Below are 56,211 nucleotides of genomic sequence, written 5' to 3' on the forward strand. Positions count from 1 at the left end.
GGGCCTCCCGCGGAACCCGGGGGGTGTCCGGCGGCGTGCCGGGTGTTCTGCCCGGCAGGAACGCGGCCACCACCGCCGCGCCCACCAGCGCCACCCCCGCTCCGCACAGCGCCGTGACGTGCATGGCGTCGAGAAAGGCCTGGTGGGCCGGGGCTGTCAGGGAGGCGCCCTTGGGGCCCAGGTGGGAGGCGGCGGCCAGGGTCGCCTCGATCGACTCGCCGGCCGTGTGGCGCGCGGAGGCGGGGAGTGCGGTCAGGTGGTCGTCGATCGAGGTGCGGTAGGCCGTGGAGAGGACCGAGCCGAGGACCGCGATGCCGAGGGCGCCGCCGACCTGGCGGAAGGTGTTGCTGAGGGCGGAGGCGGAGCCGGCCTTCTCGCGGGGCAGGGCCTGCATGATGACGACGCTGGTCGGGGTCATGATGTGCGCCATGCCGGTGCCCATGAGGAAGAAGACAACCTCCAGGATCCAGATCGGCGTGTTCTCGTCCAGCGTGGCGAACGCGCCGAGCATCGCCGCGATGATCAGCATGCCGCCGGTGGTCGTGGCCCTGTTGCCGAAGCGGTCGACGAGCAGCCGGGCGCGCGGCGCGAAGATCATCTGGGCGGCGGCCAGCGGCAGCATCAGCAGACCGGTCTCCAGCGGCGAGTAGCCGCGCACGCTCTGGGTGTAGAAGACGGCGAAGAACGTCACGCCCATCAGCGCGAAGAAGACCAGCGCGATGACGGTGATCGCGGCGGAGAACACCTTGTTCCGGAAGTAGCTGATGTCGATGGAGGGGTGGTCGCTCCGCTTCTCGAAGACCACGAACGCGGTCAGGACGGCGAGCCCCGCCCCGATGGCCGCGAGCACGACCGGGTCCGTGAAGTCGGCCAGCTGGCCGCCCTTGATGATGCCGTAGACCAGCAGGACCAGGCCGACGACGGACAGAGTGACGCCGACGGGGTCGATCCGGCCGGGGTGGGGGTCCCGGGAGTCGGGGACGAGCCACAGCATCAGGCCGACGGCGAGGACCACGATCGGTACGTTGACCAGGAAGACCGAGCCCCACCAGAAGTGGTCGAGGAGGACGCCGCCGGTGATCGGGCCGATGGCTATGGCGAGGCCCACGCCGCCCGCCCAGATGCCGATGGCCTTGGGCTGCTCGTCCCGCTCGAAGACGTTCATGAGGACGGCGAGCGTGGCCGGCATGACGAAGGCCGCGCCGAAGCCCATCACCGCGCGGTAGGTGATGAGTTCACCCGGTGAGCCGGAGAAGGCGGCGAGCGCGGAGCCGATGCCGAACATCACGAGCCCGCCGAGCAGGATCTTCTTGCGGCCCAGCCGGTCACCGAGCAGACCGGCGCTGAACAGCAGGCCCGCGAAGACCAGGGTGTAGGCGTTGATCGCCCACTCCAGCTCGCTCTGGGTGGCGCCCAGCCCGGTCGGCGCGGGGGTCGAGATCGTCTTGACGGCGACGTTGAGGATCGAGTTGTCGAGCACCACGATCAGCAGGCTCAGCATGAGCACGCCGAGTATGGCCCAGCGGCGCCGGTGCACCGCTTCCGGGACACGGGTGCCGGGAACGGCGGGAGTGGTCATGCCGACGAGCCTAGGGATTTACGATACGAGACGGTGCCGTATCGAAAAGTCTTTACCTGTCCCTGGTGCGATCCTTACGTGCGGTGCCCGCCGTACGTGACGCGGGCCCCCCTAGCCGTCCCTGGCACGAGGTGCCACCATGGAACCGGTCCGGGGACGCCGTCAGGGCGCCTCGAGATGACGTAAGGAGCCGTTGCCATGACGCAGCTTTCGGCTGCCCAGAGCGCACCGCAGAAGTCCTCCGACGGCAGCAAGGCGCTGTACGGGGGGAAGGGCACCCGCCGTATCACGGTTCGTGACATCGCCCTCGCCAAGGAGCGCGGCGAGAAGTGGCCCATGCTCACCGCGTACGACGCGATGACCGCGTCCGTCTTCGACGAGGCCGGTATCCCGGTGATCCTCGTCGGCGACTCGGCGGGCAACTGCCACCTCGGGTACGAGAGCACCGTGCCCGTCACCCTCGACGAGATGACCATGCTCTCCGCCGCGGTCGTACGGGGAACCACGCGCCCTCTGATCGTCGGCGACCTGCCGTTCGGGTCCTACCAGGAGGGGCCGGTGCAGGCGCTGCGCTCGGCCACCCGGCTGGTGAAGGAGGCCGGCGTGCAGGCCGTGAAGCTGGAGGGCGGTGAGCGGTCGCACGAGCAGATCCGCCTGCTGGTCGACTCCGGCATCCCGGTCATGGCCCACATCGGCCTCACCCCGCAGTCCGTCAACGCCATGGGCTACCGGGTGCAGGGGCGTGGCGAGGAGGCGGCGCAGCAGTTGCTGCGGGACGCCAAGGCCGTGCAGGACGCAGGGGCGTTCGCGGTGGTGCTGGAGCTGGTGCCGGCGGAGCTGGCCGCCGAGGTGACGCGCACGCTGCAGATCCCGACGGTCGGGATCGGCGCGGGCGCGGAGACCGACGCGCAGGTGCTGGTGTGGACCGACATGCTCGGGCTGACCGCCGGGCGGGTGCCGAAGTTCGTGAAGCAGTACGCCGACCTGCGTGAGGTGATGGGGAACGCGGCGAAGGCGTTCGCCGAGGACGTCGTCGGCGGAACGTTCCCGCTGGAGGAGCACTCCGTCCACTGAGCCACCGCCGCACCACGGGCAGCCCGCCGATCATCCCCCGTCGGCGGGCTGCCGTCATTCCGGCCGCGCGAGGCGGCCCGGCGTCACCCCTGACCGGCCGCCAGGTCCCGAAGGACCTTGTGCAGCGGGGCCGTGGCGCGTTGGCGGTACTCCTGGACGGACCAGCCGTTGCCGTCGGGGTCCTTGAAGTACATGAACGTGGCGCCGTCGTCGGGGGCGTACTGCACGGGTTCGGAGATCTCCAGGCCCCGCTCGACCAGTTCCGATCGGGCCGCCTTGATGTCGGCGACACAGAGCTGGAGGCCCTGGTAGGAGCCGGGCTCGGGCTTCGTCTGGCCCTGGGTCATGTCCCAGATGCTGTCGCCGAGGGCGATCGAGCAGCCGGAGCCTGGGGGAGTCAGCTGGACGATCCGCATGCCCGGCATGACCTCCTGGTCGATGTCGACGTGGAAGCCGACCCTGTCCCGGTAGAAGTCGCGGGCCCGGTCGATGTCGCTCACCGGCAGCGGGATCACTTCGAGAGTGAAGTCCATCAGTGCTCCTCCAGGTCGAATCGCCAACGCGTCTGGCTGAACGGCTCACCCTTACCGAAGCCGAAAACCGTACGCGGCGCCACCGAGAACACATAAGCGTGACCCGGCCCATGGTGGAAGCAGCCGTTCCGTACCTCGAAGTGCCAGAACTCGCCGTACTTCGCCTCCCAGGCCGCCGCCAGCTCGCGCAGCCGGCCCTCGTCCCGCACGCGGACGGCCTCGCCCTCGACCACCAGGTCGTAGCCCTTGTCCCAGGTGTTGGTGCCGGTGGTCAGGACGACATGCGCGTTCCCCGCCAGATTGCGGGCCTTGCGCTCCTGAGGTCCGGTGCAGAAGTGCAGCGCGCCGCCCGACCAGACCGCGGGCAGCGGCGTCACATGCGGCCGCCCGTCCGGACGTACCGTCGAGATCCAGAACAGCTCCGCGTCCCTGAGCAGTGCCTCGGCCTCCGGCCAGGGCGTCGCGGTGGCCGTCCCGTCGCTGTACCGGGTGTCGAGCCGGGTCCGGGGTCGCCTGCCGGTCATGAGCTGCCTCCTGCCGTGGATGTGCCTGCGGCAGTGCAGACCCCGTACGGCGGCCGAACTAATCGGCGCCTGTCACCGGCGGGCCGGTTAGGCTCGGCTCGTACCACGTTGATCCCGACGGGAGGGCGAAGGATGACGCCGGGGCGCAGAAGCAGTACCTTCACGCGGCTGCTGCGGCACGGCTTCACCGACCCGTCCGGCGCCGAGCGGCTGCTGGACAGCGCCGGGCTCGACGCCGTCCGCGACGATCCGGTGCTGCTGGAGGCGCTGGGCAACACCGCCGACCCCGACCTCGCCCTGCACGGCGTGGTGCGGCTGCTGGAGGCGCAGCCCGACCCCACCGCGCGCCGCGAACTGCTCGACACCCTCACCGCCTCCAAGCCGCTGCGCGACCGGCTCCTCGGGGTGCTCGGCGCCTCCGCCGCCCTCGCCGACCACCTCGCCCGGCACTCCGGCGACTGGCAGGCGCTGGTCACGTACGAACCGCGCGATCTGCACCGGGGGGTCGCGGAGTTCGAGCGGGGGCTCGCCGAGGCGGCCGACCCGGTCGCGCTGCGCGTCGCCTACCGGCGCTGTCTGCTCTCCATCGCCGCCCGCGACGTGTGCGGCACGATCGACGTCGAGGAGACCGCGGCCGAGCTCGCCGACCTGGCCACCGCGACCCTGCGCCGCGCCCTCGCCCTGGCCTCGTCCGACGCGCCCGGCGACGCCGCGATGTGCCGGCTCGCGGTGATCGCGATGGGCAAGTGCGGGGGGCACGAGCTGAATTACGTCTCCGACGTGGACGTCATCTTCGTCGGGGAGGGCGTCGAGGGTGCCGACGAGGGCAAGGCGCTCCGGGCCGCCACCCGGCTCGCCTCCCACATGATGCGGATCTGTTCGGAGACCACCGTCGAGGGCTCCATCTGGCCCGTCGACGCCAACCTCCGCCCCGAGGGCAGAAACGGTCCGCTGGTGCGCACGCTCAGCAGCCACCTCGCCTACTACCAGCGCTGGGCCAAGACCTGGGAGTTCCAGGCCCTGCTCAAGGCCCGGCCGGTCGCCGGCGACCTCGAACTCGGCGAGGAGTACGTCGCCGCCGTCGGCCCCCTGGTGTGGCAGGCCGCCGAGCGCGAGAACTTCGTCGCCGATGTGCAGAAGATGCGGCGCCGGGTGGTCGAGAACATCCCGGTCGCCGAGGTCGAGCGCGAACTGAAGCTCGGCCCGGGCGGGCTGCGCGACGTCGAATTCGCCGTGCAGCTCCTGCAGTTGGTGCACGGGCGGGCGGACACCTCCCTGCACAGCGGCTCCACCCTCAAGGCCCTGCGGGCGCTGGCGTCGGGCGGGTACGTCGGCCGCGCCGACGCCACGCAGCTGGAGGACGCCTACCGCTTCCTGCGCTCCATGGAGCACCGCATCCAGCTCTCCCGGCTGCGCCGCACCCACCTCGTCCCCGAGGCCGAGGCCGACCAGCGGCGCCTCGGCCGCTCCCTGGGCCTGCGCGCCGATCCGGTCGCCGAGCTGAACCGCGAGTGGAAGCGGCACGCCGCCGTCGTACGCCGGCTGCACGAGAAGCTCTTCTACCGGCCGCTGCTCGACGCGGTCGCCCAACTCGCCCCGGGCGAGACCCGGTTGAGCGCCGAGGCGGCGCGCGAGCGGCTCGTCGCGCTCGGGTACGCCGACCCGGCGGCGGCGCTGCGGCATCTGGAGGCACTGGCGTCCGGCGTCAGCCGCAAGGCGGCGATCCAGCGCACCCTGCTGCCGGTCCTCCTCGGCTGGTTCGCGGACTCCGCCGACCCCGACGCCGGACTGCTCAACTTCCGCAACGTCTCGGACGCGCTGGGCAAGACGCCCTGGTATCTGCGGCTGCTGCGCGACGAGGGCGCGGCGGCGGAGAACCTCGCCCGCGTGCTCTCCGCCGGACGGCTCGCCCCCGACCTGCTGATGCGCGCCCCGGAGGCCGTGGCCCTGCTGGGCGACGGGGACGGCGGGGGTCTGGAGCCCCGCCCGCGTGCCCAGCTGGAGCAGGAGATCCTCGCGGCGGTCGGCCGCGCCGACGGCGGCGAGCAGGCGGTCGCGGCGGCGCGCGGCGTACGCCGCCGGGAGCTGTTCCGGACGGCCGCCGCGGACATCGTCGGCTCCTACGGCACCGAGGCCCACCCCACCGGGGCCGACCAGGGCGCGCTGGTGGACCTGGTCGGCGGGGCCGTGTCCGACCTGACGGCGGCGACCCTGGCGGGCACCTTGCGGGCGGTCGTGCGGGACGGCTGGGGCGACACCCTGCCGACCCGGTTCACCATGATCGGAATGGGGCGGTTCGGCGGGCACGAGCTGGGCTACGGCTCCGACGCGGACGTGCTGTTCGTGCACGAGCCCCAGGAGGGCGCCGACGAGCGGGAGGCGTCCGACGCCGCGAACCGGGTCGTCTCCGAGATGCGCCGGCTGCTGCAACTGCCGAGCGCCGATCCGCCGCTGCTGATCGACGCCGATCTGCGCCCGGAGGGCAAGTCCGGACCGCTGGTGCGCACCCTGAAATCGTACGAGGCGTACTACCGCCGCTGGTCCCTGGTCTGGGAGTCGCAGGCCCTGCTCCGCGCCGAACCGGTCGCCGGCGACGAGGACCTGGGCCGCCGCTTCGTCGAGCTGATCGATCCGCTGCGCTACCCGGAGCAGGGGCTCGGGGACGAGGCCGTACGCGAGATCCGGAGGCTGAAGGCCCGCATGGAGTCGGAGCGGCTGCCCCGGGGCGCCGACCCCAAGCTGCACACCAAGATCGGTCCGGGCGGGCTGTCCGACGTGGAGTGGACCGTCCAACTGATGCAACTGCGGCACGGCTACGAGGTGCCGGGTCTGCGCACCACCCGGACCCGCGAGGCCCTGCGGGCGGCGCGGGAGGCCGGGCTGATCTCCGCGGAGGACGCCGGGACCCTGGACGAGGCGTGGGTGCTCGCGACCCGCGTCCGCAACGCGGTGATGCTGGTGCGCGGCCGGGCCGGGGACACCTTCCCCTCGCACGCGAGGGAGCTGGCGGCGGTGGGGCGCTACCTGGGATACGGGCCGGGCCACGTGGGCGACATGCTCGACGCGTACCGGCGTACGGCCCGGCGGGCCCGGGCCGTGGTGGACTCGCTGTTCTACGAGGGGTAGGGGGTGGCGGGGAGCTGGGCGGTACCGCCCCCCGCTACGCCTGCCTCGGCACCAGTGGCCTGCCGTGCGGGGCCACACGCGGCAGCGCGTGCGGCAGCCTTCCGTACCACGCGCGTGTCACGCCGTAGCCGAAGGCGAGACAGAGCATGCCGCCGACCGCGTCCAGCCAGAAGTGGTTGGCGGTGGCGACGATGACGACGAGAGTGAGCGTCGGGTAGAGCAGGCCCAGCACCCGGACCCACGGCACGGTCGCCAGCGCGAAGATCGTCAGCCCGCACCACAGGGACCAGCCGATGTGCATGGACGGCATCGCGGCGTACTGGTTGGACATGGTCTTGAGGTCGCCGGAGGCCATCGACCCCCACGTCTGATGGACCATGACCGTGTCGACGAAGTGGCCGCCGTTCATCAGCCGAGGCGGGGCGAGCGGATACAGGTAGTAACCGACGAGCGCCACACCGGTCGTCGCGAAGAGCACCGTGCGGGTCGCCGCGTAGCGCCCGGGATGGCCTCGGTAGAGCCACACGAGGACACCGAGGGTGACGATGAAGTGCAGTGTCGCGTAGTAGTAGTTCATGCCGACGATGAGCCAAGTCACCGAGTTCACGGCGTGGTTGACGGACTGCTCGACAGCGATGCCCAGCTGCTGCTCGGCCTTCCAGATCCAGTCGGCGTTGCGCAGCGCCTCGGCCTTCTGCTCCGGAACCGCGTTGCGGATCAGGGAGTAGGTCCAGTAACTCACCGCGATCAACAGGATCTCGAACCACAGCCGAGGCCGGCGCGGAGCCCGCAGCCGGCGCAGGAAACCCGCCCCCGTGTCGTCCGCGACGGGTTGCGGAACGGCCTCTTCCCGGCCTTCCGGTGTCGTCACGGTCGTCTCACCCATGGGCACAGAGTCTGCCAGAAAAGCCGTCCCGGTCCGATCATCCCCTGGTGGGGTTCAGCACGCCCGTTCTACGGCTGCGGGAGGCGTCCGCCTCGTCCCGGCGTACCAGGCGCGGCGGCGGTTCTCCGACCTAAGGACGATTCCTCTCCCCAGGGGCCGAAGCGGTGGAACCGCGCACCACGAGCTCCGGCATGAACACGAACTCGCTGTGCGGCGCGGGCGTCCCGCCGACCTCCTCCAGCAACGTACGCACCGCTGCCTGACCCATGGCCGGGACCGGCTTGCGGACGGTCGTGAGCGGCGGGTCGGTGAAGGCGATCAGCGGGGAGTCGTCGAAGCCCACGACGGAGATGTCCGTGGGGACCTCCAGGCCCCGCTGGCGGGCCGCGCGTATGGCGCCGAGGGCCATCATGTCGCTGGCGCACACCACCGCTGTGCAGTCCCGGGCGATGAGAGCCGAGGCGGCGGCCTGGCCGCCCTCCAGGGTGTACAGCGAGTGCTGGACGAGCTCCGTCTCGACGGTCTCCTGGCTCAGGCCGAGCTGGTCCTGCACCGCCCGGACGAAGCCCTCGATCTTGCGCTGCACGGGGACGAACCGTTTCGGGCCGAGGGCCAGCCCGATCCGGGTGTGGCCGAGGGAGACGAGGTGGGTGACCGCCAGGGTCATCGCCGCCCGGTCGTCGGGCGAGATGAAGGGCGCCTGCACCTTCGGGGAGAAGCCGTCCACCAGCACGAAGGGCACGCCCTGCGCGCGCAGCTGCTCGTAGCGCTGCATGTCGGCGGTGGTGTCGGCGTGCAGCCCCGAGACGTAGATGATGCCGGCCACGCCGCGGTCGACCAGCATCTCGGTCAGCTCGTCCTCGGTGGAGCCACCGGGAGTCTGGGTGGCCAGCACCGGGGTGTAGCCCTGACGGGTCAGCGCCTGGCCGATGACCTGCGCCAGGGCCGGGAATATCGGGTTCTCCAGCTCCGGGGTGATCAGGCCGACCAGACCCGCGCTGCGCTGGCGCAGCCGCACCGGGCGCTCGTAGCCGAGCACGTCGAGTGCGGCCAGCACGGACTGGCGGGTGGTGGAGGCGACGCCGGGCTTCCCGTTGAGGACGCGGCTGACGGTCGCTTCGCTCACCCCCGCCTGAGCAGCGATGTCGGCAAGCCGTGTGGTCACGGCACTGGACTGTACCGGCCGTATGTCGCCTTGCACACCAATCGGACGCCGGGTGCGGGCGGTTGACCGGCGCGCTGCGGGTTGCTGCGGCATGGCGTCCCTTCGGGTAACGGATGGCAAGAGCTTGCAGAGTCTTGCACAACACGGTCCGTGCCCGCTCAACCCCGTAGAACAACGGTCTCACAGTGGTCGACGGCAGGTCACGCGCGGATAACTTCAGTGAGCCCTTGCACTTTTTTTCTGCAAGGTCTTTCGCAACGCTTACATCGCTGTTACGTTCACGGTCGCCCGGCGGCGGCAACGGCGCAGTCGGTAAGTCGACAGGGGCGGTGGACGGGACCACCCCTGGTAACACGGGCTTTCACCCTCAAGGAGAACTCATGCGGCGTGGCATAGCGGCCACCGCGCTGGTGGCGTCCCTCGCCCTCGCGGCGACGGCCTGCGGCGGAGACGACAGCGGCGACTCGGCCGACGGCCCGGTCACCATCACCTGGTGGGACACCTCCAACGCCACCAACGAGGCACCGACGTACCAGGCCTTGGTCAAGGAGTTCGAGGCCGCCAACAAGGACATCAAGGTCAAGTACGTCAACGTGCCCTTCGACCAGGCCCAGAACAAGTTCGACACGGCCGCCGGCTCCAAGGGCGCCCCGGACATCCTGCGCGCCGAGGTCGGCTGGACGCCCGCCTTCGCCAAGAAGGGCTACTTCCTGCCGCTGGACGGCACGGACGCCCTCGCCGAGCAGGACAAGTTCCAGTCCAGCCTGATCGAGCAGGCCAAGTTCGAGGGCAAGACCTACGGCGTGCCCTTCACCACGGACACGCTGGCGCTGGTCTACAACAAGGAGCTGTTCGCCGAGGCCGGCGTCGAGGCCCCCAAGACCTGGGACGACCTGAAGAAGGCCGCCGCCACCATCAAGACGAAGACCGGAGTGGACGGCTACTGGGGCTCCACCCAGGCCTACTACGCCCAGTCGTTCCTCCACGGCGAGGGCACCGACACCGTCGACGCCGACGCCAAGAAGGTCACGGTCAAGTCGCCCGAGGCGCAGAAGGCCTACGAGACCTGGCTGGGCCTCTTCGAGGGCAAGGGCCTGCACAAGGCCGACACCACCGCCGACGCCTACGCCCACATCCAGGACGCGTTCGTCAACGGCAAGGTCGCCGCGATCATCCAGGGTCCCTGGGAGATCACGAACTTCTACAAGGGCTCCGCGTTCAAGGACAAGGAGAACCTGGGCATCGCCACCGTCCCGGCCGGCTCCACCGGCAAGGCGGGCGCCCCGACCGGCGGCCACAACCTCTCCGTGTACGCCGGCTCCGACGAGGCCCACCAGAAGGCCGCGCTGAAGTTCGTGAACTTCATGACCTCGGCGAAGGCCCAGGAGACCATCGCCCTGAAGAACTCCACGCTGCCGACCCGCGACGACGCCTACACGGCCGAGGTCAAGGCCGACCCGGGCATCGCCGGCTACCAGGGCGTCCTCGCCGCCGCCCAGCCGCGCCCGGCGCTGCCGGAGTACAGCTCGCTGTGGGGCCCGCTCGACACGGAGCTGCCCAAGGTCGCCGGCGGCAAGGAGTCCCTGGACGAGGGGCTGAGCAACGCCGAGACCGCGATCGCCAAGCTGGTGCCGGACTTCGCCAAGTGACCACCGCGTGGCCGCCGGGTCCGCCTGCCCCAGGGGGGGACGGACCCGGCGGCCACCGGCCTGTGCGTCATGCCCCTTGAACCGCAGACCCATACGAAGGTTGTCGAACCATGACAGTCGCCGTCCAGCGCCTGAGGCGCAGCTACCAGAAGCACTGGTACGCCTACGCGATGATCGCCCCCGTGATCGTCGTGCTCGGCGTCCTGGTGCTGTATCCGCTGGCGTACGGTCTCTACCTGACGCTCACGGACGCCAACAGCCTCAACACGGCGCGCACGATCGGCGTCAACGAGATCGAGGCCACCTACAAGTTCATCGGCTTCGACAACTACGCGGACATCCTGTGGGGTGAGACCGCGTACGACCGCTTCTGGTCGCACTTCATCTGGACGATCGTGTGGACGGCAACCTGTGTGGGGCTGCACTTCTCGATCGGCCTCGGCCTGGCCCTGCTGCTCAACCAGAAGCTGCGCGGCCGCACCTTCTACCGGCTGATCATGGTCCTGCCCTGGGCCGTGCCCACCTTCGTCACCGTCTTCGGCTGGCGCTTCATGCTCGCCGACGGCGGCATCATCAACTCCGCCCTGGAGAGCCTGCACCTGCCGGCCCCGCTGTGGCTGGAGGACACCTTCTGGCAGCGGTTCGCCGCGATCATGGTCAACACCTGGTGCGGTGTGCCGTTCATGATGGTCTCGCTCCTCGGCGGCCTGCAGTCCATAGACTCCACGCTCTACGAGGCCGCGGAGATGGACGGCGCGAGCGCCTGGCAGCGCTTCCGGTACGTCACCCTGCCGGGCCTGCGCTCGGTCAGCTCCACCGTCGTGCTGCTCGGTGTGATCTGGACCTTCAACCAGTTCGCGGTGATCTTCCTGTTGTTCGGCACCACTGCGCCGGATGCCCAGATTCTCGTCACCTGGGCGTACTACCTGGGCTTCGGACAGCAGCCACGCGACTTCGCACAGTCCGCCGCCTACGGCATCCTGCTGCTGGCCATCCTGATCGTCTTCACCTCCGTCTACCGCCGCTGGCTGAACCGCAATGACCAGCAGCTCGCGATCTGAGGCAGGAGTCCCCATGAGCACCACGACCGTTCAGAAGTCCGCCGCCGCGGACCAGGCCCCCTCTCCCGCCCCGGCGCGCCGGACGCGCCGGCGCGGCGAGCCCGGCCTCCTCGGGACCCTCGCCTCGCACGGCATGCTGATCGTCGCCAGCCTGATCGCGCTGTTCCCGATCGCCTGGCTGGTCTACCTGTCCCTCGGCCCGGACAAGGACGACTATCTGCACCCCGGGCGCATCTGGGGGAAGATGACCTTCGACAACTACTCGTTCGTCCTGACCGAGACGAACTTCTTCGACTGGCTGAAGAGCTCGCTCGTCGTCTCGCTGGGCACCACGTTCATCGGTGTGATCATCGCCGCCACCACCGGCTACGCGGTGTCCCGGATGCGCTTCCCCGGCTACCGGAAGTTCATGTGGGTGCTGCTGGTCACCCAGATGTTCCCGATCGCCGTGCTGATCGTGCCGATGTACCAGATCCTGTCGGAGCTCCAGCTCATCGACACCTACCTCGGCCTGATCCTCGTCTACTGCTCGACCGCCGTGCCGTACTGCGCATGGCTGCTCAAGGGGTACTTCGACACCATCCCCTTCGAGATCGACGAGGCGGGACGCGTCGACGGACTCTCCCCGTTCGGCACCTTCCTGCGGCTGATCCTTCCGCTCGCCCGGCCGGGCCTCGCGGTGGCGGCGTTCTACAGCTTCATCACCGCGTTCGGCGAGGTCGCCTTCGCCACCACGTTCCTTCTGGACGACGAGAAGTACACGTTCGCGGTCGGTCTGCAGAGCTTCGTCAGCGAGCACGACGCCCAGCGCAACCTGATGGCCGCCACCGCCGTACTGATCGCGATACCGGTCTCGGCGTTCTTCTACCTCGTGCAGAAGAACCTGGTGACCGGTCTCACCGCAGGTGGCACGAAGGGCTGACGCCCCTCACCTCGAGACCCCCGCGCCCTGGCCGGCGCGGGTGGCGGCCGCGGTGCCTCTCCGACCCCGCCGGCACCGCGGCCGCCTCGTCACCCCACCCCGCCCTCGCCGCCGTACCCACGCCTCCATGACCTCAAGTCGGTTACACATCAAGGACGCCATGAGCCAGCACACTGCCGACCCGGCACCGAACTCCGCCGTCGCCACCGTCGCCAAGCGCCGCGACTGGTGGCGGGACGCGGTGATCTACCAGGTCTATCCGCGCAGCTTCGCCGACAGCAACGGCGACGGCATGGGTGACCTGGAAGGCGTACGCTCCCGCCTCCCGTATCTGCGCGACCTCGGCGTGGACGCCGTGTGGCTGAGTCCCTTCTACGCCTCCCCGCAGGCCGACGCCGGATACGACGTCGCCGACTACCGCGCCGTCGACCCCATGTTCGGCAACCTCCTGGACGCCGACGCGCTGATCCGCGACGCGCACGGACTGGGCCTGCGCGTCATCGTCGACCTGGTGCCCAACCACTCCTCCGACCAGCACGAGTGGTTCAAGCGCGCCGTCTCGGAGGGCCCCGGCTCCCCGCTGCGCGAGCGCTACCACTTCCGCCCCGGCGAGGGGAAGAACGGCGAACTGCCGCCCAACGACTGGGAGTCCATCTTCGGCGGCCCCGCCTGGACGCGGGTGACCGAGCCGGACGGCACGCCCGGCGAGTGGTACCTGCACCTCTTCGCGCCCGAGCAGCCCGACTTCAACTGGGACCACCCGGCGGTCGGCGACGAGTTCCGCTCCATCCTGCGCTTCTGGCTCGACATGGGCGTGGACGGCTTCCGCATCGACGTGGCGCACGGCCTGGTCAAGGCGGACGGCCTGCCGGACCTCGGCGACCACGACCAGCTGAAACTGCTGGGCAACGATGTCATGCCGTTCTTCGACCAGGACGGGGTGCACGAGATCTACCGGCAGTGGCGACTGGTTCTCGACGAGTACGCGGGCGAGCGGATCTTCGTCGCCGAGGCCTGGACGCCGACCGTCGAGCGCACCGCGCACTACGTCCGCCCCGACGAGCTGCACCAAGCCTTCAACTTCCAGTACCTGAGCACGGACTGGGACGCGAAGGAGCTGCGGACGGTCATCGACCGCACCCTGGAGGCGATGCGCCCGGTCGGGGCCCCCGCCACCTGGGTGCTGTCCAACCACGACGTCACCCGGCACGCCACCCGCTTCGCCAACCCGCCCGGCCTCGGCACCCAGATCCGCGAGGCCGGCGACCGGGACCTGGGCCTGCGGCGGGCCCGGGCGGCCACGCTGCTGATGCTGGCGCTGCCCGGGTCGGCGTACATCTACCAGGGCGAGGAGCTGGGCCTCCCGGACGTCGTCGACCTGCCGGACGAGGTGCGCCAGGACCCGGCGTACTTCCGCGGCGCGGGGCAGGACGGCTTCCGCGACGGCTGCCGGGTGCCGATCCCGTGGACGCGCACCGGGTCGTCGTACGGATTCGGCAGCGGGGGCAGCTGGCTGCCGCAGCCGCGGGAGTGGGGCGAGCTGAGCGTGGCGGCGCAGGAGGGGGTGGCCGGTTCGACGCTGGAGCTGTACCGGGCCGCGCTCGCCGCGCGCCGTGCGCAGGCCGACCTCGGCGCGGGGGAGGCGGTCGAGTGGCTCAAGGCGCCGGAGGGCGTGCTCGCCTTCAGGCGCGGGGAGTTCGTGTGCGTCGCCAACACCGGTGGGGAGTCGGTGACGACTCCGGCCTACGGCCGGCTGCTGCTCACCAGCGGTGCGGTGGACGAGGCGCACGACGAGGTGAAGGTGCCGGCCGACACCACGGTCTGGTGGACGACGGCCTCCTGAGGCCGTCGGCTCCCTGAAAGCCCTCTCGCAAGATTTTCATCCAACTTGCGACGGCCCGCTGCCCTTTCGGGCGGCGGGCCTTTAACATCTCCGTCACCGCAAGGTGGTTGAAAGTTTTCAGCAAGAGCCTTCAACGGTGAAGGAACCCCACATGGCACGCAGAACCCTCCCCTGGGCGGCCGCCCTCGCAGCCGCCGCCACCGCTTCCGCCCTTGTCATGCACCCGACTGAAGCGCAGGCGTCCCCGCCCGGCACCAAGGACGTCACCGCCGTCCTGTTCGAGTGGAACTTCGCCTCGGTCGCCCGCGAGTGCACCAGCACCCTCGGCCCCGCCGGGTACGGCTACGTGCAGGTGTCCCCGCCCGCCGAGCACATACAAGGCTCTCAGTGGTGGACCTCGTACCAGCCGGTCAGCTACCGGATCGCCGGGCGGCTCGGCGACCGCACGGCCTTCCGGAACATGGTCGACACCTGCCACGCGGCCGGCGTGAAGGTGGTCGTCGACACGGTCGTCAACCACATGGCGGCGGGCAACGGCACGGGCACCGGCGGCTCGTCGTACACGAAGTACGACTACCCGGGCCTGTACTCGCCCTTCGACTTCGACGACTGCACCGGGCAGATCTCCAACTACCAGGACCGCTGGAACGTCCAGCACTGCGAACTGGTCGGCCTCGCCGACCTGGACACCGGCGAGGAGTACGTCCGCTCCGCCCTCGCCCGCTACATGAACGACCTGCTCTCCCTCGGCGTCGACGGCTTCCGCATCGACGCGGCCAAGCACATGCCGACGGCCGACCTGGCCGACATCAAGTCCCGGCTGAGCAATCCCTCCGTCCACTGGAAGCAGGAGGTCATCTTCGGCAGCGGGGAGGCGGTCCAGCCGACGGAGTACACCGGCAACGGCGACGTCCAGGAGTTCCGTTACGCCTACGACCTCAAGCGCGTCTTCAACAACGAGAACCTCGCCTACCTCAAGAACTACGGCGAGGGCTGGGGCTACATGAGCAGCGGCGTCTCCGGTGTCTTCGTCGACAACCACGACACCGAGCGCAACGGCTCCACGCTCAGCTACAAGGACAACGCCAACTACACCCTCGCCAACGTTTTCATGCTGGCCTGGCCCTACGGGGCGCCCGACATCAACTCCGGCTACGAGTTCACCGACCACGACGCCGGACCGCCGAACGGCGGACGGGTCGACGCCTGCTGGCAGAACGGCTGGAAGTGCCAGCACGCCTGGCCCGAGATCCAGCGCATGGTCGCCTTCCGCAACGCCACCCGGGGCCAGTCGGTGACGAACTGGTGGGACAACGGCGGCGACGCGATCGCCTTCGGCCGGGGCAGCAAGGGCTTCGTGGCGATCAACCACGAGCCGGGTTCGCTGACCCGCACGTACCAGACGTCGCTGCCGGCGGGGACGTACTGCAACGTCCAGAACAACACGACGGTGACGGTGAACGGCTCCGGCCAGCTCACCGCGACCCTGGGCGGCAACACGGCGCTCGCGATCCACGCGGGCAAGCCCAGTTGCTGAGGTGACATGAGGTGAGGTGAGGGGCGGCCGGTGTCCACCGGCCGCCCCTCACCGTGCGCCGGCGATCCGTACGGTCGAGCGATCCGCTCACCCGATCGTGAGTTTCCCCTCTCCCGCTCCCGGCCTCTCGTGAAGCTGGGAGGGGTGGCGCGTGACCGGCGCCGCGCGAAGTGCTGGGGTGGGGAGTGGCATGACGCAGCATGCGGGACGAGGCGGGGGCCCCGAGGACCGGGCGGTCCTCCTGGTGGCCGGGCTGGCCGATCTGGCGGTGAGCACGATGGGGGCCGCCCTGGGCACCGTACGGGGCCTGTTGCGCCGATCGGACGGCGCCGAGCTGGCGACCGAGGCCGGGAACGACCTGATGGCGCGGGGACGCCTGGCGCTGGACCGGTGCGCGGCCGTGCCGCCGGCCCATCTGGAGATCCTCGCCCGGCAGGCCCTGAAGCGACGGCCCGCCGATGACGTCTGACCGGTGGGAGCCGGCGGCGTTCAAGGCCCGCGTCGACGAGGTGCTGCACCTGTTCGTCGCCGAGGAGGCCGGGCGGCTCGCGGCGATCGATCCGGCCCTCGGCCCCGTGGCCGATCAGCTGGAGGCGGTGGTCGCCGACGGCAAGCGGCTGCGGGCCGCGTTCTGCTACTGGGGCTGGCGCGCGGCGGGCCAGCCGGACAGCGACGCGCTGGTGCGGGCCGCGGCCTCCATGGAGCTGGTGCACGCCGCCGCCGTCGTCCACGACGACCTCATCGACGACAGCCCCCTGCGGCACGGCCGGCCCACCGCGCACATCGCCCTGCGCGGCGCGGTACGCCGTCGCCCACGCGCTGTCGCCGCCGCCAGGTCGCTCGCGATGCTGGTCGGGGATCTGCTGATGGGCCTGGCCGGTCAGCTGTTCACCACCAGCGGACTGCCCGCCGCGTACCTCGCGCGGGCCCGGCCGTTGTGGTCGGTGCTGGCCCGGGAGCTGATCGCCGGGGAGTGCCTGGAGATCCTGCGGACCGGAGCCGAACCGGACACCGAGGCGTCGCTGAAGGTGATCCGGTACAAGACCGCCAAGTACACCGTCGAACAGCCCCTGCTGATCGGCGGCGCGCTGGGCGGTGCGGGCGAGCGGCTGCGCGAGGGCTGCTCCGCCTACGGCCTGCCGCTGGGCGAGGCGTTCCAGCTGCGGGACGATTTGCTGGGCCTGTTCGGAGACCCCGAGCGGACCGGCAAGGCGGGCGCCGACGACGTACGCGGCCACCGGCCCACCGCCCTGCTGGCGGAGACCTGGCGCCTCGCCCGGGACGCCGACCGGGAGCGGCTGCGCGCCCTGCTGGGCCGGCGTGACCTGGACGAGGACGGCCTGCACGCCGTGCGTGAGGTGATGCGCCGGCTGAAGGCCCCCGACCGGGTCGAGAACATGATCACCGCACGGGTCGAGGAAGCCCTCGGCGCCCTCCACGAGCTGGATGTCCCGCCGCACGCCGCCGCCGCCCTGACCGAGCTGGCGCACTCGGCCGCGGTCCGCCCGTTCTGAACTCCAGGAGCCCTGCCATGGACTGCACCGAGGCATCGATGAACGCCCTGCGGCGGGCCGGGGACGAGCTGGCCGACGCCACCGTCGCCACGCTCTTCGAGCGCGGGGAGGTGGGCAAGTTCAACACCCTGATGCGCTATGTCTCCACCGCCGGCGCCCCGCTGCCGGACGGGCTGCCCGCCGTCGCCCGGGAGTACCTTCAGGCCACGAGTACCCCGCCGGCCTGGGTCGACTGGGGGGAGATGGAGAAGGCCCGGCTGTTCTTCCTCGACAACAACGTCCACATCTCCACCGCCCTGTCCTTCGCCTCCATGCCCGCCTGCTACGTCGTCCCGCACGTGGCGCGGCTGCTGTCGGCCACGCACGGGCTGGAGTACCCCTCCAAACGGATGGCGGAGACCGGCCAGTTCACCGTCCATCTGATGCAGCCCGGCGCCTTCGAGGCCGGCAGCCGCTTCATCCCCGCCGCGCAGAAGGTCCGCCTCCTGCATGCCGCCATCCGCCATCACCTGGTGCGCGAGGACCGGTGGGACGTCGGCGCGCTCGGAACGCCGATCTGCCAGGAGGACATGATCGGCGGGCAGATGTTCTTCTCCCTGCTGGTGCTGGACAGCCTGCACCGCCTCGGCGTCCACATGTCGGTGGAGGGCGCGGAGGCCTACTACTACGCCTGGCGCGTCGTCGGCGCCATGCTCGGCGTCGACCAGGACGCCGTACCGAGGACTCCGGAGGATGCCCGCCGGTTCCTCGATCTGTACATGGTGCGCCACATGGGGCCGTCCGAGGAGGGCGCGCATCTGACCCGGCAGTTGATCGACCTCTACGAGGAGGTCGTGCCCGGCACCCTCTTCGACCCGATCGTCTCCGCCCTCATCCGCCATCTCGTCGGCGACACCTGCGCCGACTGGCTCCAGGTGCCGCGCACCCCGTGGGACACCGTCGTGCGGGCCGTGCCCCATCTGCTCGGTGTCCTGGAGACGATCGAGGACCGCTCACCGCTCGGCGCCTGGGCCCTGGACCGCCTCGGCCACCTCACCACGATCCTGGAGCTGTCCTCCCTCACCCGCGGACGGGTCATGCACTACGCCATCCCCGAACAGCTCAGGAAGGACTACGGAGTCTCCGGCGCGGTGCCCCGCACCCGCCGCTGGACCCCGCCCGCCGCCACGGTCTCCGCCTGACCCGGGTGAGGAGCGGCGTGAGTGGGGGCGCCGTGACATCGTGATGCCATGGCCATCGAAGTTCGCCCGGCCTCGGTCCTCGAGGACGTCGCCGCCGTGCTTCGGTCCCAAGTCGCCCGGCGCCGACGTCTGCTGGTGCCTGAGCCACCGGAACACGCCCTCGTCGCGGGCGCGGTCGACTTCGCCCGTGCTCACGGCGCACCGGCGATCGAGGCCTACCCCCCTCGACAACGGCGACGCCCGCGTCGACCTGACGATGGCGTACGCCGGCCTCCGCAAGAACTTCGAACGCGCCGGCTTCACCCACGCCGCCGGCACCACCTCGGTCCTGGCCGGTCATCCCCGCGTCCTCATGCGTCTGGACCTGCGCTGACCGAGCCGGCCACGACGGAGGCCACTGCCGAGGGTCTCGCTGAAACTTCTTGCTAAGCGTTTCAACACTCTTGCTGTAAACCTTTCGTGAGCGATACGGTCGCGCCGGGCGCCCGGCGACGATGCCGTGCCGCGGCGCAGGGGTCGGACCCAACAGAGCCGCCATCCCAAGGAGTTCACGCTCGTGATATCGAGTTGGCCGGCGCCCCGCAGGCGCCGTACCGCCCATGCCGGACGGGTCGTGGCCGTCACCGTGGCCGCGCTCGCCGCAGCGCTCGTCCAGCCCCTCGCCGCCCGGGCGGCCACCCCGCCCCCACCGCCGTCGGACGCGAGGCTCGCCGCCGAGCCCGCCCGGCACGACCTCACCCGCGAGCAGTTCTACTTCGTGCTGCCGGACCGTTTCGCCAACGGGGACAAGGGCAACGACCGGGGCGGACTGACCGGTTCACGCCTCACGACCGGCTACGACCCCACCGACAAGGGCTTCTACCAGGGCGGCGACCTCAAGGGCCTGACCCGCAAGCTCGACTACATCAAGGACCTCGGCACCACCGCCATCTGGCTGGCCCCGATCTTCAAGAACCAGCCGGTGCAGGGCGAGGGCAGCAACGCCTCCGCCGGTTACCACGGTTACTGGATCACCGACTTCACCCAGGTCGACCCGCACTTCGGCAGCAACGAGGACCTCGAAACCCTGATCGACAAGGCCCACGCCAAGGGCATGAAGGTCTTCTTCGACGTCATCACCAACCACACCGCCGACGTCGTCGACCACGAGGAGAAGTCCTACGACTATCTCTCCAAGGGCGCCTTCCCGTACCTCACCAAGGACGGCAGGCCCTTCGACGACGCCGACCATGCCGACGGTAAGCGGGACTTCCCCGCCGTCGACCGGGACTCCTTCCCCCGCACACCCGTCGTCCCCGGCGCCAAGCGGAACGTGAAGGTCCCGTCCTGGCTCAACGACCCGGCCATGTACCACAACCGCGGTGACTCCACGTGGGCCGGCGAGTCCGCCACCTACGGCGACTTCGTGGGCCTGGACGACCTGTGGACGGAGCGTCCCGAGGTCGTCGAGGGCATGGAGAGGATCTACCAGCGCTGGGTGCGGGACTTCGACATCGACGGCTTCCGGATCGACACCGTGAAGCACGTCAACATGGAGTTCTGGACCCAGTGGGCCACCGCCCTCGACTCCTACGCGGCCCAGCGGGGACGCGACGACTTCTTCATGTTCGGCGAGGTCTACTCGGCCGACACGTCGGTGACCTCGCCGTACGTCACCCAGGGCCGCCTCGACTCCACGCTCGACTTCCCCTTCCAGGACGCGGCCCGCGCCTACGCCTCCCAGGGCGGCAGCGCGAAGCGGCTCGCCTCGGTCTTCGGTGACGACTACAAGTACACGACCGGCACGGCCAACGCCTACGAGCAGGTCACCTTCCTCGGCAACCATGACATGGGCCGCATCGGCACGTTCCTGAAGCAGGACGACCCGGACGCGACCGACGCCGAGCTGGTGCGGAAGGCCAGGCTCGCCAACGAGCTGATGTTCCTCAGCCGTGGCAACCCGGTGATCTACTACGGCGACGAGCAGGGCTTCACCGGCGCGGGCGGCGACAAGGACGCCCGCCAGACGATGTTCGCCTCCACCACCGCCGACTACCTCGACGACGACCAGCTCGGCACGGACCGTACGCACGCCGACGACGCCTACGACGCCGGAGCACCGCTCTACCGGCAGATCAGTGCTCTCGCGGGGCTCCGCAAGGCCCACCCCGCCCTCGCCGACGGCGTCCAGACCGAGCGCTACGCGGCCGACGGCCCCGGCGTCTACGCCGTCTCCCGCACGGACGCGAAGAGCGGCACGGAGTACGTCGTCGCCTTCAACAACGCCGACGAGGCGAAGACCGCCACCTTCCCGACCGACACCCCGGCCACCACGTTCGTCGCACTCCACGGCACCAGGGCCTCCGTCGAGGCGGGCGCCGACGGAAAGCTCACCGTCACCGTCCCGCCCGGTTCGGCGATCGTCCTGAAGGCGGCCGGCCGGCCCGCCGCCCCCGCCACCGAACCGGCGATCACCCTTCAGGCCCCGCCCCCCGGCGCCACCGGCACCGTCGAGCTCACCGCCGGCGTCGACGGCGGCGCCCGCAACCGCGTCGTCTTCGCCGCCCAGACCGGCAACGGCAAGTGGCGCACCCTCGGCTCCGCCGACCACGCCCCCTACAAGGTCACCCACACGATCGGCAAGGACGTCGAACCCGGCACCGCCCTGCGCTACAAGGCGGTCGTCGTCGACTCCAAGGGCCGCACGGCGAGCGCCACGGCGACCGGCACCACCGGCACCCCGGCCACCGAGCAGCCCCCCGCCGCCACCTCGCGCGACCACGCGATCGTCCACTACAACCGCCCCGACGGGAACTACGCCGACTGGGGCCTGTACGCCTGGGGCGACCTCGCCGACGGCGAGTCGACCACCTGGCCGGACAGCCACCCCTTCACCGGCCGCGACGCCTACGGTGCCTTCGCCTACGTCAAGCTCAAGCCCGGCGCCTCCAGCGTCGGCTTCCTCGTCATCGACAAGGACGGCGACAAGGACGTCGCCGCCGACCGCACCATCGACCTGACCAAGACCGGCGAGGTCTGGATCGAGCAGGGCAAGGAGACCGTCCGCACCGAGCGTCCGGAGTACCCGGCCCAGGACAAGTCCAAGGCGGTGCTCCACTACCACCGCGCCGACGGCGCCTACGACGGCTGGGGACTGCACGTCTGGACGGGCGCCGCACAGCCCACCGACTGGTCGAAGCCCCTGATGCCGGTGAAGACTGACTCCTATGGCGCGGTCTTCGAGGTACCGCTCACCGAGGGTGCCACCAGCCTCAGCTACATCATCCACAAGGGCGACGAGAAGGACCTCCCCACCGACCAGTCGCTGGACCTCAAGGCGAACGGCCACGAGGTGTGGCTCTTGAACGGCCGGGAGAAGTACCTGCTGCCGCAGCCGGCGGGCAGCGCCGCCGCGCTCGACCTGACGACGTCCAAGGCGATCTGGATCGACCGGAACACGGTCGTCTGGAACGGCTCCGACGCGGCCGCGTCGACCCAGCTGCTCTTCTCGCGCGACGGTGCGATCAAGGCGGAGAACGGCACGCTCAGTGGCGACGCGCAGTGGCTCCGGTTGTCCAGGACCGCCCTCACCGACGCCCAGAAGGCGAAGTTCCCCCATCTGAAGGACCACACGGCCTGGTCCGTCGACCCACGGGACCGCGACCGGGTCCGTGACGCCCTGCGCGGCCAGCTCGTCGCCGCCCAGCGCGCCGCGAACGGCGCCGTGCTCGCCGCCACCGGCGTCCAGATCGCCGGTGTGCTCGACGATCTGTACGACGCGACGAAGGCGACGCTCGGCCCGACGTTCCACAAGGGCCGGCCGACGCTGTCCGTCTGGGCGCCCACGGCGCAGACCGTCTCCCTCGAACTGGACGGCTCGCTCAAGCCGATGCGGCGCGACGCCACCACCGGCGTCTGGTCCGTCACCGGTGCCGCGTCCTGGAAGAACAAGCCCTACCGCTACGTCGTGAAGGTCTGGGCCCCCAGCGTCCGCGAAATCGTCACCAACAAGGTCACCGACCCCTACTCGCTCGCCCTCACCGCCGACTCCCGGCGCAGCCTGCTCGCCGACCTCGGCGACCGTTCCCTCACGCCCGCCGGGTGGACGGCACTGCGCAAGCCCGAGGCCGTCCCGCTGAGGGACGCGCAGATCCAGGAGCTGCACATCCGGGACTTCTCCGTCGAGGACAGGACGGCCGGGCACCGCGGCACCTATCTCGCCTTCACCGACAAGTCGAGCGACGGCAGCAGGCACCTGCGCCGCCTCGCCGAGTCCGGCACCTCGTACGTCCACCTCCTGCCCGCCTTCGACATCGCCACCATCCCCGAGAAGAAGTCCGACCAGGCGAGCGTCGAATGCGACCTCGCCTCGTTCCCGGCGGACTCCGAGCGGCAGCAGGAGTGCGTCGCCGCGATCGCCGCGAAGGACGCCTACAACTGGGGCTACGATCCCCTCCACTACACGGTCCCGGAGGGCTCCTACGCCACCGACCCGGACGGCACGGCCCGTACCGTCGAGTTCCGCAGGATGGTCAAGGCGCTCAACGACGACGGCCTGCGGGTCGTCATGGACGTCGTCTACAACCACACGGCCGCCAGTGGCCAGGCCGGCACCTCGGTCCTCGACCGGATCGTGCCCGGCTACTACCAGCGGCTCCTCGCGGACGGCTCGGTCGCGAACAGCACCTGCTGCGCCAACACCGCCCCCGAGAACGCCATGATGGGAAAGCTGGTCGTCGACTCGATCGTCACCTGGGCCAAGCAGTACAAGGTGGACGGCTTCCGCTTCGACCTCATGGGCCACCACCCGAAGGCCAACATCCTCGCCGTCCGCAAGGCCCTCGACGCGCTGACGCCGGAGAAGGACGGCGTCGACGGCAAGAAGATCATCCTGTACGGCGAGGGCTGGAACTTCGGGGAGATCGCCGACGACGCCCGCTTCGAGCAGGCCACGCAGGAGAACATGGCCGGCACCGGGATCGCCACCTTCTCCGACCGGGCCCGTGACGCCGTCCGCGGCGGCGGCCCCTTCGACGAGGACCCCGGCGTCCAGGGCTTCGCGTCCGGTCTCTACACGGAGCCCAACTCCTCCGCAAGCAACGGCACTCCGGCCGAGCAGAAGGCCCGCCTCCTGCACTACCAGGACCTCATCAAGGTCGGGCTCGCCGGCAATCTCGCCGGGTACCGCTTCACCGACACCAGCGGCAGGCAGGTCAAGGGCTCCGAGGTGGACTACAACGGCCGGCCCGCCGGATACGCGGCGGCACCCGGCGATGCCCTCGCCTACGCGGACGCCCACGACAACGAAACCCTGTTCGACGCGCTCGCCTTCAAGCTGCCGGCCGGCACCGGCGCGGCCGACCGGGCCCGGATGCAGGTCCTCGCCATGGCCACGGCCACCCTCTCGCAGGGCCCGTCCCTCTCCCAGGCGGGCACCGACCTGCTGCGTTCCAAGTCGCTGGACCGCAACTCCTACGACAGCGGTGACTGGTTCAACGCCATCCACTGGAACTGCGCCGACGGCAACGGCTTCGGCCGCGGGCTGCCGCCGGCCGCCGACAACGCGCCGAAGTGGCCGTACGCCAAGCCGCTGCTGGGCTCGGTCGGCGTCGGGTGCGCCCAGATCGAGGGGGCCTCGGCGGCGTACCGGGATCTGCTGAGGATCCGTACGACGGAGCGGGCCTTCTCCCTCCGCACGGCCGGGGAGGTCCAGGAGCAGCTCTCCTTCCCGCTGTCCGGCACCGGCGAGACGCCCGGCGTGATCACCATGCTCCTCGGCGACCTGGTCGTCGTGTTCAACGCGACGCCGCAGCGCCAGGAGCAGCGCATCGCCGCGCTCGCCGGGAGCGGCTACCGACTGCACCCGGTGCAGGCCGAGGGCGCCGACGCGGTGGTCAGGGGAGCGTCGTACGAGCCCGACGGCGGCACGTTCGCCGTACCGGGCCGGACGGTGGCCGTCTTCACCCGGACGGGCTGACGCGACGCTGCGGCTAGGGTGCTCCTGTCCCACGCAGAACAGGAGCACCCATGCCGCAGATCACCGTCGACCACTCCGCGAGCCTGGCGGACGACTTCGACCGGCCCGCGTTCGCGCGGGCCCTGCACACCGCGGTAGTGGAGATCGCCGCCGCGAAGCCGCCGGCGTGCAAGACGCAGTTCCGCCCGACCGAGGTCACCACGGTCGGGGACGAAACCGAGGGGCACGCCGTCGTGCACGTCACGGTCGGACTGCTGGCCGGCCGCAGCGACGACACCAAGGCGCGGCTGACCGAGGCCGTACTGGAACTCCTGCGGCAGCACGTGAAGCCGGCCGCGAGCCGCACCCTGCACGCCTCCGCCGAGGTACGCGACCTCGACCCTTCGTACCGCAAGTTCGAGAGCTAGGAGGCCAGGGCGATCAGGCGGGCGGCCAGGTCGGTGAAGGGGCCGTCCATCGGCTCGTTCTTCAGGACCTGGCGGATCAGCGTCGCCGTCTCCTCGTCATAGGTCGCGCTCACCGCGGCCAGCGCGGCGAAGTCGTTGACGAGCTGGGACTCCAGCTCCTCGCGCGGAATGCGCCGGCCGTCCAGCCAGATCAGCGCCGTGGACTCGGCCAGCGAGATCCAGGAGCGAACGACCAGTTCCAGCCGCGCGGGCGGGTCCGTGACGCCCAGATGCGACATGATCTGCTCGTACGCCGCCTGCCGCACCGCGTCGATGAGCGCGTTGGTCCGCGACGAGCCGCCCGCCGGGCCGCCCCGCATCAACGCCGAGAAACCGGGGCCGTGGTCGTCCACGAAGTCGAAGAAGCGGTGCATCACCCGCCGCAGCCGGGCACCGAGGGGACCCTCGTGCGGTTCGACGAACCGGCCCGCCAGATCGTCCGCCGCCCGCTGCAACGCGGCCTCGTAGAGGCTGAGTTTCCCGGGGAAGTAGTGGTAGACCAGCGGGCGCGAGATGCCCGCGGCGGACGCTATCTCGTCGATGGAGACCTCGTCGGGCGAGCGGCGGCTGAACAGTTCGAGGGCGACGCCGATCAACTGCTGCCGCCGCTCCTCGACACCCATCCTGCGGCGAACCCCGGTAGACATACGGACACCTTACCGATCGGATCCGGCCTCGAACGGACAGGACTGATCCAAGTGCCCTGCCGAACCGTTCACATATTCAGCACAAGTCTCTCACTTCGTGCCCCCGGCGCCCAGATCGGCATCAAGTCGCCCCGCTCCCCGTCGGTCAGCGACTCGTCCCGGTGGTCGACCTCGCCCTCCAGCACCCGCCGCCACCAGCCGGGTGGCGACGGGGTGCGACGAGGTGTCCTCCGGGTCCCCGCACAGGGGGAGTGCTGCCGCACCAGCCCCGACGGCAGCACCAGGTCCAGATGCGCCCCGGGCCCCGGCGCGGCAAGTCGTGCCCTTCGAGCCGCAGTTGTACGACGCCCCCGGCGTGTCCTCCCAGGAGAAGGACACGTTCCGCGCCTTGAGCGGGACCCGCTCGGACTCCACGGGGCGGGCGACTTGTTGACGCCCGTGTCAGCTAGCGAAGGCCGTTGATCGTCCGGCCGTCGGTCAGGGTCCCCTTCAGACCTGCCTCGGCGCCCTGCTTCGCCTTCGCGGCCAGGAGGTTGCCCTGGGCGGTCTGCCGCACTCCGCCCGTGGCACTGATCGACGCGGTGTCCCGGCTGCCCGCCGCCAGCAGGTACCAGGACCCGGCCTCGGACTTCCACAGCACTCCGGCCAGCACCTGCGGATCGCGGGCCCCGCACGCCGCCACGTTCTCGGCCTTCGCGGCCACCGCCCCGTACGTCCCGCCCGGTGTGTGGAACTGCGCCAGCACCCGCTCGCCGCCGCCCCGCCAGGTCTCCCCGCGCGTGCACACCCACGCGGCCGTGCCGCTCGCGTCGGGCAGCGGCTGCTCGGCGTACTGCCAGGCGTTCACCGACCGTACGCCCTGTCCGCGCAGGCCGCCCAGCGAGCAGCCGAGCGGCGCCCAGCTGCGCAGCGCCTCCGCACCCGCCGCGTCGTGCGGCGCGCCCGGGCGGCCGTTGGTGAGGCGGGCCGGGACCAGTTCGCCGAGGTCGGTCATCAGCCGCGTGCCGGAGTCGTCGGTGACCTGGAGGACGTTCCAGGAGGTGCAGGTGCCGGACTGGGTGGCGGGGCTGGCCAGCGGTGCGGTCATGCCGCCCGAGACGGCGAGGTCCATGGCGCCGGCGGCCGGCTTCATCAGGTCCCGCTCGGCCGCCTTGCTCACCCACGGCGCCGTCAGGTAGCGGACGTTGCCGTCGGTCCGGTTCAGCACCACCGCGCTCGCCTCCACCCGGCTCGCGCCGTCGGCACGGGCGAAGTCGAGGGCGGCGCCCGCCGTGCCGTCCTTCGGCTCGGCGTAGCGGGCGATGCGCAGACCGTCGTAGAAGATCACCACGCGGGCGTTGTCGACGTGCCCGGCGTACAGCAGCTGCGGCGGTCCGGCCGGACCGCCGGACGGGGTGCCGGGGGTCGCCGAGACCTGGACCGTCTCGCCGGGGCGGGCCCAGACGGCGAGCGCCCGGCGCAGCAGCGTGCTGTCGGTGGTGAGATCACCGCGGGCGGGCCAGACGGAGAAGTCCGCGCGGGTGGCGGACCGCCAGGCGACGGGGGAGACCTTCAGCAGCCTGCCGGGGTCGAGGGCGGCCTGGGCCGCAGGGTTCTGCGCGTACGGCGGAGCGGCGGCACCGTCCGGGCCCCAGCCGTCGCCCGGCAGTGCGAGCAGTGCCCCGCACACGGCGACGGCCGCGGCGGCGGCGAGCGCGGCCTTCAGATGCTGGCGGCGGCGCATCAGATCGGTGGGCCGGGCCTGCAGCGAGCAGGGGTCGAACTCGGGGGAGTCGAGCAGCGTGTACTGCACGGGGACGCCGTCGGCCTCCTGGAGCGCGGCGTCCGGGTCGGCGACACCCGCCGTGCGCAGGATGTGGTGGACGTCGCTGTCGGGGAGCCGTTCCAGGCCGCGCAGGACGTAGGCGGCGCGGGCGGCCGCGGAGAGCGCGGACAGGTGCTGGTCCAGCGCGAGTTCGTCGGCGCCGCCCGAGCGCGGGAACAGCCGCAGGCCCCACACCTGGGGGAGCAGCGGCGGCAGCTGCGACCGCTTGGGCCACGCCTTGCGCCGCAGCGGCAGGCCCGCCTCCAGTGCCGTACGCAGCACCTGGAGCCGGACGAAGGCGTAGCCCGGATCGCCGTCGCGGCCGGTGGACTGGGCCGGGATGACCGACGCCGCGGCGCGGCCGCGGGGCAGCGCGCGCTGGGTGAGGGCGTGCGCGGTGAGCACCCGCCGGTTGCGGCCCAGGGCGGGCGGCAGCACCAGGTAGGCGAGACGGACCAGCCGCGGATAGTGCTCGACGAGCGCGGCCTCGGCCTGCTCGACGTCGACGACCGGGTCGGAAGCGGAAGACGTGGGGTGCGGGGCGACATCCTGTGACTGCACGTTCAGCAGAACGAGCGAATCGACGGTTGGTCACCGCCACACAGGTGAGTGGGCTCCGCGGGTTGACGAACGGGTAGGGCGGCCTCATTGAGCACAGCGCCCGCCGCAGCCGTATCGAACTGAGGCGCAGGTGCGTCCGCTCCAAGACCGACCGGAGGAACAGATGAGGCTGACCCGACCGATGCTGGCCCTGAGCGGTGCCGCGCTGGCGCTGGCGGGCTGCGGCTCCGACGGCGACCAGGCGGCCGTACCGGAGACGGCGACCGGCAGCCTGGAGCAGCTCGCCGCGGAGGTGAAATGCGACCCGAACATGCAGACCGACGCGGACGAGATCCGGCAGGCCATCTGCAAGAACACCGACGGCAAGTTCGTCCTCGCGACCTTCGCCACGGACCGGGGTCAGCGGGAGTGGATCAATGGGGCGAAGGACTACGGCGGTCACTACCTGGTCGGCCGCAAGTGGGTCGCCGTGGGTGACACCCCGGTGGTGCGGGCGTTGCAGTCCACACTCGGCGGGGACATCGAGGAGGGCACCGACCACTCCGTGCACGAGAAGTCCGGCGGGGCCACGCACGCCGGTCACTGACCTTTCGCACACACGGAAACCGGCGGCGGGACATTCCCGCCGCCGGTTCCCGTGGTGCTACCGGCGCGTCACTGGCACTTACGGCCGCTGTTGATGCAGTTGACCATCTTGCTCATCGTCCTCTGGGAGAAGAAGTTGATGAAGTCGTTGTGGTCGGTGATCGGCTTGTGCAACTGCTCCGGGAAGGTGTCCACCGCGAAGGGGTTCTGAACCACCCCGTTCTCGATGGTCGGCGTCGGAACCTCGTACACCAGGCGGACCTGGAGCTGGGGGATCGCCTGGAAGCCGTTCGGGCAGGCCCCGTTGCCCTGGACGAACGCCACGTGCGTGCGGTGGTTGGCGCTGTCGATGTTCTGGCCGTCCCAGCAGCTCTGGAACTTGGACAGCCGCACCACGTCGCTGCCGTCGGGGCAGAGCGGGTACTTGTCCGTCAGCTGGCGGTCCTCGAAGCCGGTGCAGGTCCAGGCGGTGTTGGCGTTCGCGAGGCCGTTGACGAAGGCCTTGGCGTCACCGGTGATGATGCGCAGGGCCCGCGGCATCGCGACGACCCGGCTGGTCCTGTTGCCGACGAACTTGAGCTCGGCGGCCTTGGGCTCCAGGATCTGGCCCACGTTGCCCTCGGTGCCGCCGCCGGCGTCGTTCTGGTCGAAGTCCTGCGAACCGTCCTGCAGACGCAGCACCGGCCAGAAGTACGACGACCTGTCGCCCTGGTTCTGGCAGGTGGTGTCGGCCGCCGCCAGGTCCTCGTCGCTCGCGAACGCGTCGTTGTTCTGGTTGCCGACGTAGTCGTGCAGGTGGTGGGCGCCGTTGGTGACACCCGGGGCGACGATCACGTTGTCGGTGTTGTGGTTGTCGTTCGAGTTCGTGCCGCACTTCGTGGTGAAGCTGCCCCTCGAACCGCCCCTGCCGTTCGCGGCGAGCCCGTTCGGAAGGTTGCGGGAGTTCGGCTGGACGGTGGTGATGTCCTGGAAGTCCGCGGCCACCGGACCGTTGCCGGCCTGGCCGCCGTTGCCCTGCTGGCCGTCGCCTTCCTGGCCGTCGCCGCCCTGGTCCTGGTCCCCGCCGTCCTGCTGGCCGTCGCCGTTCTGGTCGCCGTCCTGCTGGCCGTCGCCGTTCTGATCCCCGCCGTCCTGCTGGCCGTCGCCGTTCTGGCCGTCGCCCTGCTGACCGTCACCCTGCTGGCCGTCGGTGGTCTCGGCGGGCTTTCCGGTGCAGGGGGACAGGTTGTCCAGCTGCTCGGAGGCGCTGCCACCGGCCCGGTTGATCTCCAGCTGGATGCGGTCGATGATCACCTGCCGCCGGTCCTTGAGCGGGCCGAGGATGGTGTTCTGGACGTAGCTCCCGTCCCTCACCTGCGCGTCCCGCGTGGCCGCGAGCCGCTGGTAGGCCTCGGTGATCTGCTGGTCGAGCGTCGCGAGTTCGCCGTCCACCTCCCCACGGGCCTGGTCCGGCACCTCGGAGATCTCCTGGCCGACGTCGGGGCAGTCGATCGTGGCCACCTGGGCCGCGGTCGCCTTCGTCCGGTTCGACCAGCCGTCGTCCTCGTGGGCCGAGGCATAGAAGTTGGCCCAGACAAGCCCGCCCCCACCGAGCGCTAGGGCCGCCGATGCGGCAATGGCCTTGGTGGCCAGCGGCGTACGGCGTTTTCGTGTGTTGCGTCCCATGGAACTCCTCTGACTTCCTTGCGGGGCAGCATCGAGGCGCCCGACAGGAGTGAAGCGGCTCCCTCAGATACGCGGCGCGTCCCACGGGTGTTCAGCCGTCCCGGAAATAGTTGAGAAGTTCGTGAGGACTCCGTGCAGCCAACGGCCCGTGGAGAACCAGGAGTTGTCGGCCGTCCACGGCGAGTGAATGAGCGCGTCCGCTTTCAGTGACCGTGGTCGAGATACGCGAGAACCGCCAGCACGCGGCGGTTGTCGTCGTCCGACACCTCCAGGCCCAGTTTGGCGAAGATGTTGGAGGTGTGCTTGGCGATCGCCCGTTCCGTCACCACCAGATGCGCGGCGATCGCCGCGTTGGACCGGCCCTGCGCCATCAGCTCCAGCACCTCCCGCTCGCGCGGCGTCAGCCGGCCGAGCGGCCGGTCGTCGGCCGCCCGCCGGGCCAGCAACTGCTGGATGACCTGCGGGTCCATCGCCGTGCCGCCCGCCGCGACCCGTCGTACGGCGTCCACGAACTGGTCCGCGTCGAACACCCGGTCCTTCAGGAGGTAGCCCACCCCGCCGCTGCCGTCGGCGAGCAGCTCGCGGGCGTACAGCTGCTCCACGTGCTGCGAGAGCACCAGCACCGGCAGCCCGGGCCGGTCCCGGCGGGCCCGCAGCGCGCACTGCAGGCCCTCGTCGGTGAGCGTGGGCGGCAGCCGGACGTCCACCACCGCCACGTCCGGCTTCAGCTCGGCCAGCGCCCGGTCCAGCTCGGGCCCGCTCTCCACGGCCGCCGCGATCTCGAAGTCGTAGGCCTCGAGCAGCCGGACCAGCCCGTCGCGCAGCAGGAACAGGTCTTCGGCTAGGACAACGCGCACGGGAGCTCCAGGGTGACCATGGTGGGGCCGCCCGCCGGAGAGCTGACGGCCAGGACGCCGTCGAATGTACCGAGCCGCCGCTCCACACCCGCCAGCCCCGAACCCGCCCCGATCACCGCGCCGCCCTTGCCGTTGTCGGTCACCGCGATCCGCAGCATCCCGTCGGCGTGGTGCACGTCGATCCAGATCCGGTCGGCGTCCGCGTGCTTGACGGCGTTGGTGAGCACCTCGCTGACGGCGAAGTACGCCGCCGACTCCACCGGTGGCTGCGCGCGCCCCTCCAGTTCCACCGTGACCTCCGTGGCGACCGGCAGCCGCAGTGCCAGCGCCCGCACCGCGTCCCCGAGCCCCCTCTCGGCGAGCACCGGCGGATGGATGCCGCACACCAGGTCGCGCAGCTCCGCCAGGGCTTCGGCGGAGGACCGGCGGGCCGCGGCGAGCAGCTCCTTCGCCTTGGCCGGGTCCTTGTCCAGCAGCATCTCGACGGTCCCCAGGTCCATGCCCATCGCGACGAGCCGGGCCTGCGCGCCGTCGTGCAGATCCCGCTCGATACGGCGCAGCTCGGCGGCCGAGGAGTCCACGGCGACCTGCCGGGTCTCGGTCAGCACCCGCACCCGCTCGGCCAGTTCGCCCTGCTGGGAGCCGAGGACGGCCCGGGTGAGCGCGAAGTGCGCGGTCAGCAGGCGGGGCGCGAAGTGATGTCCGAACAGCAGCAGTACGGCGGCCAGGGCCGCGGCGCCGAACGCGGAGGCCTGGCCGGTCACCGGCACGAACCCGTACCAGTAGCCGTCCGGGAAGACCCGCCACAGCCCGATCGCGAGGGCGAACCCCTCCAGCGGATAGAGGAACAGCGCGGCCGGCAGCAGCGCGGTCACGAACCCCGCCGTCATGTCCACCGGCAGCCACCGCAGATCCCGCCAGGTCGCCGGATCGCCCAGCATCCCGAAGGTGCGGGCCCACGGATTGGCGTCCTTCGGCAGCGGCCGGTACGCCGGCGGGATCCGCACGCCGCCCCACTCGGCCGCCAGCACCCGCCGCCAGTCCGCGAACGCCCGCACGCCGGTGAGGACCCCGGGGGTGGTGACGATGCCGACGCCGATCGGTATCAGCGCGATGGACACGAGGGAGAGGGTGAAGCAGAGCACCGCGCCCGGCAGGGACACGAGGGCCAGCGCCAGCCCGCGCACCGCGGCCCGCACGACCGCGCCCCCCTGCCCGATCCCTTCGGTGCCGCCACGGATGTCGCTGGTCTCGATGGTCATGGCGCCAGTCTGGAGGAGCCGAGCACGACGGTCACTGGTCCGAGCCCCCCGGCCGGGAGGTGTACCCAGATACACCCTCACCCACGAATCCACCTCCCGGCCTACACCCCGTCGCCCGCCAACACCTTCCGCTCCGTTTCCGGGTCGAGGCCTACCGGTGGCCGGTCCGGGCGGTGGGGGGCCGTTCCGCCGATCTGCCGCAGCCAGCGCCAGGTGTCGGTCACGGTCTCGCCGGCCGGGCGGCAGCGCAGCCCGGCGGCCAGCGCGCGGGACACGTCCGCACTGTGCAGGGCGTCGTGCAGCTCGCTGCCCGGTGGCACCCACACCGGCAACCCGCTCCACGGCTCGATCCCCGCCCCCAGCACCACCTCGGGCGCGGTCCAGCGCAGTTCGGCCGCGGCGCCGGTCACCCGCACGCACGCGTCAAGCAGCTCACCCATGGTGGTGTGCCCGCGGGGACCGGTCAGGTTGTACGGGCCGCAGCGCTCCCCCTCCACCCCGTCCAGGATCCACTCGGCGAGGTCACGGACGTCGACGAACTGCACCGGCAGCTCGCGCGGCCCCGGCGCCAGCACCGGCCCGCCACGGGCGATCCGGGTCAGCCACCAGGGCAGGCGGCCGACGTTCTCGTACGGCCCGAGCAGCAGCCCGGCCCGCACCAGCAGCGAGCGCTCCGCGCCGAAGGACTCCACGACGGCCAGCTCACCGCCCCGTTTGTCGCGGGCGTAGTCGGTGTGGTCCGCGCCGGCCTCGGCGCCCTCGACGAGCGGCGCGTCCTCGGTGTACCCTGCGGGCGGGGCCCAGGCGTACACCGAGCAGCTCGACACGTACACGTACCGCCCGGCGCGGCCCCGCAGCAGCCGCGCCGAGTCCCTTACCGCCCGCGGCGCCGCCGACCAGGTGTCGACGACGGCGTCCCAGTCGCCGTCAGCCAGTCCGCCGAGCCCGCCGGGTCCGTCTGGACCCTGTGGCGCGGTGCGGTCGCCCAGCACTTCGCGGACACCCGGCGGGGCCGCGTGCCTGCCCCGGTGGAAGACGGTGACGTCCCAGCCCCGCCCGAGGGCTGCCTCCACGACGGCCCGCCCCGCGAACTCCGTACCACCCAGTATCAGCAGTCTCATGGGGCGACTCTGCCCCGGGGACCGTGCACGGGGGAAGCGGGATCTGCCGAGGGCAGACGCGGACGGTGCGCCGGGCCGTCAGCCCCGGGCCGGCGGCGCGTACTTGTAGCCCACCCGGCGGACCGTGAGGATCGCCCGCCGGTGTTCCGCGCCCAGCTTGCGGCGGAGGCGGGCGATGTGGACGTCGACCGTGCGGCCGTCGCCGACGTGCCCGTAGCCCCACACCGTGGTGACGAGCTGGTCGCGGGTGTGCACCCGGTGCGGGTGCGCCACCAGGTGGGCGAGCAGCTCGAACTCCAGGTAGGTGAGGTCGAGTTCCCGCCCGGCCACCTCGGCGGTGCGGCGCTGGGGGTCGACACGGATGAGGGGGGCGGTGACGGTGTCCGTGCCGGTCTCCATGAGGTCCGCCGCTGTCGCGGGGCCGGTCACCGGCACCGGTGGGAAGGGCGGCTGCTGGTCGGCGGGGACCAGCACCAGGTACCCGACCATCGGAGGCCGGCCCGGGAGGGAGGGCAGTGTCTCCTGCGGCGCGGGCAGCCACGTGGCGCCCGGCGGGAGGAGGTCCGCGACCCCTCTCACCTCGTCCGGGTCGACGGCTCGCAGCCGGTGCCGGGAGTCCCGGGGAGCCGGAGCAGCGGGGGTCGGGGCGGGGGAGAGGGGACGGGACACGGAACGGGGCACAGAACCAGGGGTCGCCATGGGAGGTCAGCTCTTCTCGCGCGAGAGGTCCGTCAGGGGGAGGTGCTCGTGTCGCGCTGGCCGAAGGCCGGTGTGTACGGCGTCAGACGGCCGGCGCGGTCGTCGCGCGGCAACACACCCGGTCGAAGTCGTGGTGCTGACGGGAGGGCCAGAAGGGCTCGAGGTCATGGCGACCCGTCGCGGAGAACTTCTGGAAGCCGACCATGGATCCCATTGAAGCAGACCCTCGCCGGGAACCCGACCCTCTTCCCACCCCTCGGACCCTTCCTCGGCATCCGTGAGGTCCGTACCCAGGAACGCGTCAGGGGGCGCCCACCGGTTCGGCGGGCGCCCCCTGACGGAGCTGCGAAGGCGACCGCGGCGGAGCCGCCACGGAGGCGCGGACGGATCAGACCTGGCCGGCCTTCTCCAGGGCGGAGCAGCAGGTGTCGACCAGCAGCCGGGTCACCACGTAGGGGTCGACGTTGGCGTTCGGGCGGCGGTCCTCGATGTACCCCTTGCCGTCCTTCTCCACCTGCCACGGGATACGGACCGAGGCGCCGCGGTCGGAGACGCCGTAGGAGTACTTGTCCCACGGGGCGGTCTCGTGCAGGCCGGTCAGCCGGTCGTCGATGCCGGCGCCGTAGTTCTTGACGTGGTCGAGCGGCTTGGAGCCCTCGCCGAGCGACTCGCACGCGGTGATGATCGCGTCGTAGGTCTCGCGCATCGCCTTTGTGGAGAAGTTGGTGTGCGCACCGGCGCCGTTCCAGTCGCCCTTGACCGGCTTGGGGTCGAGGGTGGCGGAGACGCCGAAGTCCTCGGCGGTGCGGTAGAGCAGCCAGCGGGCCACCCACAGCTGGTCGGAGACCTCCAGCGGGGACAGCGGGCCGACCTGGAACTCCCACTGGCCGGGCATGACCTCGGCGTTGATGCCGGACAGGCCCAGGCCCGCCTTCAGGCAGTTCTCCAGGTGGGCCTCGACGATGTCACGGCCGAAGATCTCGTCGGCGCCGACACCGCAGTAGTAGCCGCCCTGCGGGGCCGGGAAGCCGCCCTCGGGAAAGCCGAGCGGGCGGGCGCCGTCGAAGAAGGTGTACTCCTGCTCGATGCCGAAGATCGGCTCCTGCGCGGCGAACTTCTGGGCGACCTCGGTGAGCGCCGCGCGGGTGTTCGACGGGTGCGGGGTCATGTCCGTGTTGAGGACCTCGCACAGCACCAGGATGTCGTCGCCGCCGCGGATCGGGTCGGGGCAGGAGAAGACCGGCTTGAGCACACAGTCCGAGGCGTGGCCCTCGGCCTGGTTCGTGGAGGACCCGTCGAAGCCCCAGATCGCAAGCTCCGCGCCGCCGGCACCCTTGTCCGAGTCCGCCATGATCTTCGTCTTGGAACGAAGCTTGGCCGTCGGCTGCGTGCCGTCGATCCAGATGTACTCAGCCTTGAAGGTCACGGGCCACTTCCTTCGGGGTGGGTCTGGGCGCGCTTGCGGGTGGTGCGGCGCTACGGCACCTGGGCGCCGCGTTCTGCATGTCCGGAAGCCTGTCAACAGGCGATTTCCCGATCATTGCCCGATTGTGAACCCCGTGTTACCTGGCGGTGCCGCGGCCCACCTCATCGTGTGAGGCCCGCCGGGTGCGCGCGATCGGCTCGTATGCGATGCGCCGCGGACGCGCCGGTCCTGCCGCTCGTGGCCGCGAGCGGCAGGACCTGTGACACCTACGCGGGGGGCGACCCTGAGCGGGCCGCCGCCTCAGCGGTTACCTGGGCTGTCGCGCCTCACCCCACCTTCTCGATCACGGCCCGGCGGATCAGGAACTTGCCGGGCTCACGGACCTGTTCGAAGGCCGCGTTGTTGAGCAGGACACAGCTGCCGGAGACCGAGGTGACCTCCACCGTCGTGGACTTGTTGTTGTCCAGATTGGTGACCTTCAGCTTCGTACCGGCCGGGAACTGGTTGCTCGACGCGGCCGGGGCACCGGCCTCACCGGAGAGCGTCACGGTGGAGCCGTTGCAGACCTGCTCCCCGGCGGCGGCGCCCGCGCCGTCACCCGGGGCGGCGGGGTCGGCGGGCGGCGCGGACTCCTGGGCGCCGCCGCCTGCCTGTCCGGCCCCCTGGCCCGCACCCTGACCCGCGCCGTTGCCCTGCTGGCCGGGCTGCGCGGCCTGGGAGTCCTGAGCCGACTCCCCAACCTCGCACCCGGCCGCCTTCTGCTGAAGCTGGATCTGGGCGATGACGGCCTCGCGGTTGGCGATCCGGGCCGCGGACTGCGCGTCCGGTGCGGCCCGCTGATCCGCGATGAACCGCTGGTTGTTGCCGAGGGCGGTGGCGAAGCCCTGGCAGGCCGTCGAGTTCGCCGCGGACTGCGAGGCGTTCGACGTGCTCGCCATGACGAAGGCGCCGCCGCCCGCCACCGTGGCCGCGCTGACCAGCAGGGCCAGCTTCTTCTTCGTGCTGAGAGTTCTCCTGCGCGACATGCGCGCCTCCTGGCAGGTAGGGGAGCGTACGCCGCTATGTACGAGATGCCGAACGGGGTTACTCAGTGGTTACGGGAATAGGTTGAAGTAACCTGCGTCACAGGGGAGTTGGCGACGGCGGCCAGTGGCGGGGGTCAGCGGGAGAGCGCGTCCCGTACGGCCTCGTCGGTGCGGCCGACGACCGCCGTGCCGTCGTCCGCGGTGATGATGGGCCGCTGGATGAGCTCGGGATGCCCGGCGAGGGCGGTGACCCAGCGGTCGCGCGAACCGGCCTCACGCGGCCACTCCTTGAGCCCGAGCTCCTTGGCCACGGCCTCCTGGGTCCGCGTGATGTCCCACGGCTCCAGCCCCAACCGGTCGAGCACGTCGCGGATCTCGTCCTCGGTCGGTACGTCCTCCAGATAGCGGCGGACGGTGTACTCGGCACCCTCGGCGTCGAGCAGACTCACGGCGCTGCGGCATTTGGAGCAGGCGGGGTTGATCCAGATTTCCATGCCGGCACGGTACGCCGCCGAACGGCCCGGGAAACTCGTCTTCCCCGTGTGTCACGGCACCCCCGAAAGCCCTTGTGGTCAGGGGCCAGGCACCCGCGCGTCGGGCGCCGAGTACCTTCCACTCACGCAGCCGGGCGCGGGCGTGACCTTCATCCCAAGCCCTTGTAGAGCAGGCCGTCCGGCAGGCCGGCTACTCCGCCACGCAGCCTCGGCACCGCCGGACGTAAGGGCCTGTACTGGCGGCCTGGCATCGCGGACACCACCGCCGCGTACCTCGCTGTGCTGGCCGTGCTTCCGCGAGTCTGACCTCGACCTGGAGCCGCCGCAGGTGGAGCTCCAGGACGGCATCAGTGAAGGCCCAATGGCATTGGAGCTGACGAGGACCGCATTCAGACGGAGGTCGACGCGATCCTCGGCGAGTCCGGCCGGGCTGTCTCTGATCCGATGATGAGCGGCGCAGAAGATCTCCAGGGTGCACCCGGCAACATTCGGAGGGATTCTGATAGTGCAGCCCGATAAGGGGTCCACATGTCACCCTCACCAACGAACTCGGATCCACCTTCCTCGCCGGGCTCATCGGACAATCCGCAGGTAAGTCGGGCGCGGAAAATTCTTGCTGCCTCTCATGGGTGGCAGACGCTGTTGGCGGCCCTGGTGGCGGGAGCGGTCGCAATCGTCGTCGCGATCCTGCCCGATGGCGGAGACGGCAGGCGCAGCGATACAGGAACCACCGACAACACGCGATCCCCCGCAGTGACGAGTCTTTCCAGAGTCCATATCAACTCGATCACCCACGTGCAGGCACCCAGCAAGGTGATCGTGACCCTGGCCGGGGACTACGAAGTGCCCGAAGACGGGTGGACGGTCTACGCGTTCGGCCAGCAGCAAAAGACCGAGAAAAATGAGGCTGGGCCCGCTTCGTGGAAAGTGCAACGAGCAACGGTTGACGCCAGAAAGCAGACGTGGGTTGCGAAGTTCACGGTGGATGAAACTCCCGTCACTCTCCGCTGGTCCGCCGGCCTCGTCTATGAAGGACATGAAGGAGATGGAGGAGGGGAGCCACCGTCCGAAGAGTGTGACCCGGGCATGGACTGCGCTCAGCCGCTCCTGGACATCCTTGAGTCCGAAGGTCCGGAAAGCCTCCTGGTAACAGACCCTGCGCCGACGAAGACCACGACGATCCCCGCTCCGTCCTAGGGGATCCGTCCGGCCGGGGGTGACATGGCGATCTCCCCAGCTGCGGCCGAGGACCTCGCGACTGAGGTACGGCGCCTGTATGAAGACGCAGAGTCCGTGCTTCTGGAGCGCATCGCCAAGGCCCCGGAGGCGGACCTGGAGAGCCCGCTGTGGGCTGAGCTGAAGCTGGCCGCGAGCGGCAACCTTCGGACAGCCGTCGAGACCGTCGCTGAAGCCCTTCTGCAGGACACCACTCCGCATGGCGACTGGAGACCCGCCACCGCTACGCGTGGGACGAGCAGCAGGACACCTACCGCCAGTTCCTCACCGAGGGCCGCGTCGACTGGGACGAGGACGACCCGTGGTGCCGCGAGCGTCGCGAGCAGGCCGCGCTGGGCAAGCGGTTCGAGCGGGCCCGGATCCTCGACGTGCCGCCACCGAGGGCCAGCGGTACCTCCTCGACAACGCCCGCGCAACGCGGGCGCCGGCGAGGACATCCGCGTCCTGTCCCGCAGCAAGGCCGACGAGCTGCAACTGCCGCGCGAGGACTTCTGGCTGTTCGACGCGCGCGTGGTCGCTCTGCCGCATTTCGACGACGCCGACGAAATGACCGGCGTAGAGCTGATCACGGCGCCGGAGCAGGTGCTCCGCTACGCGCAGGCACGCGAGGCCGCTTGGCAGCCCGTCCGACGGGGGACCGGAAACCCTTTTCGGCCGGGGCTGTGCTGTGTCCGCTGGAGGGCTCTGTTCGAATCTGCCGCCGTCTCACACATCTCTCGCAGACCATGTGTGACACGGCGGCAATTTGCCTTCTGAGCAGGCGATTTACTGGACGTCCTGGACGCCCTGGATGTCAGTGCCAGGCACTAAACTAGAAGCAGTGTTCGAGGGTGTCGCCGGGGTGTCCGGCCGGCGCCCTGACCGCGACAGGAGGATGCCCGTGCCCGCTGCCGCACTGAAGCCGAAGCCGCTGCCGACCCAGTCCACCGCCAAGCGCCCCGTCCCGCTCGACCTTCCCTGCGCACCCGTGGAGAAGCGGCCGTTGCCGCCGGGGCGTCCGCGCGATTGGTACATCTCGCACAACCGCCGGCTCAAGGCCATGCGCCTTGCGATAGCGCTGCTCGATTCGGGGGTGTACATGCCGAACCAGGCGCGCAACGAGACGATCCGCAGCACCGCGGACCTCATCGGCGTCCACCCGCCGTCGGACACGACGTGTCACATGGTGCGGGCGCTGATGCGGTACACGCGGTGAGCCGGTGAGCGATGGCGCCGGGTGCCGAGATCCACGTCGGCACCCGGCGCAGATCTGCCCGGAGTGACTTCATGAGGCGCCCGGCGCGGACCCCTCAGCCCGCCGCCAACTCCCGCTCCACCGGCGTCCGGAAGCGCGGCGTGATCCGCGTACCACCCACCCACTCCCGGAGCCGCTCCGCCTCGCGCTCGACGGCCGCGAGTGCCTCCCGGCCCAGGCCCATCTCCTCCAGTACCCGCCAGACGATCTCGCCGTCGGCCCGCTGGGCCCAGGCACCCACCACGCGGCCGTCCCACCACACCGTCGGCCCGACGTTGCCGCTGCGGTCGAAGAGGGCGGGGCGCAGCTCCGGGGAGAGGAACCAGTCGCGGTTCTGGCAGCCCATCGCCGTGGGGTCGAGGGCGGGGAGCAGCGCGGCCCACGGTTCGACGGGCCCGGGCACCGGCTCGAGGTCGCCCTCGACGACGTACCCCGTGCCCTCGTCCAGTCGCACCTCACGCGCCCCGATCGCGGCCAGCGCCCTGCGCACCTCCGTCACCCGCCACCCCGTCCACCACTTGAGGTCGACCTCGGTCGCGGGCCCGCAGGCCGTCAGCCAACGCCGCAGCAGCGCGGCCTGCGCCCCGGCGACGTCCAGTTCGGGATGCTCGGGTGCCAGGGCCCAGCGGAACTGGCTCGACGTCCAGGAGCCGAGCGGCCGCCCCCGGACGACCTTGCCCTCCACACCCAGCACCCGCAGCAGCCGCGTCGACACCGTGTGGACGCCCTCATAGCTCTTCCCGACGGCGTACGCGAACTGCTCCCGCAACCGCGGCTCGTCCCGCGCCAGCTCGGCCGCCGTGGCCTCCCCGCGCCGCGCCAGCAGGGCGAGCGTCGACTCCTCGACCTCCTTCAGCCAGGCCGCGTCCGGCGCCCCCGCTGTCGCCATGTCCTTGACCAGTGAGGCCCGCTCCCGCGCCGCCACCGCGAGCCCCGTGGAGGCGTGCACCACGGCGGTCAGCTCCGTCGGGAACACGAACACGGTGTGCCGCATGCCGTGCATCCGCACCAGCGTCCGGTCCGCGTACAGCGCCCGCTCGGTCTCGGCGACCGCCCTCGCCGCCTTGGTGAGCCGCGCTCCCACCGCCAGATACACGGTCGCGGGATCCGAACCGTGCAGTGCGACCAGCGACTCGGCGACCTCCTCCGGCCGCCCGGCGCGCGCCCCCACCGCCAGCCGGTGCCGCACCGCCAGCCGAGCCCGCCGCTCGGCCACCCCGATGTACGGCAATCCCGCAGCACCCATCCCGGCCTCCACCCGTTCCGCCCACACCGCTCGCACCGCCGACACCGCTCTCGCCGCTCACGACGAGGCCCTGTCACCCATCCTGCCGACCCCCACCGACAACGGCCCCCCACCTGCGACGCCGCCGCTCCCCTCGCTCAGCAGCGCCGTGACGAAGGCCCGCCGGTCGTCCCCGTGCGCAAGGAACCACAGCCCCAGCGAGTGGTCCGCTGCGGGCAGTTCGAAGCGCGTGTACCGGGCCCGGCAGGACAGGGCGGCCTGAACCGCCTCCGTCACCGCCGCCGGGATCACCGCGTCCGTGCCGGGCACGGCGAGCACCGCGCGCCCCCGGTACGCCCGCAGCGCGTCCAGCGCGGGTGACCCGCGCCAGCTGCCCGGCCGCCGGATGAGGGCGCTGAAGGGGCCGTCGCCCGTCCCGAACGGCACGTCCCATGCCTCTGCCGCGTAGACGGCGGGCGCGCACAGCCCCAGTGCGGTCACCCGGTCGCCGTAGTGCGCGGCGAGGTCCGCCACCGTCTGTCCGCTCATGCTGAAGCCGACCAGGATCAGCGCCCGGTCCGCCGGGACCCGCGCGTCGATCACCGCCACGGCCTGGTCGAACCGGCGTCGCAGGCTCGACTCCCGCAGCTCCCCCGTGCTTTCGCCGTGCCCGGAGAAGTCGAACGCGACTCCCCGGCAGCCCCGCGCCACGAACTCGCCCAGCAGCGGCAGCAGTCGTTCCTTGTCGCTGCGGCCCGCGCCGTGCATGACGACGGCCGCCACCGGGGCGTCCGGATCACCGCCGGCCACCGCGCCGAGCCGTTCGCCGTCGTGGTCGGCCGCGAAGTGTGAGAGGGCGTTCATGGCGCCATTCACTCACGGCGCCCCGTCCGCACACGCCCGCACACGGAAAAGGAGATGCGGGCCCCCATGCCCCGGGCGCTACGCTCGTCGCACCGCAGAACACACATCCCGGGGAGTCCCGTCATGGGCACCATCATCTTCTCCGGGACGGTCGTCCTGGTCGTCCTGGGATTCGGCAACCACCTCTACTGGCTGGCCGCCGTCGCCGTGCTGTTCCTCTACGTGCAGTACGGGCGCGACGCGTCCACGAAGACCTCCGCCCCTACGACCCCCTCGTCGCCCGGGCCCGCGCCCACGAGCTACAAGGCCTACCGCGACCGCCGTGACCAGCAGGCCAAGTGGGAGCGCCGCTACCGCCGGGAGCGGCCGCTGGAGTCCCGCCGTCAGCAGCGGGAGCGGACCAGCAAGTAGCCCGGCCCCGGGCTCGGGGTCAGAGCCCCGGGGCGCCCCACACCGGGAACCAGCGCCCCAGGTCCTCCTCCATCCGCAGATCACCGGCCAGCGCGGCCTTGACCTGGAGCTCCAGCGCGCTGTCGCGCCGCTGTCCCCCGTCGGGCAGCGGCGCGAACGGGTAGAAGGTGCCGCGCTTGTAGAGGTAGACCAGTGCCAGCCGTCGCCCGGCGTCGTCATGGAAGCCCGCCAGTGAGCACAGCAGCTGCGGGCCGAAGCCGTTGATCTCCATGGAGCTGTTCACCGCGTGCAGATCGTTGACGAGCTGCGGCAGCTCGCCGGGGTCGCGGCGGGACACCAGCCAGGAGTACCCGTACGCGTCCCGCTCCAGCTCGACCGGCGGCCCGGTCCGCTCGGTGTCCGCGTCCAGCAGCGCCCGTACCTCCCGGTGCGTCTGGTCGAACGCGGCCCCCTCGACGGTCGCGAAGCACACCGCGCCGTGCCCGGTCGGCGTGAAGGAGGCCGCCGCCTCCAGCGTCACCGCCGCCGAGGGCAGCGCGAACAGCCGGTCGAGATCGGGTGCGACCGGCTGCGTACGACCGAGCAGGATGTCCAGCAGGCCCATGGTCACGTCTTTCCGGGGGTCGCCGCCTCGCCCAGCTCGGCGGAGATCCGCCCCAGCTGTTCGAGGCGCTGCTCCAGGCTCGGGTGGGTGGAGAACAGCCGCGTGAGATCCGGCCCACGGCCGAGCGCCGGCGTGAAGTAGAAGGCGTTGAAGGCCTGCGCGGTCCGCAGGTCCTTCGTCGGGATCCGCGCGATGTCACCGGTCACCTTGGTGAGCGCGGACGCCAGCGCGGAGGGCCGCCCGGTCAGCAGCGCCGCCGCGCGGTCGGCGGCCAGCTCCCGGTACCGCGACAGTGCCCGGATCAGCAGGAAGCTGATCGCGTACACCGCGGCCGAGACGCCCATGATCCCCAGGAAGATCACTGCGGTGTTCTGGTCGCGCCGTCCGCCGCCGAAGAGCTGCGAGTAGAAGGCGAACCGCACGATCAGCCCCGCGATCACGCCGAGGAACGAAGCGACCGTGATCACGGCGACGTCCTTGTGCGCCACGTGCGACAGCTCGTGCGCGAGCACTCCCTCCAGCTCCGCCGGCTCCAGCCGCCGCAGCAGCCCGGTGGTCACGCAGACCACCGCGTGGTCGGGGTTGCGCCCGGTCGCGAACGCGTTCGGCATGTCCATGCCGGACACGGCGACCACCGGCTTGGGCATGTCCGCGACCGTGCACAGCCGGTCGACCACACCGTGCAGCTCCGGGTACTCCTCGCGTTCCACGACCCGCCCGTGCATCGCGTAGAGCGCGACCCGGTCGGAGAACCAGTACTGGGCGCCCAGCAGCGCCGCCGCGACCACCACGACCAGCACCCAGGACTTCAGCAACACGATCAACGCGGCGACGAACGCCACGTACAACAATCCGAGCAGGAACAGCGTGACCGTCATCCGCACGGTCAGCTTTCGGTCGCTCCGGAATCGGCTCTGCATGTGCATCACCCCGCACTACGACCCCAGCAATCGCCTGGGCCCACTGCCAGTGTGCACCCGCACACACCAAGAAGCGGTCGCCCCCACCCCTCCCCCCGGCAAAGACCTCCACCCACCCACTTGCCGGTACCGGCCCACGGCGCGCACACGGGCATCGAGGCGGGTCCAGGTACCGGCATCGGCCAGGTCCAGGGCCTCGTTCAGCGGCGCGCCCGCGGTCGGCGCCGCCGTCCCGCGTTCGGCTCAGCGGCGCTCTAGTAAGGGGCCCGGAAGTTGATGTAGCCCAGCAGGACGATCAACGCGACCACGCACCCGAGCACCACGACCGTCGACACCCACGAGGACCGGCGGCGGGTCAGGTGCTCAGGGGCGGCCCGGAACGGCACCGGAGCGGGTGGGTTGTTCTTCCAGCGCGCGGCGAGCATCCTGGCCCGCGCCGAGGGCTCCTTGTGTTCGGCGTCGTCCGCCCATCTGAGGTCGAACTCCCGCTCCGTGCCGTCCTGTTCGGACATCCCCGTATACCTCTCTCGAACATCGGTCACCGGATCGATGATCCCCTGTGGACGGCGATCAGGGGAAGTCCGAGAAGCCGCCGCCGCGGCGGCGCCCGGTCGGCCCAGTACGTCTTGCGCCTGAGGATGCCGTGTGATCGGTGGCGGGCTTAGCCTGGAGAGGGAGCTGCTCTCCGGGACGCGCCTCACGGCGACACCCTGCTCACCAACCGACAGCCCACATGCCACACGGACCGCGGCTGATACGTACGCCTCTCAGTCAGGCGACGACACCGACGACCGCGCCGTACCTTCTCGACGGCGGCTGCGGCCATCCGTCCGGCTCGTGCTCCGCACGCTGGGATGGAAGGAAGGCTTTTCCATGAACGCACCACGCGCACGGCGTCTCTTCGCGATGTCCGCCATCGGCGTGCTGATGGCCAGTGGCGCCGCCATCGGCGCAGCCGGCACGGCTTCGGCAGCCACCCCGACCACCAACGTGCCCGCGAACTGGGGCGGGGACGACTGGCGCGACCGCGGCGGCTGGGGTAACGACCGTTTCGGCTACTACAACAACTTCGGCTTCGGCGGCTATGGCGGCTATGGCGGCTATGGCGGCTATGGCGGATACGGCGGATACGGCGGTGGCCCCGTCGTGATCGTGGTCCGCTGAGTCGGTAGCGGCTGCCCCGTCCGGGGCGAACTGACGAGGGCCGCCACCTGGAGCACTCCAGGTGGCGGCCCTCACCGCGTCTCACACGTCAGCGCAGCTCACACGTGGGTGCGGCCCGCTTCGGCGCCTGTCACACGTCGAAGTACAGCTCGAACTCGTGCGGGTGCGGACGCAGCTGCAGCGGGGCGATCTCGTTCGTGCGCTTGTAGTCGATCCACGTCTCGATCAGGTCGGGGGTGAAGACGTCGCCCTGGAGGAGGAACTCGTGGTCGGCCTCGAGGCGGTCGAGGACGGCGCCGAGGGAGGTCGGGACCTGCGAGACGCCCGCGTGCTCCTCGGGAGCCAGCTCGTACAGGTCCTTGTCGATCGGCTCGGCCGGCTCGATCTTGTTCTTGATGCCGTCCAGACCCGCGAGGAGCAGGGCCGAGAAGGCCAGGTACGGGTTGCCCGAGGAGTCCGGGGCGCGGAACTCGACGCGCTTGGCCTTCGGGTTGGAGCCCGTGATCGGGATACGCATCGCTGCCGAGCGGTTGCGCTGCGAGTACACCAGGTTGACCGGCGCCTCGAAGCCCGGCACCAGGCGGTGGTACGAGTTCACCGTCGGGTTGGTGAACGCGAGCAGCGACGGAGCGTGCTTGAGGATGCCGCCGATGTAGTAGCGGGCGGTGTCCGACAGGCCGGCGTAGCCCTGCTCGTCGTAGAACAGCGGGTCGCCGTTGCTCCACAGCGACTGGTGGACGTGCATGCCCGAGCCGTTGTCACCGAAGATCGGCTTCGGCATGAAGGTCGCGGTCTTGCCGTTGCGCCAGGCGACGTTCTTCACGATGTACTTGAAGAGCTGGAGGTCGTCGGCGGCGGCGAGCAGCGTGTTGAACTTGTAGTTGATCTCGGCCTGGCCGGCGGTGCCCACCTCGTGGTGCTGGCGCTCGACCTGGAGGCCGGCCCGGTCCAGCTCCAGGGAGATCTCGGCACGCAGGTCCGCGAAGTGGTCGACCGGCGGGGTCGGGAAGTACCCGCCCTTGTAGCGGACCTTGTAACCGCGGTTGTCCTCCAGCGCGCCGGTGTTCCAGGCGCCCGCCTCGGAGTCGATGTGGTAGAAGGACTCGTTCTCCGACGTCTTGAAACGGACGCTGTCGAAGACGTAGAACTCGGCCTCCGGGCCGAAGAAGGCGGTGTCGGCGATACCGGTGGAGGCGAGGTAGGCCTCGGCCTTCTTCGCCACGTTCCGCGGGTCACGGGAGTACTGCTCACCGGTGATCGGGTCGTGGATGAAGAAGTTGATGTTGACCGTCTTGTCCCGGCGGAACGGGTCCACGCGAGCGGTGGACAGATCGGCGCGCAGCGCCATGTCGGACTCGTGGATGGCCTGGAAACCGCGGATCGAGGATCCGTCGAAGGCCAGCTCCTCCTCCGCGTCGAACGCCGCAGCCGGAATCGTGAAGTGCTGCATGACGCCCGGCAGGTCGCAGAAGCGGACGTCGATGAACTTGACGTCCTCGTCGGCGATGAACTTCTTGGCCTCGTCGGCGTTCTGGAACATCCAGCTCCTCCTACTCCCGACCGTCCCGCCGGGGTGGTAGTTCGTTCGTGCGGCCAGTGCGGTGGCACATGCTGACCCGACCCTAGGGACGCGTCATTTCTCGGGCGTGACCCATTTGTTTCGCAGAAGTTAACCGGCTCTGTTCCACCGTAACCCGGACCCACCCCGGCGTACCTTGGTCAAATCCGGGCGCAGTACCTTTGTCGGGTGGACAAGAGGCAAGCAATCGGATCATGGCTCTCCGGCCCCCGCGCGGCCATGGAGGACGCCGGTGCGGACTTCGGCTACCGGGGCGAGCAGCTCGGCCTGCCGGAGCAGGGGCCGGGATCGATCGCCCGCCCGGGCCGGCGGCTCGGCGCGCTGGCCGTCGACTGGGGTCTGTGCCTCATGATCGCATACAGCTTGATCACGGACGGCTACGGCCAGGCGACCGGCAACTGGGCCCTGCTGATCTTCTTCGTCATGAGCGTCCTGACCGTCGGCACGATCGGCATCACCCCTGGCAAGCGCCTCTTCGGCGTGCGCGTGATCGCCCTCGACACGGGCACCGCCCACCCCGGCCGCGCGCTGCTGCGCACGGTCCTCCTCTGCCTTGCCGTCCCCGCCCTGATCTGGGACCGCGACGGCCGCGGCCTGCACGACCGGGTCGCACGCACGGTCGAGGTACGAATCTGACGTCTGGCGTCTGGCATCCGACACCCGTGCATCCGGCTGCCTGACGGGCGGCAGGCACCCGCTCCGGCCGTCCGGGAAGCGAGAGGTTCACCCGTCCGACAAGCAGAAGGCCACCCGCACCGGTCGGTGCGGGTGGCCTTCGTCGTGCGGGCGGGCCGGAAGGGATCAGTTGCCGTGCAGGACCGTCGCCAGGACCCGGCGCAGTTCGGCCTCCGGGTCCGCCGCGCCCGTGGACGCGCGCCAGGCCACGAATCCGTCGGGACGCACCAGCACCGCCCCGTCGGCCGACGTGCCGTGCGTCGCCGCCCAGTCGTCGTCCTCCGTCTCGAGCGCCAGCTCGGCGTCGGCTCCGGCACCGATCCGGTGGGCGTCCAGCCGTACGCCGTCCGCGTCGGCGATGCGCCGGGCGGCGGCGTGCCAGGCCTGGCCCGCGCCGGAACCGGCGTCGCACAACAGCACCAGTGACCGCTCGTACAGGTCGAGCGTGGAGACCCGCTCGCCCGCACGGCGCAGCCACATGTGCGGGGACCGGCTGCCCGGCTCCGCGGTCAGGCGCATCCCCTCGGGCACGACCGGCTCGGTCGGGTCGGCGCCCACGACGGCGCCCTCCGGGTAGCGGTAGGCGAGGACGATGTTGAGGATGCCGCCGCGCTTGCCGCCACCGACGCCGGGGGCCGGGGCGAAGCCGGGGTGGCTGTGCTCCACCGAGCGGGTCGAGGCGCGGGCGCTGGTGGCCATGGCGACCGGCCGGCGCTCGGCGTCGTAGGTCTCCAGCAGCCCGGGGCCGGCCCAGCCTTCGAGGACGGCCGACAGCTTCCAGGCCAGGTTGTGGGCGTCCTGGATACCGGTGTTGGAGCCGAACGCGCCGGTCGGGGACATCTCGTGGGCGGAGTCGCCGGCGAGGAAGACCCGGTCGTGGGCGTACCGGTCGGCGACCCGTTCGGCCGCACGCCAGGACGCCCTTCCGGTGATTTCCACGTCGAGGTCGGGCGCGCCGACCGCCTGCCTGATGTGCCGCTGGAGCCGCTCCTCGGTGAACTCCTCCAGCGTTTCGCCGTGTTCCGGGTGCCAGGGGGCGTGGAAGACCCAGTTCTCCTTGTTGTCGATGGGCAGCAGCGCGCCGTCCGCCTCGGGGTTCGTGAGGTAGCAGCAGATGAAGCGCCGGTCGCCGACGATGCCGGCGAGCAGCTTGGACCGGAAGGTGATGCTCACGTTGGCGAAGAGGTCGCCCGGGCCGCTCTGCCCGATGCCGAGCCGGTTTCTGACGGGGCTGCGCGGGCCGTCGGCCGCGACCAGGTAGTCCGCGCGGACGGTGTACAGCTCGTCGCTGTCGCGGTCACGGACGTACGCCGTCACCCCTTCGGCATCCTGCTCGAACGACTCCAGGTCGTGGAAGTACCTCAGGTCGCCGCCGAGCGCCTCGGCGTTCCTCCTGAGCACCGGCTCCAGGTCGTTCTGGCTGCACAGGCACCACCCCGAAGGGCTGAACTTCGCGAGGCCGCCGCCCGGGTCGATCTCCTTGAACAGCCATTCGCCGGCGTCCCCGACGAGCGTCGGGGTCTGCATGATGCCGTGGTTCTCCGCGAGGAGGGAGGCCGCCGTCCTGATGTCCGGCTCGACGCCGGCAACCCGGTAAAGCTCCATGGTCCGCACGTTGTTGCCGCGGCCGCGGGGGTGGATCGAGGTCCCGGCGTGCCGCTCGACGAGCATGTGACGCACGCCCAGACGGCCCAGGAAGAGGGAGAGGGACAGGCCCACCAGAGAGCCGCCCACGACGAGGACGGAAACCTGGTGATCGGCTTTCTGCTGCATCAAGGACTCCTGAGGCAGTGGTGGGGGTGGGGAAGTTGTTGGAGTTTTCATGCCCTCTCGAAGGGCCTCCGCGTGATCTATCACCCGCGTGGTTCACGCGAGTCGCGCACTCCGGGGGACCGGCAGAGGATCAAGAGGCGCTGACGTCGCGTCATCGGCGGCGGCGTTCGCCTCTGCCTCCAGAGAAGGAGATTCCGCAGCATGACCACTACGTCGGAAAAGGTTTCGCAGCAGCTGACGCGACAGGTGTCGAAACGGGTCTCCCAGTCCGTGTTCGACGGCTCCCCTCTCAGGGTCGTCCTGCTGGTCGACGTATACGACGGTGCCCAGCAGCAGTTCCTGGAGGCATACGAGCAACTGTGCAACCAGGTGGCCAAGGTGCCCGGCCACATCAGCGACCAACTGTGCCAGTCCATCGAGAATCCCTCCCAATGGCTCATCACCAGTGAGTGGGAGAGTGCCCCGCCGTTCCTCGCCTGGGTGAACAGCGAGGAGCACGTGCAGATGGTGCAGCCGATGCACAGCTGCATCCGCGACACCCGCTCGCTGCGCTTCCACGTCGTGCGCGAGATGGGCCGCGGACTGGCGAAGGTCGACCCGGCAGAGCGCCATCTGCAGATGTCCCCCCGGATCGGCGACGGCGTGATCCGCCACGCCCTGACCTTCACGGTCAAGCCGGGCAGCGAGCCGGAGGTCGCGAAGATCCTCGCGAACTACGACTCCCCCGAGACGCATGTGGACGAGACCACGCGTCTGGTCCGCACCTCTCTGTTCATGATCGGCAACCGGGTCGTACGGGCCATCGAGGTCCGCGGCGACCTGCTCCAGGCACTGCGCCACGTCGCCCGGCAGCCCGAGGTCAGGGCGGTCGAGGAGGCCATCAACCCGTACCTGGAGCAGGAGCGGGACCTCAGCTGCGACGAGTCCGCGCGCGTGTTCTTCACCCGGGCGGCCCTGCCCGCCGTGCACCACGTCAGCACGGACGAACTGCACGAGGGCGAGCGGCACGCCCTCTACTACCCCGCCCGGCCGGGCTGCGGGATGCAGCTGGCCGAGGCGCTCGCCCGGCTGGACGAGGACGCGGCGGAGGACCCGGGCACCCCGGTCCTGCGCAGCACGGTCTTCCAGCGCGACGACGCCGTCGTCCGCCTGGTCGACGTACGACCCGGCGCGGGCGTCGAAGCGGCCGTGCCGAGGCCCGGGGCGCTGGCCCCGCTGAAGTCCCTGCTGGACGGCGACACCGCCGGCATGGAGCTCATCACCGACCGCCGCTCGCCGGACGCCTGACCCCATCAGGCGCAGCACACCCACGGAGGAACGTCGTGATCAAACCCCTTCCGAAGATCGTGGACCTCAGCGAGGTCGAGCCCAACACCCGGCGCGGCGGCGATCTGCGCGCCATGCTGACCCCCACAACGGTCGGCTCCACCAGCGGTTTCATGGGCGTGGCCATCGTGCACCCCGGCGACCGCATCGGTGAGCACTACCACCCGTACTCCGAGGAGTTCGTGTACGTCGTCTGCGGTCAGCTGGAAGTGGACCTGGACGGCGAACCGCACCCGCTCCGGCCGGAGCAGGGTCTGATGATCCCCGCCCACATGCGTCACCGCTTCCGGAACGTGGGCAACGTGGAGGCGCGCATCGTCTTCCACCTGGGTCCGCTGGCCCCGCGCCCGAGCCTGGGGCACGTCGACACGGAGGAGACGGACGTCATCGGGGCCGCCGCGGTGGTCACGGAGCCCGCTTCCGCGGGTGCCGCCCACGACCGAGGTGAGGTTCGGTCATGAGCCGGCGTGTGGCGGTGACCGGCATAGGCATCGTCGCCCCGGGCGGCATCGGTGTACCGGCCTTCTGGGACCTGCTGGCCAACGGCCGGACCGCGACCCGGGGCATCACCTTCTTCGACCCCTCGGAACTGCGGTCGCAGATAGCCGCCGAGTGCGACTTCGACCCGGCCGCGCACGGCCTGGACGAGGAACAGGTCGCGCGCGCGGACCGGTACATACAGTTCGCTCTGGTCGCCGGTGCGGAGGCGGTGCGGGACTCCGGTCTCGACCTGAACCGCGAGAACCCGTGGCGGATCGGGGTGTCCGTGGGCACCGCGGTCGGCGGCACCACCCGGCTGGAGCACGACTACGTCCTGGTCAGTCACCACGGCGAGCGCTGGGACGTCGACCACAGGGAGGCGGAGGCGCATCTGCACCGGGCGTTCTCGCCCAGTACGGTCGCCTCCGCGGTGGCGGAACGTTTCGGCGCCCAAGGTCCGGTGCAGACCGTCTCCACCGGCTGCACCTCGGGCCTGGACGCCGTCGGGTACGCCTTCCACACGGTCGAGGAGGGCCGGGCCGACATCTGCATAGCGGGTGCCTCGGACTCCCCGATCTCCCCTATCACCATGGCCTGCTTCGACGCGATCAAGGCCACGTCACCCAACAACGACGACCCGGCCCACGCCTCCCGGCCCTTCGACAACAACCGTGACGGCTTCGTCATGGGCGAGGGCGGCGCCGTGCTCGTCCTGGAGGAACTGGAACACGCACGGGCCCGCGGTGCCCACGTGTACTGCGAACTGGGCGGCTACGCCACCTTCGGCAACGCCTACCACATGACCGGCCTGACCAGCGAGGGTCTGGAGATGGCCCGGGCGATAGATCTGGCACTCGACCACGCCCGGCTGGACCCGACCGCGATCGACTACGTCAACGCACACGGATCCGGCACCCGGCAGAACGACCGCCACGAGACGGCGGCCGTGAAGCGGGCGCTCGGCCAGCACGCCTACGACACCCCCATGAGCTCCATCAAGTCGATGGTGGGGCACTCACTCGGGGCGATCGGGGCGATCGAGGTGGTCGCCTGTGTGCTGGCCCTCGCCAAGCAGGTCGTACCGCCGACCGCCAACTACGAGACCCCCGACCCCGAGTGCGACCTGGACTACGTCCCGCGTGTCGCCCGCGAACGGAAGCTCTCCAGCGTCCTGTCCGTGGGCAGCGGGTTCGGGGGCTTCCAGTCGGCGGTGGTCCTGACCCGAACGAGGGAGTGAGGACACGATGAGCGAACCGCACGATCGGCGCGCGGCCGTCACCGGCATCGGGGTGGTCGCGCCCAACGGCACCACCATTGACACCTTCTGGAAGGCCACCAAGGAAGGCCTCAACGTCCTCGACCGGGTCACCCGTGAGGGCTGTGAGCACCTTCCGCTGAAGGTGGCCGGCGAGGTCCGCGGCTTCGACCCGGCGGCGACGATCGAGGAGCGGTTCCTCGTCCAGACCGACCGGTTCACGCACTTCGCCATGGCTGCCGCGGACTTCGCGCTGGAGGACGCACGGCTCGGGCAGGCCGACACCTCTGAGGAGCCGTACTCCATCGGTGTGGTCACGGCCGCCGGGTCCGGCGGCGGTGAGTTCGGCCAGCGCGAGCTGCAGCAGCTGTGGGGCAAGGGCAGCCGGTTCGTCGGCCCCTACCAGTCCATCGCCTGGTTCTACGCCGCGAGCACCGGCCAGATCTCCATCCGCCGCAAGCTCAAGGGCCCCTGCTCGGTCGTCGCCTCCGACGAGGCCGGCGGTCTGGACGCCCTGGCGCACGCGGCGCGTGCGGTGCGACGCGGCACCGACGTGATCGTGGCCGGTTCCACCGAGGCGCCGCTGGCGCCGTACTCGGTGGTCTGCCAGGTCGGCTACCAGGAGCTGAGCACCGTCGCCGACCCGACCCGCGCGTACCGCCCGTTCACGGAGGCCGCCTGCGGGTTCGTGCCGGCCGAGGGCGGCGCGATGCTCGTGGTGGAGGCGGAGAGCTCGGCCCGCGAACGCGGTGCCGAGGTCCGGGCCTTCGTCGCCGGGCACTCGGCGACCTTCACCGGCGCCTCCCGCTGGGCCGAGTCCAGGGACGGGCTCGCCCAGGCGATCCGGGGTGCCCTGGACGAGGCCGGCTGTGCCCCGGAGGAGGTCGACGTGGTCTTCGCCGACGCCCTCGGGGTGCCGGAGGCCGACCGTGCGGAGGCACTGGCCATCGCGGACGCACTCGGTGCGCACGGGCGGCGCGTGCCCGTCACGGCGCCCAAGACCGGGATCGGCCGCGGGTACTGCGCGGCGCCGGTGCTGGACACCGCGGCGGCGGTGCTGGCCCTGGAGCACGGCGTGATCCCGCCCACCCCCGGCGTCTTCGACATCTGCCACGACCTCGACCTCGTGACCGGCCGCGCCCGCGCTGCCGAGCTGCGTACGGCGCTGGTCCTCAGCAGGGGCCTCATGGGGTCGAACTCGGCGCTCGTGCTGCGACGCGGCGGCGCCGGGTGAGCCGAACACACCAGCTGCCCTGCAGCAAAGGAGAAGGGATCGCTATGAGTCACCGCATCACACTGGAAGAGCTGTCCGAGCTCATGAAGAAGGCCGCCGGAGTCTCGGTCTCTCCCGAGGAGCTCCAGCAGCGGTACGACGCGGGCTTCGACGCCCTCGGCATCGACTCGCTCGGACTGCTCGGCATCGTCGGCGAGCTGGAGAACCGGCACGGGGCGCCGATGCCCAACGACGCGGAGCGTTCCAAGACGCCCCGCCAGTTCCTCGACCTCGTCAACAGCGCACTTCCCGCGGGAGCCTGACATGGCCGGACACACCCAGAACGAGATCACCATCGCCGCGCCCGTCGACCTGGTCTGGGACATGACCAACGACGTCGCCAACTGGCCGCAGCTGTTCAGCGAGTACGCCAGTGCCGAGATCCTCACCAAGGAGGGGAACACCACCACCTTCCGGCTCACCATGCACCCGGACGAGAACGGCAAGGTGTGGAGCTGGGTCTCGGAGCGGGACGCCGACCGCGAGCACCTCAGCGTCGAGGCCCGTCGCGTGGAGACCGGCCCGTTCGCCTACATGAACATCCGGTGGGAGTACGAGGAGGTCCCGGACGGCACCCGGATGGTCTGGACGCAGGACTTCTCGATGAAGCCGGACGCGCCGGTCGACGACGCGTGGATGACCGACAACATCAACAAGAACTCCAAGATCCAGATGGCTCTGATCCGGGACAAGATCCAGCAGGCGGCCGCCGGTCACCGGTCCGCCCCGGCCCTGGCCGACTGAGCCGGAGGACAGGAGAAGACCCGTGCATCAGGCACTGATCGTCGCCAAGATGGCTCCCGGTTCCGCGCCCGACATCGCCAAGGTGTTCGCGGAGTCCGACCGTGGAGAGCTGCCGCACCTCATCGGTGTCGTCCGGCGCAGTCTCTTCCAGTTCGGCGACGTGTACATGCACCTCGTCGAGTCCGAGCGCGAGCCGGGACCGGCCATCGCCAAGGTCACCTCGCACCCCGAGTTCGTCGGGATCAGTGAGCGCCTCTCCGCGTACGTCAGCGCGTACGACCCGGAGACCTGGCGGTCCCCGAAGGACGCGATGGCCCAGCGCTTCTACCTGTGGGAGCGCGACGCCCGCGCCTGAACACCCCCGTCAGGCCACCGGTGCCGGGCCCGCGTCCTACGCGGGCCCGGCACCGGTGTTCCCCGGAAGCGGTCCGCTCACCCGGCGACCGTGCAGTCGAAGGCGTGCAGGTAGGGGTTGACCGGCCGGACGTCGCCGACGGTCAGGCCCGCCTCCGTCAGCCGCGCCGTCATGCTGGCGGTGGTGTGCTTGGCGCCGCCGACGTTCAGGAGCAGCAGCAGGTCCATGGCGGTGCTGAAGCGCATCGACGGGCTGTCGTCGACGAGGTTCTCGATGACCACGACCCGGGTGCCGGGGCCGCCGGCCTCGATGACGTTGCGCAGCAGCCTGGCCGTGGACCCGTCGTCCCACTCCAGGATGTTCTTGATGACGTAGACGTCGGCCTCGACCGGGACGGACTCGCGGACGTCGCCGGGCACGATGCGCGTCCGGTCGGCGAGGTCGCCGCCCTGGCGCAGCCGTGGCACGGCGTTCTCCACCACGCGCGGCAGATCGAGCAGGTAGCCCCGCATCGACGGGTACTTGTCCAGCAGGCTGGCCACCACGTGCCCCTGGCCGCCGCCGAGGTCCGCCACGGACGAGGCGCCGGACAGGTCCAGCAGTGCGGCGACGTCGCGCGCCGACTGCTCGCTGGAGGTCGTCATCGCGCGGTTGAAGACGTCGGCGGACTCCGGGGCGTCCTCGTTCAGGTAGACGAAGAACTCCTTGCCGTACAGGTCCTCGACGACGTTGCGGCCGGTGCGTACGGCCTCGTCGAGCTTGGGCCAGGCGTCCCAGGTCCACGGCTCGGTGCACCACAGCGAGATGTACCGCAGGCTGTTCGGGTCGTCCTCGCGCAGCAGCCGGGACATCTCGGTGTGGCCGAACGTTCCGTCGGGCCCCTCGGCGAAGACGCCGTAGCAGGACAGGGCGCGCAGCAGCCGGCGCAGCGGCTTCGGGTCGGTCTTCACCGCGGCCGCGAGGTCCTCCACGGTCATGGGGGAGTCCGCGAGGGCGTCGGCGATGCCCAGCCGGGCGGCCGCGCGGACGGCGGCGGCACACGCCGCCCCGAACACGAGCTCTCTCAGCCGCATGGACGGCGGCGGTGGCGGAGGAGCCGAGAGCTCGGGGGATGGAGCGGTCATGTGCCGCCTTCCTTCCTTGCGTGGGTGGGGCAGGTCGGTCCGGTCAGCACAGCCCCGTGGGCTTGGAGGCCCCGCAGGTGTTGGCCTCGAAGGCGTTGGCGCTCGCGGTGGCCTCCTGGTTGACCAGGTCGGCCGGCGAGTTGCCCTCCAGGCGGTTGCCGGTGATCCGGTTCCGCTCGCTGGTGACGCCCACCATGCTCTTGAACAGCACGATGCCGCCCGACAGCGGCGAAGTGCCCGCGTGACCGATGACCGTGTTCCGCGTGACCAGGCTGTTCTCGGCGCCGGTCAGGACGATGCCGGAGCCCTGCAGGAAGGGCAGCCGGGCGGTCTTCGCGCAGTACTTGTTGTTCCGCTCGACGCGGTTGTCGCTGACGGTCAGGGCACCCGCCTTCGGCTTGTTCTCGTCGCCGACGAGGAACATGCCGGTGCAGTTGCCGGTGACGTAGTTGTGCGCCACTTCCAGGTTCCGCATCCGGCGGACGGTGAGGCCGATGCGGTTGTCCGCCAGGTGGTTCCGCTCGATCACCGTGCCCTTGCTGTCCATGGCGCCGACTTCGGCCTTGACGTTGTTGGCGAGGAAGAGACCGGCGTCACCGTTGCCCCGGGCGGTGTTCTGGCGGAACACGCCCCGTGTGGAGTGCTCCTGGGAGATGCCCCACTGCCCGTTGTCCTCGGCGGTCACCCGCTGCACGGTCAGACGGTCGGTCCCCAGGGCGTACAGGCCGACCTTGGGGAACTCGGTCACCTTCAGGTCGGCGATCGTGACGTCCGGGACGGCCTTGTGCTTTGCCCCGATCACGCAGATGCCGTTCCCGGCCGCCTTG

General features: G+C 70.8%; 49 protein-coding genes and 3 pseudogenes (2 of these 52 only partly in view). 27 read left to right on the forward strand and 25 right to left on the reverse strand.

What is annotated here, in order from left to right; genetic code table 11:
- A protein-coding gene (locus ACFV6X_RS13630; protein WP_385382115.1) for an MFS transporter crosses the window boundary here: on the reverse strand, nt 1-1,579 show its 5' portion. It extends 26 nt beyond the left edge of the window; the window shows 1,579 of its 1,605 coding nt (coding positions 1-1,579); its start codon is at nt 1,577-1,579; the stop codon falls past the left edge of the window.
- Between the two features lie 198 nt (nt 1,580-1,777).
- Here ACFV6X_RS13630 and panB point away from each other — a divergent pair, with 198 nt between their 5' ends.
- A complete protein-coding gene (gene panB, locus ACFV6X_RS13635; protein WP_385382118.1) occupies nt 1,778-2,653 on the forward strand; it encodes a 3-methyl-2-oxobutanoate hydroxymethyltransferase in 876 nt (291 codons plus the stop codon).
- 83 nt (nt 2,654-2,736) lie between these two features.
- On the opposite strand, the gene ACFV6X_RS13640 is transcribed toward panB, so the two are convergent.
- Nucleotides 2,737-3,186 carry a VOC family protein gene (locus ACFV6X_RS13640; protein ID WP_385382121.1) on the reverse strand — a complete coding sequence of 150 codons (450 nt, stop codon included), beginning with the start codon at nt 3,184-3,186 and terminating at the stop codon, nt 2,737-2,739.
- Nucleotides 3,186-3,710: a pyridoxamine 5'-phosphate oxidase family protein gene (locus ACFV6X_RS13645; protein ID WP_385382124.1), complete on the reverse strand. Its 525-nt coding sequence runs from the start codon at nt 3,708-3,710 to the stop codon at nt 3,186-3,188. Before ACFV6X_RS13645 ends, ACFV6X_RS13640 begins: the two co-directional genes overlap by 1 nt.
- Before the next feature lie 132 nt (nt 3,711-3,842).
- Between ACFV6X_RS13645 and ACFV6X_RS13650 the strand changes: the two genes are divergently transcribed.
- The gene (locus tag ACFV6X_RS13650; RefSeq protein WP_385382127.1) at nt 3,843-6,836 is read left to right on the forward strand and encodes a bifunctional [glutamine synthetase] adenylyltransferase/[glutamine synthetase]-adenylyl-L-tyrosine phosphorylase; all 2,994 of its coding nucleotides are present in this window, start codon (nt 3,843-3,845) and stop codon (nt 6,834-6,836) included.
- Between the two features lie 34 nt (nt 6,837-6,870).
- On the opposite strand, the gene ACFV6X_RS13655 is transcribed toward ACFV6X_RS13650, so the two are convergent.
- Nucleotides 6,871-7,722, reverse strand: a complete 852-nt coding sequence (locus tag ACFV6X_RS13655; protein WP_385382130.1) for a phosphatase PAP2 family protein — start codon at nt 7,720-7,722, stop codon at nt 6,871-6,873.
- Between the two features lie 130 nt (nt 7,723-7,852).
- Entirely contained in the window at nt 7,853-8,887 is a 1,035-nt protein-coding gene (locus ACFV6X_RS13660) for a LacI family DNA-binding transcriptional regulator (RefSeq protein ID WP_385382133.1), read from the reverse strand.
- Between the two features lie 380 nt (nt 8,888-9,267).
- On the opposite strand from ACFV6X_RS13660, the gene ACFV6X_RS13665 reads away from it, so the two are divergent.
- The 11 genes and pseudogenes from ACFV6X_RS13665 to ACFV6X_RS13715 all read left to right on the forward strand — a co-directional run bounded on the left by ACFV6X_RS13665 (nt 9,268) and on the right by ACFV6X_RS13715 (nt 24,957).
- Nucleotides 9,268-10,536, forward strand: a complete 1,269-nt coding sequence (locus ACFV6X_RS13665; RefSeq protein ID WP_385382136.1) for an extracellular solute-binding protein — start codon at nt 9,268-9,270, stop codon at nt 10,534-10,536.
- Nucleotides 10,537-10,646: 110 nt separating this feature from the next.
- Nucleotides 10,647-11,597 (forward strand): carbohydrate ABC transporter permease, encoded by a 951-nt coding sequence (locus tag ACFV6X_RS13670; protein ID WP_385382139.1) that lies wholly within the window; start codon nt 10,647-10,649, stop codon nt 11,595-11,597.
- 13 nt (nt 11,598-11,610) lie between these two features.
- Nucleotides 11,611-12,519, forward strand: a complete 909-nt coding sequence (locus tag ACFV6X_RS13675; RefSeq protein ID WP_385382142.1) for a sugar ABC transporter permease — start codon at nt 11,611-11,613, stop codon at nt 12,517-12,519.
- Nucleotides 12,520-12,679: 160 nt separating this feature from the next.
- On the forward strand, nt 12,680-14,362 hold the full coding sequence (locus tag ACFV6X_RS13680; RefSeq protein WP_385382145.1) for an alpha-amylase family glycosyl hydrolase: 1,683 nt from the start codon (nt 12,680-12,682) through the stop codon (nt 14,360-14,362).
- A gap of 151 nt (nt 14,363-14,513) precedes the next feature.
- Nucleotides 14,514-15,899, forward strand: a complete 1,386-nt coding sequence (locus tag ACFV6X_RS13685; RefSeq protein WP_385382148.1) for an alpha-amylase family protein — start codon at nt 14,514-14,516, stop codon at nt 15,897-15,899.
- Nucleotides 15,900-16,089: 190 nt separating this feature from the next.
- On the forward strand, nt 16,090-16,368 hold the full coding sequence (locus ACFV6X_RS13690; RefSeq protein WP_385382151.1) for a polyprenyl synthetase: 279 nt from the start codon (nt 16,090-16,092) through the stop codon (nt 16,366-16,368).
- Complete coding sequence (locus ACFV6X_RS13695; RefSeq protein WP_385382154.1) at nt 16,358-17,413, forward strand: polyprenyl synthetase family protein; 1,056 nt, start codon at nt 16,358-16,360, stop codon at nt 17,411-17,413. The genes ACFV6X_RS13690 and ACFV6X_RS13695 overlap by 11 nt, the downstream gene beginning before the upstream one ends.
- 17 nt (nt 17,414-17,430) lie before the next feature.
- Entirely contained in the window at nt 17,431-18,594 is a 1,164-nt protein-coding gene (locus ACFV6X_RS13700) for an oxygenase MpaB family protein (protein ID WP_385382157.1), read from the forward strand.
- Nucleotides 18,595-18,642: 48 nt separating this feature from the next.
- Nucleotides 18,643-18,967: pseudogene (locus ACFV6X_RS13705) on the forward strand (hypothetical protein).
- 183 nt (nt 18,968-19,150) lie between these two features.
- On the forward strand, nt 19,151-24,550 hold the full coding sequence (gene pulA / locus ACFV6X_RS13710; RefSeq protein ID WP_385382160.1) for a pullulanase-type alpha-1,6-glucosidase: 5,400 nt from the start codon (nt 19,151-19,153) through the stop codon (nt 24,548-24,550).
- Nucleotides 24,551-24,600: 50 nt separating this feature from the next.
- Nucleotides 24,601-24,957, forward strand: coding sequence for a 5-carboxymethyl-2-hydroxymuconate Delta-isomerase (locus ACFV6X_RS13715; protein WP_385382163.1), 357 nt, complete (start codon nt 24,601-24,603; stop codon nt 24,955-24,957).
- Here the strand turns inward: ACFV6X_RS13715 and ACFV6X_RS13720 are convergent.
- From ACFV6X_RS13720 to ACFV6X_RS13730, 3 genes and pseudogenes are all read right to left on the reverse strand, one after another.
- Nucleotides 24,954-25,643 (reverse strand): TetR/AcrR family transcriptional regulator, encoded by a 690-nt coding sequence (locus ACFV6X_RS13720; RefSeq protein ID WP_385382166.1) that lies wholly within the window; start codon nt 25,641-25,643, stop codon nt 24,954-24,956. The two genes, ACFV6X_RS13715 and ACFV6X_RS13720, sit on opposite strands and share 4 nt — an antisense overlap.
- 174 nt (nt 25,644-25,817) lie before the next feature.
- Nucleotides 25,818-25,998: pseudogene (locus ACFV6X_RS13725) on the reverse strand (oxidoreductase); the annotation flags it as partial.
- Between the two features lie 90 nt (nt 25,999-26,088).
- Nucleotides 26,089-28,008: a hypothetical protein gene (locus tag ACFV6X_RS13730; protein ID WP_385382169.1), complete on the reverse strand. Its 1,920-nt coding sequence runs from the start codon at nt 28,006-28,008 to the stop codon at nt 26,089-26,091.
- A gap of 163 nt (nt 28,009-28,171) precedes the next feature.
- Between ACFV6X_RS13730 and ACFV6X_RS13735 the strand changes: the two genes are divergently transcribed.
- Complete coding sequence (locus ACFV6X_RS13735) at nt 28,172-28,594, forward strand: hypothetical protein (protein WP_385382172.1); 423 nt, start codon at nt 28,172-28,174, stop codon at nt 28,592-28,594.
- A 68-nt stretch (nt 28,595-28,662) separates the two neighbouring features.
- Here ACFV6X_RS13735 and ACFV6X_RS13740 read toward each other — a convergent pair whose 3' ends face one another.
- The 8 genes from ACFV6X_RS13740 to ACFV6X_RS13775 form a co-directional block, all read right to left on the reverse strand.
- Nucleotides 28,663-30,258: a DUF1996 domain-containing protein gene (locus ACFV6X_RS13740; protein ID WP_385382175.1), complete on the reverse strand. Its 1,596-nt coding sequence runs from the start codon at nt 30,256-30,258 to the stop codon at nt 28,663-28,665.
- Between the two features lie 203 nt (nt 30,259-30,461).
- Nucleotides 30,462-31,115 (reverse strand): LuxR C-terminal-related transcriptional regulator, encoded by a 654-nt coding sequence (locus ACFV6X_RS13745; RefSeq protein ID WP_385382178.1) that lies wholly within the window; start codon nt 31,113-31,115, stop codon nt 30,462-30,464.
- The gene (locus ACFV6X_RS13750) at nt 31,100-32,377 is read right to left on the reverse strand and encodes a sensor histidine kinase (RefSeq protein WP_385382181.1); all 1,278 of its coding nucleotides are present in this window, start codon (nt 32,375-32,377) and stop codon (nt 31,100-31,102) included. The genes ACFV6X_RS13745 and ACFV6X_RS13750 overlap by 16 nt, the downstream gene beginning before the upstream one ends.
- 101 nt (nt 32,378-32,478) lie before the next feature.
- Complete coding sequence (locus ACFV6X_RS13755; protein WP_385382183.1) at nt 32,479-33,498, reverse strand: NAD-dependent epimerase/dehydratase family protein; 1,020 nt, start codon at nt 33,496-33,498, stop codon at nt 32,479-32,481.
- A gap of 78 nt (nt 33,499-33,576) precedes the next feature.
- Nucleotides 33,577-34,197 carry a winged helix-turn-helix domain-containing protein gene (locus tag ACFV6X_RS13760; RefSeq protein ID WP_385382186.1) on the reverse strand — a complete coding sequence of 207 codons (621 nt, stop codon included), beginning with the start codon at nt 34,195-34,197 and terminating at the stop codon, nt 33,577-33,579.
- 388 nt (nt 34,198-34,585) lie between these two features.
- Entirely contained in the window at nt 34,586-35,623 is a 1,038-nt protein-coding gene (glnII, locus tag ACFV6X_RS13765; RefSeq protein ID WP_385382189.1) for a glutamine synthetase, read from the reverse strand.
- A gap of 326 nt (nt 35,624-35,949) precedes the next feature.
- Entirely contained in the window at nt 35,950-36,648 is a 699-nt protein-coding gene (locus ACFV6X_RS13770; RefSeq protein WP_385382192.1) for a hypothetical protein, read from the reverse strand.
- Between the two features lie 134 nt (nt 36,649-36,782).
- Nucleotides 36,783-37,142, reverse strand: coding sequence for an arsenate reductase family protein (locus ACFV6X_RS13775; RefSeq protein WP_385382195.1), 360 nt, complete (start codon nt 37,140-37,142; stop codon nt 36,783-36,785).
- Between the two features lie 528 nt (nt 37,143-37,670).
- On the opposite strand from ACFV6X_RS13775, the gene ACFV6X_RS13780 reads away from it, so the two are divergent.
- The 3 genes and pseudogenes from ACFV6X_RS13780 (at nt 37,671) to ACFV6X_RS13790 (ending at nt 39,573) form a co-directional block, all read left to right on the forward strand.
- Nucleotides 37,671-38,339 (forward strand): hypothetical protein, encoded by a 669-nt coding sequence (locus ACFV6X_RS13780; protein ID WP_385382198.1) that lies wholly within the window; start codon nt 37,671-37,673, stop codon nt 38,337-38,339.
- A 230-nt stretch (nt 38,340-38,569) separates the two neighbouring features.
- A pseudogene (locus tag ACFV6X_RS13785) lies at nt 38,570-38,993 on the forward strand (DUF6879 family protein); the annotation flags it as partial.
- Between the two features lie 265 nt (nt 38,994-39,258).
- A complete protein-coding gene (locus tag ACFV6X_RS13790; protein WP_385382200.1) occupies nt 39,259-39,573 on the forward strand; it encodes a hypothetical protein in 315 nt (104 codons plus the stop codon).
- A gap of 94 nt (nt 39,574-39,667) precedes the next feature.
- Here the strand turns inward: ACFV6X_RS13790 and ACFV6X_RS13795 are convergent, their stop codons facing one another.
- Both ACFV6X_RS13795 and ACFV6X_RS13800 read right to left on the reverse strand, forming a co-directional pair.
- On the reverse strand, nt 39,668-40,858 hold the full coding sequence (locus tag ACFV6X_RS13795; protein WP_385382203.1) for a winged helix DNA-binding domain-containing protein: 1,191 nt from the start codon (nt 40,856-40,858) through the stop codon (nt 39,668-39,670).
- Nucleotides 40,859-40,915: 57 nt separating this feature from the next.
- On the reverse strand, nt 40,916-41,701 hold the full coding sequence (locus ACFV6X_RS13800; RefSeq protein ID WP_385382206.1) for an alpha/beta hydrolase: 786 nt from the start codon (nt 41,699-41,701) through the stop codon (nt 40,916-40,918).
- Nucleotides 41,702-41,824: 123 nt separating this feature from the next.
- On the opposite strand from ACFV6X_RS13800, the gene ACFV6X_RS13805 reads away from it, so the two are divergent.
- Nucleotides 41,825-42,112 carry a hypothetical protein gene (locus ACFV6X_RS13805; protein ID WP_385382209.1) on the forward strand — a complete coding sequence of 96 codons (288 nt, stop codon included), beginning with the start codon at nt 41,825-41,827 and terminating at the stop codon, nt 42,110-42,112.
- A gap of 19 nt (nt 42,113-42,131) precedes the next feature.
- On the opposite strand, the gene ACFV6X_RS13810 is transcribed toward ACFV6X_RS13805, so the two are convergent.
- The 3 genes from ACFV6X_RS13810 to ACFV6X_RS13820 form a co-directional block, all read right to left on the reverse strand.
- The gene (locus ACFV6X_RS13810; protein ID WP_385382212.1) at nt 42,132-42,716 is read right to left on the reverse strand and encodes a hypothetical protein; all 585 of its coding nucleotides are present in this window, start codon (nt 42,714-42,716) and stop codon (nt 42,132-42,134) included.
- Nucleotides 42,717-42,718: 2 nt separating this feature from the next.
- Complete coding sequence (htpX, locus tag ACFV6X_RS13815; RefSeq protein ID WP_385382215.1) at nt 42,719-43,636, reverse strand: zinc metalloprotease HtpX; 918 nt, start codon at nt 43,634-43,636, stop codon at nt 42,719-42,721.
- 254 nt (nt 43,637-43,890) lie between these two features.
- On the reverse strand, nt 43,891-44,148 hold the full coding sequence (locus ACFV6X_RS13820; RefSeq protein ID WP_385382218.1) for a hypothetical protein: 258 nt from the start codon (nt 44,146-44,148) through the stop codon (nt 43,891-43,893).
- 361 nt (nt 44,149-44,509) lie between these two features.
- Between ACFV6X_RS13820 and ACFV6X_RS13825 the strand changes: the two genes are divergently transcribed.
- Nucleotides 44,510-44,800 carry a hypothetical protein gene (locus ACFV6X_RS13825; RefSeq protein WP_385382221.1) on the forward strand — a complete coding sequence of 97 codons (291 nt, stop codon included), beginning with the start codon at nt 44,510-44,512 and terminating at the stop codon, nt 44,798-44,800.
- A 130-nt stretch (nt 44,801-44,930) separates the two neighbouring features.
- On the opposite strand, the gene glnA is transcribed toward ACFV6X_RS13825, so the two are convergent.
- Nucleotides 44,931-46,340 (reverse strand): type I glutamate--ammonia ligase, encoded by a 1,410-nt coding sequence (glnA, locus tag ACFV6X_RS13830; RefSeq protein WP_365453632.1) that lies wholly within the window; start codon nt 46,338-46,340, stop codon nt 44,931-44,933.
- Nucleotides 46,341-46,547: 207 nt separating this feature from the next.
- On the opposite strand from glnA, the gene ACFV6X_RS13835 reads away from it, so the two are divergent.
- Nucleotides 46,548-47,015, forward strand: a complete 468-nt coding sequence (locus ACFV6X_RS13835) for an RDD family protein (RefSeq protein ID WP_365453629.1) — start codon at nt 46,548-46,550, stop codon at nt 47,013-47,015.
- 165 nt (nt 47,016-47,180) lie between these two features.
- Here the strand turns inward: ACFV6X_RS13835 and ACFV6X_RS13840 are convergent, their stop codons facing one another.
- Nucleotides 47,181-48,827, reverse strand: a complete 1,647-nt coding sequence (locus tag ACFV6X_RS13840) for an FAD-dependent oxidoreductase (protein WP_385382224.1) — start codon at nt 48,825-48,827, stop codon at nt 47,181-47,183.
- Between the two features lie 201 nt (nt 48,828-49,028).
- On the opposite strand from ACFV6X_RS13840, the gene ACFV6X_RS13845 reads away from it, so the two are divergent.
- The 7 genes from ACFV6X_RS13845 to ACFV6X_RS13875 are packed head-to-tail and all read left to right on the forward strand — an operon-like array spanning nt 49,029 to nt 54,260.
- The gene (locus tag ACFV6X_RS13845; protein WP_385382227.1) at nt 49,029-50,114 is read left to right on the forward strand and encodes a TcmI family type II polyketide cyclase; all 1,086 of its coding nucleotides are present in this window, start codon (nt 49,029-49,031) and stop codon (nt 50,112-50,114) included.
- A gap of 35 nt (nt 50,115-50,149) precedes the next feature.
- Nucleotides 50,150-50,614, forward strand: coding sequence for a cupin domain-containing protein (locus ACFV6X_RS13850; protein WP_365453620.1), 465 nt, complete (start codon nt 50,150-50,152; stop codon nt 50,612-50,614).
- Nucleotides 50,611-51,870 (forward strand): beta-ketoacyl-[acyl-carrier-protein] synthase family protein, encoded by a 1,260-nt coding sequence (locus tag ACFV6X_RS13855; RefSeq protein ID WP_385382230.1) that lies wholly within the window; start codon nt 50,611-50,613, stop codon nt 51,868-51,870. The genes ACFV6X_RS13850 and ACFV6X_RS13855 overlap by 4 nt, the downstream gene beginning before the upstream one ends.
- A gap of 7 nt (nt 51,871-51,877) precedes the next feature.
- Nucleotides 51,878-53,122: a ketosynthase chain-length factor gene (locus ACFV6X_RS13860; RefSeq protein WP_385382233.1), complete on the forward strand. Its 1,245-nt coding sequence runs from the start codon at nt 51,878-51,880 to the stop codon at nt 53,120-53,122.
- Nucleotides 53,123-53,166: 44 nt separating this feature from the next.
- Nucleotides 53,167-53,424, forward strand: a complete 258-nt coding sequence (locus ACFV6X_RS13865) for an acyl carrier protein (protein ID WP_365453610.1) — start codon at nt 53,167-53,169, stop codon at nt 53,422-53,424.
- Between the two features lies 1 nt (nt 53,425).
- Nucleotides 53,426-53,905 carry an SRPBCC family protein gene (locus ACFV6X_RS13870; protein ID WP_365453607.1) on the forward strand — a complete coding sequence of 160 codons (480 nt, stop codon included), beginning with the start codon at nt 53,426-53,428 and terminating at the stop codon, nt 53,903-53,905.
- 22 nt (nt 53,906-53,927) lie between these two features.
- Nucleotides 53,928-54,260, forward strand: coding sequence for a TcmI family type II polyketide cyclase (locus ACFV6X_RS13875; protein ID WP_365453604.1), 333 nt, complete (start codon nt 53,928-53,930; stop codon nt 54,258-54,260).
- A gap of 77 nt (nt 54,261-54,337) precedes the next feature.
- Here ACFV6X_RS13875 and ACFV6X_RS13880 read toward each other — a convergent pair whose 3' ends face one another.
- Together ACFV6X_RS13880 and ACFV6X_RS13885 are read right to left on the reverse strand one after the other, a co-directional pair.
- Entirely contained in the window at nt 54,338-55,384 is a 1,047-nt protein-coding gene (locus ACFV6X_RS13880) for a methyltransferase (protein ID WP_385382238.1), read from the reverse strand.
- 43 nt (nt 55,385-55,427) lie between these two features.
- Nucleotides 55,428-56,211, reverse strand: partial view of a nitrous oxide reductase family maturation protein NosD gene (locus ACFV6X_RS13885; RefSeq protein ID WP_385382241.1) — the 3' portion only. The gene runs 293 nt beyond the window's last position; 784 of the gene's 1,077 nt are visible here — the last part of the coding sequence; its start codon lies off the right edge, out of view; the stop codon is at nt 55,428-55,430.

The sequence above is a fragment of the Streptomyces sp. NPDC059861 genome (genome assembly GCF_042731435.1).
In the GTDB taxonomy this organism is placed as follows: Bacteria; Actinomycetota; Actinomycetes; order Streptomycetales; family Streptomycetaceae; genus Streptomyces.

What these genes read in the sequence shown, in the direction of transcription:
- ACFV6X_RS13760 (WP_385382186.1), bottom strand. Translation starts at nt 34,197, where the DNA reads ATGGCGACCCCTGGTTCTGTGCCCCGTTCCGTGTCCCGTCCCCTCTCC.
- ACFV6X_RS13700 (WP_385382157.1), top strand. Translation starts at nt 17,431, where the DNA reads ATGGACTGCACCGAGGCATCGATGAACGCCCTGCGGCGGGCCGGGGAC.
- ACFV6X_RS13870 (WP_365453607.1), top strand. Translation starts at nt 53,426, where the DNA reads ATGGCCGGACACACCCAGAACGAGATCACCATCGCCGCGCCCGTCGAC.
- ACFV6X_RS13665 (WP_385382136.1), top strand. Translation starts at nt 9,268, where the DNA reads ATGCGGCGTGGCATAGCGGCCACCGCGCTGGTGGCGTCCCTCGCCCTC.
- ACFV6X_RS13695 (WP_385382154.1), top strand. Translation starts at nt 16,358, where the DNA reads ATGACGTCTGACCGGTGGGAGCCGGCGGCGTTCAAGGCCCGCGTCGAC.
- ACFV6X_RS13825 (WP_385382221.1), top strand. Translation starts at nt 44,510, where the DNA reads ATGAACGCACCACGCGCACGGCGTCTCTTCGCGATGTCCGCCATCGGC.
- ACFV6X_RS13770 (WP_385382192.1), bottom strand. Translation starts at nt 36,648, where the DNA reads ATGTCGCGCAGGAGAACTCTCAGCACGAAGAAGAAGCTGGCCCTGCTG.
- ACFV6X_RS13805 (WP_385382209.1), top strand. Translation starts at nt 41,825, where the DNA reads ATGGGCACCATCATCTTCTCCGGGACGGTCGTCCTGGTCGTCCTGGGA.
- ACFV6X_RS13645 (WP_385382124.1), bottom strand. Translation starts at nt 3,710, where the DNA reads ATGACCGGCAGGCGACCCCGGACCCGGCTCGACACCCGGTACAGCGAC.
- ACFV6X_RS13775 (WP_385382195.1), bottom strand. Translation starts at nt 37,142, where the DNA reads ATGGAAATCTGGATCAACCCCGCCTGCTCCAAATGCCGCAGCGCCGTG.
- ACFV6X_RS13780 (WP_385382198.1), top strand. Translation starts at nt 37,671, where the DNA reads ATGTCACCCTCACCAACGAACTCGGATCCACCTTCCTCGCCGGGCTCA.
- ACFV6X_RS13655 (WP_385382130.1), bottom strand. Translation starts at nt 7,722, where the DNA reads ATGGGTGAGACGACCGTGACGACACCGGAAGGCCGGGAAGAGGCCGTT.
- ACFV6X_RS13715 (WP_385382163.1), top strand. Translation starts at nt 24,601, where the DNA reads ATGCCGCAGATCACCGTCGACCACTCCGCGAGCCTGGCGGACGACTTC.
- ACFV6X_RS13640 (WP_385382121.1), bottom strand. Translation starts at nt 3,186, where the DNA reads ATGGACTTCACTCTCGAAGTGATCCCGCTGCCGGTGAGCGACATCGAC.
- ACFV6X_RS13690 (WP_385382151.1), top strand. Translation starts at nt 16,090, where the DNA reads ATGACGCAGCATGCGGGACGAGGCGGGGGCCCCGAGGACCGGGCGGTC.
- ACFV6X_RS13795 (WP_385382203.1), bottom strand. Translation starts at nt 40,858, where the DNA reads ATGGGTGCTGCGGGATTGCCGTACATCGGGGTGGCCGAGCGGCGGGCT.
- ACFV6X_RS13800 (WP_385382206.1), bottom strand. Translation starts at nt 41,701, where the DNA reads ATGAACGCCCTCTCACACTTCGCGGCCGACCACGACGGCGAACGGCTC.
- ACFV6X_RS13650 (WP_385382127.1), top strand. Translation starts at nt 3,843, where the DNA reads ATGACGCCGGGGCGCAGAAGCAGTACCTTCACGCGGCTGCTGCGGCAC.
- ACFV6X_RS13855 (WP_385382230.1), top strand. Translation starts at nt 50,611, where the DNA reads ATGAGCCGGCGTGTGGCGGTGACCGGCATAGGCATCGTCGCCCCGGGC.
- ACFV6X_RS13735 (WP_385382172.1), top strand. Translation starts at nt 28,172, where the DNA reads ATGAGGCTGACCCGACCGATGCTGGCCCTGAGCGGTGCCGCGCTGGCG.
- ACFV6X_RS13670 (WP_385382139.1), top strand. Translation starts at nt 10,647, where the DNA reads ATGACAGTCGCCGTCCAGCGCCTGAGGCGCAGCTACCAGAAGCACTGG.
- ACFV6X_RS13840 (WP_385382224.1), bottom strand. Translation starts at nt 48,827, where the DNA reads ATGCAGCAGAAAGCCGATCACCAGGTTTCCGTCCTCGTCGTGGGCGGC.
- ACFV6X_RS13750 (WP_385382181.1), bottom strand. Translation starts at nt 32,377, where the DNA reads ATGACCATCGAGACCAGCGACATCCGTGGCGGCACCGAAGGGATCGGG.
- ACFV6X_RS13755 (WP_385382183.1), bottom strand. Translation starts at nt 33,498, where the DNA reads ATGAGACTGCTGATACTGGGTGGTACGGAGTTCGCGGGGCGGGCCGTC.
- glnA (WP_365453632.1), bottom strand. Translation starts at nt 46,340, where the DNA reads ATGTTCCAGAACGCCGACGAGGCCAAGAAGTTCATCGCCGACGAGGAC.
- ACFV6X_RS13810 (WP_385382212.1), bottom strand. Translation starts at nt 42,716, where the DNA reads ATGGGCCTGCTGGACATCCTGCTCGGTCGTACGCAGCCGGTCGCACCC.
- ACFV6X_RS13675 (WP_385382142.1), top strand. Translation starts at nt 11,611, where the DNA reads ATGAGCACCACGACCGTTCAGAAGTCCGCCGCCGCGGACCAGGCCCCC.
- ACFV6X_RS13720 (WP_385382166.1), bottom strand. Translation starts at nt 25,643, where the DNA reads ATGTCTACCGGGGTTCGCCGCAGGATGGGTGTCGAGGAGCGGCGGCAG.
- ACFV6X_RS13880 (WP_385382238.1), bottom strand. Translation starts at nt 55,384, where the DNA reads ATGACCGCTCCATCCCCCGAGCTCTCGGCTCCTCCGCCACCGCCGCCG.
- ACFV6X_RS13845 (WP_385382227.1), top strand. Translation starts at nt 49,029, where the DNA reads ATGACCACTACGTCGGAAAAGGTTTCGCAGCAGCTGACGCGACAGGTG.
- ACFV6X_RS13860 (WP_385382233.1), top strand. Translation starts at nt 51,878, where the DNA reads ATGAGCGAACCGCACGATCGGCGCGCGGCCGTCACCGGCATCGGGGTG.
- htpX (WP_385382215.1), bottom strand. Translation starts at nt 43,636, where the DNA reads ATGCAGAGCCGATTCCGGAGCGACCGAAAGCTGACCGTGCGGATGACG.
- ACFV6X_RS13820 (WP_385382218.1), bottom strand. Translation starts at nt 44,148, where the DNA reads ATGTCCGAACAGGACGGCACGGAGCGGGAGTTCGACCTCAGATGGGCG.
- panB (WP_385382118.1), top strand. Translation starts at nt 1,778, where the DNA reads ATGACGCAGCTTTCGGCTGCCCAGAGCGCACCGCAGAAGTCCTCCGAC.
- ACFV6X_RS13680 (WP_385382145.1), top strand. Translation starts at nt 12,680, where the DNA reads ATGAGCCAGCACACTGCCGACCCGGCACCGAACTCCGCCGTCGCCACC.
- ACFV6X_RS13685 (WP_385382148.1), top strand. Translation starts at nt 14,514, where the DNA reads ATGGCACGCAGAACCCTCCCCTGGGCGGCCGCCCTCGCAGCCGCCGCC.
- ACFV6X_RS13865 (WP_365453610.1), top strand. Translation starts at nt 53,167, where the DNA reads ATGAGTCACCGCATCACACTGGAAGAGCTGTCCGAGCTCATGAAGAAG.
- ACFV6X_RS13740 (WP_385382175.1), bottom strand. Translation starts at nt 30,258, where the DNA reads ATGGGACGCAACACACGAAAACGCCGTACGCCGCTGGCCACCAAGGCC.